This window comes from Synechococcus sp. OH20 (assembly GCF_047502685.1).
GTDB lineage: Bacteria > Cyanobacteriota > Cyanobacteriia > Thermostichales > Thermostichaceae > Thermostichus.
Genome location: NZ_JANSIQ010000043.1, coordinates 1 through 56,478 on the forward strand (window position 1 = coordinate 1; position 56,478 = coordinate 56,478).

Consider the following 56,478-nt stretch of genomic DNA (forward strand, 5'->3'; position numbering starts at 1 on the left):
TAACCCCCATAAACTCATCCCGTCAAGAGATAACTCAAAGTTTTTTCGGCGGAGAAGGGATCCGGATTCGCCGTTAGACTGGTGAGGGGATCTTGAGGTCGGATGGCTCTATGGGTATTGTGATTGGGACCGCAGCTCCTGACTTCAGCCTGCCTGCAGTGGGGAAAGGGATCCCGAAGGGGGCCCAGATTTCGCTGGGGGCCTATCGGGGCAAGAGCAAGGTGTTGCTGGCTTTTTACCCGGCGGACTTCTCGCCGGTGTGTACGAGCGAGATGCGCTGTTTTCGGGAGGATTGGGGAGCTTTTCGGGCAGCAGGGTGCGAGATCTTGGGGATTAGCAGTGATCCTGTCTCCAAGCACGAAGCCTTTGCCGAGCAGCTCAAGCTGGAGTTTCCTTTGCTGAGCGATGTGGACAGGAGGGTGAGCCAGCAATACGGGGTGGATAGTCTGCTGGGGATACGGCGGGCCTATTTTGTGGTGGATAGCCAAGGGATCCTGCGCTACCAGCATGTGGAGTGGCTGCCTCTGTTTAGGCGAGATAACCGCGAGCTGCTGGAGGCGGTGAGGGCAGTTGACTAGGGGCGGGCTCTTTCTGGGCTGGACAGACAGATCTGCTGGGCCTGGCCGCTGTCGGGCAAGAGGAGGGGGGCCTGGCCAAGGGGCTCAAGGATCCAGGTGCGTTTGGGTGGGATCCAGCCACCGTGGCGGGGCTTGATCTCTAGGAGGAGCTGGTTGGCCTGCTGGTGCAGGCGGAAGGTGGTGGTGGCCCACTGGCCGCTTGAGTAGGCGAGGGTTTGGCCGTCGTCTTCGTAGAGGGTGAAGCTGCCGTCACCGGGGTAGAGTTTAAGGCGCAGTTGGTCACGGCGCAGGTCGGTGGTGGACTGGCAGGGAGGAGCTAAGGGCAGGATAGAGCCGCTGCGCACGAAGAGAGGCAGTTGGTCAAGGGGGGCGGGGGCCAGCACATAGCCAGGGCCGCGGTGGGCCTGGCCTGTCCACCAGTCAAACCAGGTGCCCGCCGGGAGATAGACGGCTCGGCAGCGGATCCCCGGACGGACGACGGGGGCAGCTAGGAGGGCGGATCCCAGCATGGCTTGGTCTGAGATCTCGTAGGTCTGGGGATCGTCAGGGAATTCGTAGAACAGGGGGCGCAGGATGGGGGAGCCGGTTTGGCTGGACTCCCAGAAGAGGCTGTAGAGGTAGGGCAACAGTTGATAACGCAGCTGGATGGCCTGTCGAGCAATGGCTTCCACTTCAGGGCCAAAGCTCCAGGGTTCGTGGGGGCGAGTTCCCTGAGCACTGTGGCCGCGCATGAGGGGATAGAGGAGCCCCATTTGCATCCAGCGGGCAAACAGCTCGGGAGTGGCGTTGCCCCCAAAGCCGCCGATGTCGGCGCCGACAAAGCTAACTCCCGACAGGCCCAGGTTGAGGAGCATGGGTAGGGACATCTCCAGATGTTCCCAGGAGGATTGGTTGTCTCCTGTCCAGACGGCAGCCCAGCGCTGGATCCCGGCAAAGCCGGAGCGGGTGAGGACAAAGGGGCGCTGGTTGGGGCAGAGCTGTTCTAGACCCTCGCGGGAGGCGCGGGCCATCAGGAGGCCATAGAGGTTGTGCACCTCGGCGTGGGTGGTGCGCTCTTCGGGGGATCCTTGGGGGGCGTCGGGGGGGATGTCCACAATTTGGCCCCCATCTCCAAAGGGGCGGTCGTTGAGGGCCGGCTCATTCATGTCGTTCCAGATGCCATCTACACCGGCTTGAGTGAGAACCCGCTGCCAGGATCCCCACCACTGCCGCACTGCGGGGCGCGAGAAATCGGGGAAGAGAACTTTGCCCGGCCAAACATAGCCGTGGAAGAGGTGGCCGTCGGCGCGGCGAATGAAGAAGTCTTGGACCAGGCCCTCGTCAAAAACGGCGTAGTCGGCTTCGGGATCGAACTTGACGCCGGGATCCCCAATGGCCACCACTCGAAAGCCGGCTTCATGCAGCCGGGCCGTGAGGCGGGCGGGATCGGGGAAGCGGCGGGGATCCCAGGTGAAAACGCGGTAGCCGCGCATGTAGTCGATATCCAGGTAGATGACGTCGCAGGGGATCTGGCGCTGGCGAAATTGCTCGGCAATGTTCTGTACCTGAGCAGCGCTGGCGTAGCTCCAGCGGCACTGCTGGTAGCCGAGGGCCCAGAGCGGAGGCAGGGGGGTTCGCCCGGTGAGTTGGGTGTAGGTCTGGAGCACCAAGGCGGGGGTAGGGCCGTAGATGAGGTAGTAGTCCAGCTCGGGGGCGCACACTTCGATGGCCCACTGTTCAGGCTCCGCCTGGCCCAGGTCGAACTGGCTCCAGTGGGTGCAGTGCAGGAAGAGGCCGTAGCAGAGGCCAGGGCGGAGGAGCAAGGCAAAGGGAATGGCCAGATAGAGGTTGTCACTGTGGGCGTCGTAGCCCCAGCAGTCGCGGGTCCAGTGGCTGTAGCGCCGACCCCGTTTGTTGAGCAGGCCAGCCCGTTCTCCCAGGCCGTAGATGTGCTCGGCGGGGTGGAGGGATTTAACCAGGCGGATCCCATCGGATCCCCAACTGAGGCCAATATCGGCACAGAACACCTGCCCCTGGAGATCCCGAAAGCTAAAGCGGAGGGGATCCCGGTCGATCTGCAGTTGCACCAGAGAAGTGCTGAGGTGAACTTGGGTGGGGCTTTCCTGCAGCTCAAAAGGAGCCGGCGGCCACTCTGCATCCGCCAGAGCCACATCCCAAGAACGACGGGGCAAAAACTCGCCGCTGGGGCTAAAGCGCAGCCGCAGCAGACGAGGGGTGAGCACCTGCACAGACCAGCAGCCCTGAGTACAGAGGAGACGGATCCCCCTGGGATGGGCCTGAAGTTCCTGCAGGGATCCACAGGTTTGCCTCTGGGGCTGGGCGAAGATCTCGGCGGGTTCCAGCATGGTTTGGGGGCAGATCGCTGCCCTCAAGGCTAACCCAAGGCCGCAAGGGAGCAGGCAGCTCCCCACTCTTGTGCGCAGCCAACTCTGCTCCCATCAGTACATCTTTTTAGAAGAGCAGCAGCAATGATTGGCTAGCTCAAACCTCAAAATCCATCGCGAAAACGAGGTGGCAATGGCTCTGAGGATCCCGGCGATAAAACTTCTCTCCTCGCTGTTGCTTTTGGGGGGGTTGTCCGCCCCTGTTGGGGCCTACCCGGTCAGACCGGAAACGGTCATGTCTCTGCAACAGGGGGATCACGCCCAAGCTCTGCCCAGAGCCAGGACAGAGCAGCGCTTCCAGGTCGTGACGTTGGCAAGCGGGTTGGAGCATCCTTGGGGGATGGCCTTTCTGCCAGACGGAACCATCCTGGTGACCGAACGTCCGGGCCGGCTGCGCCGAGTTACCGAGCAGGGGTTGGATCCCCAGCCCATCGCTGGAGTACCGGAGGTGTTTGCCCGCGGCCAGGGAGGGCTGCTGGATATTGCCTTGCACCCCAACTACGCAGAGAACGGCTGGATCTACTTGTCCCATGCAGCTCCTGGGCCAGGCGGCGGGGGGACGCGAGTGGCGCGGGCCCGCCTGGGAGAAAGAGGACTCCAGGATCTGGAAGTGATTTTTGACATGGAGCGCAAGACGCCTGCCCAACAGCACTTCGGCTCCCGCCTGGCCTTTGACGAAGAAGGGTTTCTCTACATCAGCACCGGCGACCGCGGCGAGCGGGATCGGGCCCAGGATCCGGGGGATGCCGCCGGCAAGGTGTTGCGCGTTACGGATACAGGCGGGATCCCGGCGGACAATCCTTTTGTGAATCAAGCGGGGGCTTTGCCGGAAATTTTTACCTATGGCCACCGCAACATTCAGGGAATGGCCCGCCACCCCGAGACAGGAGCCATTTGGATGCACGAACATGGGGCGCAAGGGGGGGACGAGATCAACATCTTGGCCCCCGGCGTCAACTACGGCTGGCCCCTGATTACCCATGGTCGGGAGTACAGCGGCGAACCGGTCGGCCAAGGACTGGCGGCAGCTCCTGGATTGGCTTCGCCGCTGCTGCACTGGACGCCCTCCATTGCCCCTTCCGGCATGGCCTTTTATACAGGAGATGCCTTCCCTGAATGGCGGGGCAACTTATTCGTGGGGGCTTTGGCGGGACAGCATTTGGCGCGTTTGGTACTAGATGGGGATCGCGTTGTGGCAGAAGAGCGCCTGCTGCAAGGGGCGGTGGGTCGCATCCGGGATGTGCGCCAGGGGCCGGATGGCTTGCTCTACTTGTTGACCGATGCCCCCAACGGATCCCTGTTGCGCTTGGAGCCAAGCTCTTGATTGGGGTTAAGCTACATGGCCCTAGTCCTGTGGGATTAGCCCCAGCAGAGTTTCCTAACTCCCACTGCCGCTACTACAAGAACTTGACATCTTGCTCAATGGGGAGTGGCTCTCCTGTTTGGGCATCTGTATTTTGGCAGGCAAAGCACTCCTCTGGAGTTAGCCTAATAACCTGCCCTGGAGCCGGCAGAAGGAACATCCTTAGCTCTTTGGTTGGGATCAGGACAGTTTTGCCATTTGGGGCCTTGCGCTTGTGTTTTTCGTCGGCGAAGGTTCTGACAACGCAAGATATGGGATAGTATTCGCTGCTTTGGAGCTTAGCTTCCAAAAGCGCTCTCCAGTAAGGGCTGTATCCGAAAATCCACTGACCCTTAGAAAACTTGAGATCGAATGCTTGACTCCAAATTCTGCTGTAAAAAGTGATAATCGATGTCCTGACTTTGTAGGCTCCTGTTATCTCCTCCAAGTGAGATAAAAACTCGCCGGCAGTCAATGCTTGAGGAGGATTGACAAAGGGACTCATGAAGCATCTCCTGGCTTTCGGTTACAGGCAGGGGATACCTGGGTCTTCCCAGTCTACCCAAATCGAAACACCTGCCCAGCGGCCAGGAGTCTGTTAGAAGCTGTCCGTCCTCGTTGTCGATAGCCAGGGGCTCCCCATCAAAGGCAGGGGAGCCTGTAGATAGAAGCAGCACTCAGGAGGAGAAGCTGGGGATCCGTCTGCTGAAAACTGGTGCCGGCTGGGACACAAAAACCTCTCGATACCGGCATTTTTTCAGAAACAGCGCCAACGGTAGCCAAAGGTGCTCAGAAGCTGAGGCTCTCCCAAGAGACGTTGATGTCTTCCAAGAGCAGCGACTTGTTGTAGATCTGCAGAATGATCAACAAAAAGACGGCGAACAGAGCCATGAAGACCGCCATCAGGGGCGTGGTGCCCCAGCCAGGGGCCACTTTGCCGTATTCCGAGTTGAGGGGACGCAGCAGATCGCCCAGTTTGGTACGAATGGCCATAGGTTCTCGCGATAGGTCAAAGACAGGACAGGATGGATTTATCAAGTTGGGAGTGATCAGGGCGGCGGAGCGCTGCTGCTCAGCACCGTCAAGACAGCCGCCCCCTAAAATCAGGCTATCAGAATCTGGCCGAACCCTTTTGTCTCAGGCAATGAATTGTAAACTTGTGTAATACTATAGTCGAATACCCTCAGGATCGAAGATATGGAGCCCACCTTTTCCCTGATTGTGGCGATCGCGGCAGTTACCATCTGCATCACCGCGTTTGCCATCTACACGGCCTTTGGCCCCCCTTCTAAGGACTTGCAGGATCCCTACGAGATGCACGAGGATTGAAGCCGGTTGTTTTGCGGTTCCGCTGCATGCCTGTTCGTTTGCCCTCCCGTCTCTCTTTCCACAAATACCAGGGGCTGGGGAACGACTTTATCTTGGTGGACAACCGCCACCAGCCGCAGCCCTGCCTGACGCCTGAGGAAGCCGTTGCCCTCTGCAACCGCCGCTTTGGCGTGGGGGCAGATGGGGTTATCTTTCTGCTGCCGGGGCAGGAGGGGGCCGACTTCAGCATGCGCCTGTTCAACAGCGACGGCTCGGAGCCGGAGATGTGCGGCAACGGGATCCGCTGCTTGGCCCGCTTTTTGCAGGATCTGGGGATCCCTGGCCGAGACGGTGCCTACCCGATCCACACCTTGGCGGGGCGGATCGTGCCGCGGGTGCAGCCAAATGGCCTGGTGACGGTGGACATGGGGATCCCTCGCCTCTTGGCCGGGCAAGTCCCCACCACTTTGGCCAAACCGGATGCCAAGGTGATTCGGCAACCGCTCCCGGTGGCCGGGCGGGAGTGGCCGGTGACGGCGGTGAGCATGGGCAACCCCCATTGTGTGGTCTTCTTGGAAGAAGAGGGATCCCTGGAGGAGCTGGACTTGGAAAGGGTAGGCCCCCTGTTTGAGCATCACCCAGCCTTTCCCGAGCGCACCAACACCGAATTTGTGCAGGTGCTCGGCCCCAACCGCCTGCGGCTGCGGGTTTGGGAGCGGGGGGCAGGGGCGACGCTGGCCTGTGGGACAGGCGCCTGTGCCGCCCTGGTGGCCGCCGTTTTGGAAGAGCGGGCCGAGCCCCAAGCCACGGTAGAGCTGCCGGGAGGCAATCTGGAGATTCGCTGGGATCCCGATACCCAACACGTATGGATGACCGGGCCAGCCCTGCCTGTTTTCAGCGGCACCACGGCCGAGTGAGAGATCTCAGGCTCCCAAGCCCAGCAAGAGAAGGGCCAGCAGGGCGAGGATCCCGCGGGCAAGGCTCCAGCCCTGCCGCCAGATCAGCGCCACCGCCAGGCCCAGCAAGACCAACCCCAGCCCCAGACCAAAGCGGAGAAACAGGGGGTGCACCCATTGGTTGAGGGAGCGTTTGAGCCAGGGGAAGAACACCCCTAAGGCGAAGGCCAGCCCCACCGGGATCCAGTTGATCCAACCCGTCCGCTCCCAGCCCCCCACCAGGTAGAAGCCGGCCAGGCAAAGGCCTAGGCAGAAAAACAGCACGCGCCTGCCGGGATAGTCTTGTCGGTAGCTGGAAGCAAGACTGCGGGGCTCCTTGGGGTGGGCCAAGACCAATGGCTCTACGGCGAAGCTTTCGCTCCACTCCGGTGCCTCATCCATTTGCCCGCGGCACCAGAGGTAAACGTTGACTTTTCGCAACCCCTGCAGCAGCGAGGCTTCCACGGCGTTGCGCACCACCTCCATCACCTGCAGGGTATCCACCACATCGCCGGGCAGCCGTTCCAGCAACACATTCAGCACCTGACCCTTCAGCTCCGCGCGGCCAAACAGCCGCAAATCGGCCAGCTTGTAGTCGAGGATTTGGTTTAAGGTCTTGAGCTGGCGACGCATGGGATCCCGGCACCAAGCCGTCTGACAGGTTTGCTCTCAAGTTTGCACATGACTTCGCTAGAACCAGTTTAGCGGTTGGGGAGGAAGCAACGGAAAAGCGGGATCCAGGGCAATCAAGTGCGCGTGCGAATGCACTGACGAATGCTGAGGTTGGACTGGTCCAGGTTGGCGAACCCGCCCAGGAGGGTGCCTTGGTTGTCCAAAAGCAGCAAGGCGGCCTGGCGGCGAAAATCGATCCCCGGCAGCACCTCGGCAGCCACCTCCTGCAGCCTCTGGATGGTTGCTCCCTCGAAATCGACGGAGACATAGACAAACGGAGAAACCAAGCGCGGATCCGTGGGCGCGCTCTCGCGGATGGCCTGTAAAACCAGGTTTCGCACCAGCAACAGCCCTCTGCCATCGACCAACACGATCTGGCGCAGCCGAGGGTTTTGCCCAAACTCCAGGGCCAAGCTTTTGGAAAGAGCTTCCGCTTGGGAGCGGGTTTGGCTGTTGGTCAAGATCACGGCCTGAATGCCGTCGTACTGACTTAAGTCGAGCCGATCCCCGGAAACGCTTTCCAGCTTGAGGTCAAGAGAGGCTTGGGGGTTGCCGCTGCTGGGGCAGTTGCCGGCTTGAGCTGGAGCCAACGGGCCCGCGGAGAGGAGAGCAAAGGTAGCAACCCCCAAAGCGACCAGTCTTTTTGGAAAGCCAAGCGGGCAGCAATTAGGTGGGGCCCCGCAACTAAGCAAAACTCGTTTCATAGCAGCAAGTTCTGGGGTGAGCTGGCCAAATCTTAACCAATCTTCATCTTTAGCTTTGGCGCTCTAGAGTACCTTTTGGGCTTCCCAAGCCTGTTGGGTTGCCAGCCAGCCTGCGCCCATAATGGAAAGCAGTTTCTCGTTGGCGGCAGATATGACTTCTGGCTCCTTGTTGGATGGCCTCAATCCTTCTCAACGCCAAGCGGTGCAACACTTTTGCGGCCCTTTGCTGGTGGTGGCGGGGGCAGGTTCCGGCAAGACGCGCACCCTCGCCTATCGCATCGCCCACCTCATCCGCCACTATCGGGTGGATCCGGGGGAGATTTTGGCCGTGACCTTCACCAACAAGGCCGCCCGCGAAATGAAAGAGCGCATCGAGCAGCTCTTTGCCCAGCAGGAGGCCCAGGAGCAGTTTGGGATCCCCTTGGAGCAACTGGAGCCGGCCCAGGCGACGCGGCTGAAATCGGCGGTTTACCGCCGCTGGATTAAACCCCTTTGGATTGGTACGTTCCACAGCCTATTTGCCCAGATCCTGCGCCTGGAGATTGAAAAATACCAGGATCCCAAGGGACGCAAGTGGACTCGTAACTTCTCGATTTTCGATGAATCGGACGCCCAATCCCTGGTTAAAGAGATTGTAACTAAGCAACTCAACTTAGATGAGCGCAAGTTCGATCCAAGATCGGTGCGCTACGCCATTAGCAATGCCAAAAACCAGGGTTGGACTCCTCGCGATTTAGAGCGCCACCAGCCCAACTTCCGAGGCCGCATCCTCGCTCAGGTTTACGAGCTCTACGAAGATCAACTGGCGGCCAACAATGCCCTCGATTTCGACAACTTAATTTGGATCCCGGTGCAGCTTTTTCGTCAAAATGAGCAGGTCTTGGCCTACTGGCACCAGCACTTTCGGCACATCTTGGTGGACGAATACCAAGATACCAACCGCACCCAGTACGAGCTGATCCGGCTGCTGGCAACCAACGGCGAGACCCGCCGCTCCGAGTGGGACTGGACCAATCGCTCCCTCTTTGTGGTGGGCGATGCGGATCAAAGCATCTATCGCTTTCGGGGGGCTGATTTCACCATTTTGCTGGAGTTTCAAGAGACCTTTGGCGATGGCCTGCCGGACGACGATACCCGCACCCTGATCAAATTGGAAGAAAACTATCGCTCCACCGCCACGATTTTGCAGGCGGCCAATACCCTCATCGAGAAAAACACCGAGCGCATTGACAAGGTTCTCCGGCCAACGCGCCATCAGGGCAGTTTTATCATCTGCCATCAGGCCGAAGATGAGATGGCCGAGGCTGAGTTTGTGGTCAACGCCATCCGACGATTACACGGCCAAAATCCCAACTCTTCCTGGGGAAATTTTGCCATTCTCTACCGCACCAACGCCCAATCTCGCCCCTTTGAAGAGGTTTTGCTGCGGTGGGGGATCCCTTACACGGTGGTGGGCGGGCTGCGATTTTACGATCGCAAAGAGATTAAGGATGTGCTGGCCTATTTGCGGGTTGTGCTCAACCCTGCCGATTCTTTTAGCCTGTTACGCATTATCAATGTGCCGCGGCGGGGTATCGGCAAATCGACTCTGGACAAGCTAACCGAAGCGGCGGCTGCCTTAAATGTACCCCTGTGGACTATCCTCAGCGACGAGGCTTCTGTCACCAACCTGGTGGGGCGTTCGGCCAAGCCGGTTCTTCAGTTTGCCGAGCTTATCCAGCATTGGCACAGACAGATGGCCCAGGTTTCGGCTGCCGCCCTCCTAGAGGGGCTGCTGCGGGATTGCGGCTATCTGGAAGATCTCAAGGCCCAGGGCACAGAAGAGGCCGAGGAAAGGATCGCCAACGTGATGGAACTCTACAACGCGGCCCGCCAATTTGAAGAAGAACAGGAGGATCCCAGCCTTGAGGCTTTCTTGAGCAATGTGTCTTTGGCTTCCGATTTGGACAACCTTCAGGAGGGAGCTGAGAAAGTTTCGTTAATGACGTTGCACGCTTCCAAAGGGCTGGAGTTCCCGGTGGTGTTTTTGGTGGGGTTGGAACAGGGCCTATTTCCCAATTTTCGCGCCCTGGAGGATCCCGCTGCTTTGGAAGAGGAACGGCGCCTCTGCTACGTGGGCATCACCCGCGCCCGCGAGCAATTGTTTCTCTGCCACGCCAGCGAGCGGCGGCTCTACGGCAACCGGGAACCAGCTATTCCCTCTCTATTTTTAAGCGAGCTGCCCCAAGAGCTAATCCAATGGGAGAGAGGCAGGGGGCTTTCGTTCTCCGCCGACAACGCGGCTGCGGCCACGCCCAAAGCAAAGGCTGCTCGCCGCCAAAGCCGTTCCTCCCAGTGGGCAGTTGGGGATCGCCTGCAACATCCCCAATTCGGACAGGGGCAAATTACCCACGTGTTCGGCAGCGGCGAACGGATCACCCTGGCGGTGAGGTTTCCCGCCATCGGCCAGCAGAAAATCTTGGATCCCCGCATCGCGCCCATTCAAAAGCTCAGCTAGCTAGCTGGGCCCGAAACCGCTTTGGAGATGGATGGCGTAGCGGTATGGGTCTCATCCTTTTTGTAGGTGCCTTCATCTCGCCCAGAACTTGCTTGGAATAGGGCGGGTTGGCAGGGATCCCTTTTGTCGTGTAGAAATGTGAAGGCTTGCTAGGGCAAGGCCCCTGAAAAGATCACAAGGCCGACCATCCGGGTTTGAACCCTTTCCCCAGGTGGGCAGTCTAGCCGGATGGGCCGTCGTTTTTGGGTTGTGAGGCGGGCTTGTTCTCTTCGAGGGCAGTTACAGCGGGCAAGCGAGTGGTAGGTGGCTGATGCGCTGCAGCAAAAGGGGAGCTGGGCTACTCATCCTGCCGGCAGGACAGAGCTCCGGCTCGGCAAGGCAACTCCCTCTAGCTTTTGCCTTCGCTCTGGCGTTGCTTGTGGGCGTTCCCGGCTCTGTCGCCTATACCCAGATGGTTTGGGCCCAGCGTCCGGTGGAAGGTGGCGGCCAAGGTAGGGCGCCGCGCCCTGTCTCGGTGGATGTGGCCACAGCCCAGGTGGGATCCCTGGGGGCCGACTTGCGCTACACCGGCACCACCCAGCCCCTGCGGCAGGCGACGCTGCGCACCCGGATCGAGGGGCTGTTGCTACAGCTAGCGGTGGATGTCGGGGATCCGGTGCAGGCGGGGCAACTGCTGGGTCAGTTGGATCCCACCCTGCTGCAGGCGGCTCTGCTGCAGGCCCAATCGCAACTGGCGGCGCAGGAATCTCAGGTGGCCCAGGCGCAGGCGCAACTGAGCAATGCCCGCACCCAAGTGGAGCAGGCCCGCCTGAACCTTTTGCAACTGGAGGCCGATGCCGAACGCCTAGGACAACTGGCGCAAAAGGGAGCTGTTTCCGCCCAACAGGCGGAACAAGCCCGCACCGCCGCCCGCACGGCTGCTCAGGCCTTGCGCTCGGCAGAGGAACAGGTACGTGTCCAAGAGCAAGCGGTGATCGCTGCCCAGCGCCAGGTGGACGCCCAGGGATCCCTGGTGGCCCAGGCCCAGGAGCGCCTTTCCTACACCCAACTGCGCTCGCCCCTGACGGGGGTGGTGCTCTCCCGGCAGGCGGATCCGGGCGCTTTTTTGAACGCGGGGGCAGACGTGCTGACGGTGGCCGATTTCAGCCAGGTGAGGGTGGAGTTTCCCCTTTCTGAATTGGAGCTGGCGCGGGTGCAGGTGGGCCAAGCCGTTCAGGTGGAATTGGACGCCTTTCCTGGCCAACGCTTCGCTGGACAAATTGCCCGCATCTCCCCGGCTGCCGATCCCCAGGCCCGCCTGATCCCGGTTGAAGTGGTGATCCCCAACCCCGGCGGCCGCATCGGCAGTGGCTTGTTGGCCCGAGTGGAGCTGACCAGGCCGCAGGCGCAGCGGGTGATCGTGCCAGCCACAGCAATTCAACAGAACGAGCCGGGTGCAGCCCTGGTCTTTGTGGTGGAGCGGCAGGGGGAAACGGCGCGGGTGTTGGCCCGCCCGGTGCAACTGGGAGCACAGCGGGATGGCCAGGTGGAGATCGTGTCGGGATTGGAAGCTGGCGAGCCGTTTGTGGTGCGCAGCGCTGCCCCTTTGCAAGATGGGCAGGAAGTGCAGCTAAGTGTCCTCTCGGAACGATTCTAAACGTTTAAGGAGCTACGCCCATGACCCCAGCCCCGAGCGGACTCAGCCTCAGCGGCCTGGCCATCCGCCGCCACATTGGCACCCTGATGCTGGCTTTGGCGGCGATCGTCATGGGCTTCTATTTCCTCACCCGCCTGCCGGTGGATCTGTTGCCCTCGATTGTCTATCCCCGCATTGGCGTGCGGGTGGAGCTGGCGGGAGTAACCCCAGAGGTGGCCGTCGAGGAGATTACCCGCCCTCTGGAAGACTCGCTTTCCACTGTGGAAGGGGTGGAACAGATCTATTCCACCACCCGCGAAGGGCAAGTCCGGGTGGATCTCTTCTTTGCGCCGGGGGGCAACATCGATCAAGCCCTCAACGACACCACGGCGGCGGTGAACCGAGCCAGAGGACGGCTGCCGGATGGGGTTTCGGCTCCCACGGTGTTTAAGTTTGACCCTTCCCAGTTGCCCGTTTATGAGTTTGCCCTGAACGCGCCCGGGCTGACGGATGTGGAGCTGCGCCGCTTTGCCGAGGAAGAGTTGGCCCGCGAGTTGGGCGTGGTGCCGGGGGTGGCCACGGTGGATGTGGCCGGGGGCACTCTCGAAGAGGTGCAGGTGGATCTGGATGTGGAGCGGCTGCAGGCATTGGGGCTGGGCCTGACGGATGTGCTCGGCCAACTGCAGGCCCGCAACCAGGATCTTGCCGGGGGACGGATCCGCGGCGAGCTAGTGGAGCCTTTGACGCGCACAATAGGCCGGTTCCGCAGCCCGGAAGATATTCAAGCGCTGCGCTTCAACACCCCCAGTGGAGGGACGGTGCGCCTAACAGACTTTGCCACGGTGGCCGTGCGCCCTGCTGCCGAGGGGGTGCGGGTGACCTTGAATGGAGAGCCGGCTGTGCGCCTGAGCATTCAAAAGCAGCCGGATGCCAACACCATCCGCGTGGTGGACGGGATCCGTTGCCGCCTGGAACAACTGCGGGCCGCCGGCCTCATTCCGCCGCAAGTAACCCTGATCCCCACCAGCGACGAGTCCCGCTTCATCCGCAGCTCGATTCAAAGTGTGGCTCTTGCCGGCTTGAGCGGGGCGGTGCTGGCCGGGCTGGCGGTGTTGCTGTTTTTGGGATCCCTGCGCCAAACCCTGATCGTGGTGACTGCCATTCCCCTGGCCACCCTGGCGGCAGTGCTGCTGATGGGCCTGTTCGGCCTTTCCATCAATATCATCAGCCTGGGAGGGCTGGCCCTGGGGGTGGGGATCGTGGTGGACAACGCCATCGTGATGTTGGAAAACATCGCCAAAGGAACAGAAGGGATCCCACGGCAGGACGCCCGTTGGTTTGGGCAGCGGGTGCTGGAGCAAGCGGAGCGCAGCAGCCGCCAGTTGGAATCGGCCCTGGTGGCCTCCACGGCCACCAACCTGGTGTCGGTGTTGCCCTTCTTGCTGGTGGGAGGTTTTGTTTCGCTGATTTTCAACGAGCTGATTTTGACCATCAGCTTTGCCGTGGCCGGATCCCTGGTGGTGGGCCTGACGGTGGTGCCGATGCTCACCTCTCGCCTGTTGACGATCCGCCGCAGCAGTGGGCTGCGCCACTGGGGCCCGATCCGCAGCTTTGGGCGGGGGATCCTGGGTGGCACCTATGCCTATCGACGGCTGCTGAGCCGCTTGTTACGGCGACCGGCGCTGCCTATCCTGCTGGCTTTTCTCCTCCTGGGCGGGGGCAGCTATTGGATGGCCGGGCAACTGAACCAAGAGCTTCTGCCCCGCATCGCCACCGGGCAGGTGAACCTGTCTGCCAACTTTGCCCCCGGCACCACTCTGGAGACCAACCACCGCATCATGCAGGCGGTGGATCGCCTTTTGCTAGAGCAACCTGAGGTGGAGTATGCGTTCACCACGGCAGGTGGATCCGCCTTTGGGGGCAGCACTGTTGAGAACCCCCTGCGGGGCACCAGCACCATCACCCTCAAGCCCGGCACCGACGTGGGACGTTTCGTGGATCGGGTGAACGGGTTGATAGGCCAACTGAACTTGGTGGGATCCCGCATCCGCGTGTTTCCGGGCAGCGTCCGCGGCCTTTTCGCCCGCAATTCTGCCGTCAATGCCGAAGTGGACGTGGTGCTCCAAGGGGAGGCCACTCAGGCGCTTCAAGAGGCTAGCCGCAGGGTGTTGCGGGCCTTGGACGAGCAGGCTACCCTCTCCACCTTCCGCCCTGATGCCGACGATAGCCAGCCGGAGCTCCAGATTTGGCCGGATTGGGAGCGGGCCGCTCCCCTGCGCCTCAGCCTTCAGGACATAGGCCGGGTGGTGCAGACGGCGGTGCAGGGATCCGTGCCCATCCAATTGCAGCAGGGCAGCCGCCTTCTGGATGTGCGGGTTCGCCTGGCCACGCCCATCACCCAGCCTTCCCAACTGGAACGCCTGCCCTTGGCTGTGCAGAATGGCCAGCCGCTGCGCTTGGGGGATGTGGCCAGGTTGCAGATGGGGGAGGCCCCCGGGGAAATTCGCCGCCTCAACCAACGGCAGGTGGTCATTTTGAACGGCAGCCTCAGGGCCGGAGCCAACCAGAGCGCTGCTGTCGCCGAGGTGGATGAGATCCTGTCGGGCCTGGAACTGCCTGCCGGCGTGACCCGCCTGCCCAGCGTGGCCTTGGAAAACAACCGGGAGCTGCGCAACAACCTGCTGCTGCTGGGATCCCTGGCAGCTTTTTTGGTGTTTGTGGTGATGGCGGTGCAGTATAACTCCCTCCTCGACCCGCTGGTGATCATGCTGACGGTGCCTTTGGCCCTCTCCGGCGGCATCCTGGGCCTGTTCCTCACCCGCACGGCAGTGGGGGCTACGGTGCTGGTGGGGGTGGTGCTGCTGGTGGGCATTGTGGTCAACAACGCCATCTTGATGGTGGAGCTGGCCAACCAAATTCGAGAGGAACAAGGCTTGGATTATCGCAGCGCCATGCTAGAGGCTGCCCCGCAGCGGCTGCGCCCGATCCTGATGACCACAGTGACGACGGTGCTGGGCCTGTTCCCCTTGGCGTTGGGCTGGGGAGAGGGATCCGAGCTGCTGCAACCGCTGGGGGTTGTGGTTTTTTCCGGCCTTTCTTTGGCGACGCTGCTGACCTTGGTGGTGATCCCTTGCTTCTACGTGCTGCTGCATAGAGGGGGAAGCAAAACCTCAACTCCCCCTTTTCCCAAGCTGGCGGTTGTCCCACCCGCGGCTTTGTCCGAGACTGCTGGTCAGTAGCTGGGATTGGCACTGTTAATCGCCGCTTGGAGATGTTTCGCAGCGAGGGATCCCTGGGGGCACCCACTGCTTTGCCGGTGGCCAAGGGGATTACGCCCTGCGCCTCGCCTTCAGCTACCAACCGGAAGAGCGCATCCTCAGCAGCATCCAGGTCATCGGAGAACACCTGCACAAACTCATGGATCAACGCTGACAGATCCCAGGCCAGAGGGAGATCCCAAGACTTCTAGGGATTCCAGGCGTGGTGGAAAACCCCCGGCCTGTCGATGCGCTCAAAGGTGTGGGCCCCGAAGAAGTCCCGCTGGGCCTGGGTGAGGTTCTGGGGCAGGTCGGCGGTGCGGTAGCTGTCGTAGTAGGCCAAGGAGGCGCTGATGGCTGGGATCGGGATCCCCAGGGCTGCCGCCGTGGCCACCACCCGCCGCCAGGAGCCCTGTCGCTCCTGGATCGCCTGCTTGAACTCCTCATCCAAAAGTAGGTTCACCAGCTCTGGATCCCGTTTGTAGGCTGATTGGATCTCGCCCAGAAAGCGGGCGCGGATGATACAGCCCCCTTTCCAAATCCGCGGGATCTCGCTGAAGGTATAGACATAGCCGTGGGCAACGGTGGCTTGCCTGAGCAGCGCCATCCCCTGGGCATAGGAACAGATCTTAGAACAATAGAGGGCGGCACGCAGATCTTCAAGGAAGCAGTCGGGATCCCCTTCAAAAGTTGCATCGGGCCCTTTCAACTGAGCAGAGGCAGCCACCCGCTCCTCTTTCAGCGACGAGAGGATGCGAGCTTGCACCGCCGCTTCGATGGTGGGCACCGGCACCCCCAAATCCAGGGCATCCTTGACCGTCCACAAGCCCGTCCCCTTCTGCCCCGCCTTGTCCAAAATCAGATCCACCAGCGGCTTGCCCGTCTCCGGATCCAGCGTTCCCAAAATCTTGGCGGTAATCTCAATCAAAAACGACTCCAGCTCCGTCTCGTTCCAGGCCTGAAAAATCTCCTGCATCTGCGAGGCCGTCAGCTTCAAGCCCCGGCGCATCAAGTCATAGACCTCGGCGATCAGTTGCATATCGCCATATTCGATGCCGTTGTGCACCATCTTCACGTAGTGCCCGCCCCCTTTGGGCCCCAGGTAGGTAACGCAGGGGCCATCCGCCACTTGAGCGGCAATTTTGCTCAGGATGGGCTCCAGTTGGCGATAGGCTTCCGGGCTGCAGCCGGGCATGAGGCTGGGGCCGTTGAGGGCGCCCTCTTCGCCGCCGCTCACCCCCATGCCGACAAAGTGGATCCCGGTGGACTCCAGAGCCTCGGCGCGGCGATCCGTATCGGTGTAGAGGGAGTTGCCGCCATCGATGAGGATGTCTCCCGGCTCCAGCAGCGGCTTCAGCTCGTCGATCACCGCGTCTACCGGCGGGCCCGCCTTGACCATGATCAGGATTTTGCGGGGCCGCTCCATCATCTGCACCAATTCCGGCAGGCTGTAGGCAGGGGTGACCTGTTTGCCTTGGGCTCGCTCCCGCATGAACTGGTCGGTTTTGGAGCCGGTGCGGTTGTAGACGGCAACCGGAAAGCCGTTGCGCTCGACGTTGAGGGCCAGGTTTTCCCCCATCACCGCCAGGCCGATCACCGCAAAGCTAGGCTTGCTCATGGTTGGGGCACTATCGACACCTCACCCAATCTAGAGGTCGATCCGACCAACCGGGCTCAGGGATCCTGTTTTCTTCACTTTTGCCGGAGTGTAGGCTCAAGGACTCTCCGGATTTCCCATCCTTGCAGAGGAAGCACGTTCGAGATAGCTGCTGCCTCTGTGGCAACTGGATCAGCTAGAAACCACAGGAGCCCCGCCCTGTACCCGTAGGGTCAGGGTCGGGAGAAATGCGGATGACGGATAACTGTGACATGACCCAAGTCCTGACTATCTCCTGCAAGCTCAAGGTATCTGCTTCGCAAGCCGTGAAGCTAGAGGCAACCTTGTCTGCTTTTGCACAAGCACTCCTCGCGCCAGCGGGCCGTAGGCCTTACTGGGTCAACCAAAACACACCAGAGAAGGTGGTCAACCCAGTCAAGCTTCAATCGCTCTGCTACCGCGCAATTCGTACCCGCTTTGGGCTATCCAGCAATAAGGACTCCGTCCCGCTAGCGCGAGTGGCACAACAGGTGTGCAGAAAGTTGGCCGCTGCCCGCAAGGTTGCCCAGCAAAAGAACCGTCCGGTCAAAGCGTTCAAGTCTGGCTTTGTTACCTACGATGCCCGCATCTTCTCTTTCCGCGAGAAGGACTGGACGGTGTCGCTGACCACCGTTGAGGGGCGGGAACGCTTTGAGTTGGATGTTGGCTCCTACCAGCGCGGCATGCTGGCGGGTTCTCATCCCAAAGCGGCCACGTTGGTCAAACGCCAAGACGGTTCCTACTCCATTCAAATTTGCGTGGAGTCTGAGGCGCCGGAGCCACGAGACACCACCGGGGCGATTGGTGTGGACTTGGGTAGGAGAGATATTGCCCATACTTCTGAGGGAGACCACTGGAATGGACAGCAGCTGAACCGGGTCAGAGACCACTACTCCCGGTTGAGAGCAGTTCTCCAACGCAAGGCCAGTAGGGGCACACGCAGCACTCGGCGTCGGTGTCGGGAGCTGCTGCAACGGTTGCCTGGCAAGGAAAGACGCTTTCAAACTTGGGTGAACCACTGCATCTCCAAGTCCATTGTTGCTAGGGCACTGGCCACCCACCGTTTTATTGCCTTGGAAGACCTGACCGGGATCCGGGAGCGTACCAACCAACAGCCACGCAGCAAGACGGAGCGGCGGCGGGCGAACAGTGAGGCCTACGGCCCGCTAGCGCGAGGGGCGTTCTACCAGTTGCGGCAGTTTGTGCACTACAAGGCCGCCAGAGCAGGGGTGAAGGTTGTGGTGGTGCCGCCTGCCTACAGCTCGCAGACCTGCCACCGGTGTTTGTGGCTTGGGCAACGGGAAGGGAAGCATTTTCGTTGTGTGAACCCGGCCTGTGGTTGGGAAGGGGATGCAGATTTGAACGGTGCCAACGTCATTGCCCTTTTGGGGGTCGCTGTAAACCGGCCTAGAGGTCCGTGGTTGGCTTGCCAACTGCAGGGCTACCAGAAGCCCGCTCCGTACCGCTTAGCGGTCGGAGTCGGGTAGTTTACGGTGCCTATTTCAGGTAGTATTGCCAGGTGTGGGTTTTCTGAGTTTAGAAATAGACCGCGACCTCAACGCAGTGCAAAGCCTGGCGTGGAGTTTCCTGTTGCGGGGTTGGGAGCCGGCCAGTTAGGAAACGCGGAAGCAGGAAGTAAAGCGGCAACGCTGCAGAGGCTGAGGACTCTATTCTGCGGGGCGGGGTGGGGATGCTTTGTTACCGTTTCGTGAACCTTTCGGAGCGGACATGAGGACTTTTCCTTCTCCAGAGGTACTCCGTCGGCTGCCGGCTGGGGCTGCTGATGGGGCTATTATTCTGGGCACGTTGGTTCTCCTGGCCTTGGTGGCGCAGGTGGGGACGGGGGCTTTTGAGCAGTTTCAGCCGCCGGCGCTGGTGCCCCGAGTCGACCTGGATCCGCGCAACCTGCCCTACTACGCCGCCCGCTCCACCTTGCGCATGTTCATCGCCCTCTTCTTTTCCACCCTTTTTACCCTGATCTACGGGTATATCGCTGCCAAAAGTCGCTGGGCGGAGCGAATTTTGATCCCCCTGTTGGATATCTTGCAATCGGTGCCGGTGTTGGGGTTTCTCTCCATTACCGTTACCGGCTTCATCGCGCTTTTTCCCGGCAGCCTGCTGGGTCTGGAGGCGGCTTCTATCTTCGCCATCTTCACCAGCCAGGTTTGGAACATGACTTTTTCCTTTTACCAATCCTTGCGCACCCTGCCGCAGGAGCTGGTGGAAGCGGCTACCCTCTACCGCTTGTCGGGCTGGCAGCGCTTCGTCCAGTTGGAAGTGCCGGCGGCGATGGTGGGCCTCATCTGGAACGCCATGATGAGTTTTGGCGGGGGATGGTTCTTTGTGGCCGCCAGCGAGGCCATCAGCGTGCTTAACCAGGAGTACACCCTGCCCGGCCTGGGATCCTATGTGGAAGCCGCCGTTCAAGCAGAGGATCTGCCCAAGTTGGGCTGGGCGCTTTTGACCATGGCGGTGGTGATCCTGCTGGTGGATCAGCTCTTCTGGCGGCCTCTGGTGGCCTGGTCGGATAAGTTTCGCCTGGAGCAGAGCGCCAGTACGGCTGCCCCGGAGTCGTGGCTGTATGATCTGCTAACCACAGCGCGGATCCCGCGGTTGCTGGGCAATTGGCTGGCTCCCTTCCGAGAATTGGCGGATCGGCTGTTGTCCTATTTAACTCGCCCGCGCTGGGGGGATCCACCCAATCCCGAGGCGGAGCGACGCCGCGAGCGGCTGTTGACTCAGCTCTCTTGGCTGGCCATTGGCGGGATCGGGATTTGGATTGTTCATTTTGTGTCCACCACCGTGGGTTTCGGGGAGGTGCTGCTGACCTTTGGGCTGGGGATCCTCACCCTGCTGCGGGTCAGCGTGCTGTTGGTTTTCGCCACCGTGATCTGGACGCCGATCGGAGTGGCCATCGGCTTTAATCCACGCCTGGCAAAGTTGCTGCAGCCGGTGGTGCAATTTCTGGCAGCTTTTCCGGCCAATTTCCTCTTTCCATTTGCCACGCTGTTTTTCATCCGCACCCAAATTAGCATTGAGTGGGGCAGCATTTTGCTGATGTCGTTGGGAGCACAGTGGTACATTCTCTTTAACTCCATTGCCGGTGCCCAGAGCATTCCCACAGATTTGCGCGAGATGGCCGTGGATGTGGGCTTGCGGGGATGGCAGCTCTGGCAAAAGCTGATTATTCCGGGGATCTTTTCTGCCTGGGTTACCGGGGGGATCACGGCCAGCGGCGGCGCTTGGAACGCTAGCATTGTCTCGGAGATCGTGGCCTGGGGATCCACCACTCTCAAGGCTACGGGATTGGGCACCTATATCGCTGAGGCAACGGCGGTGGGAGATTGGCCCCGCATTACTTTGGGCATTGGCATGATGAGCTTGTTTGTGGTGGGCATCAATCGCCTTTTCTGGCGGCGGTTGTATCAATTGGCAGAAGAAAAATATCACCTTTAATCTTTGAGGCTATCTGATATGAGTTCTGCAGCTTCTCCGGTTCTGATAGAAGTTGAGAGGGTCTACAAGCGCTTTCCTTTGCCGGAGGGCAAGGGCGAGTTTACGGTTTTAAGCCAGATAGATTTGCAAGTGCGGGCAGGGGAAGTTTTGGCTTTGTTGGGCCGCAGCGGCAGCGGCAAAAGCACCCTGCTGCGCATCATGGCGGGCCTGATCCCGCCTAGCGAAGGGCGAGTGTTGAGCAATGGACGTCCTCTGCGGGGCCCCAACCCGGATGTGGCCATGGTGTTTCAGAGTTTTGCCCTCTTGCCCTGGCTGACGGTGCAGGAAAATGTGGAGCTGGGGCTGCAGGCTCAAGGGATCCCGCGCGAGATCCGGCGGCAAAAAGCTCTCAAAGCCATCGACCTGGTGGGCTTGGACGGATTCGAGAATGCCTACCCCAAGGAACTGTCGGGGGGCATGAAGCAGCGGGTGGGCTTTGCCCGCGCCTTTGTTCTAGAGCCCAAGGTGCTGTTTATGGACGAGCCCTTCAGTGCCCTGGACGTGCTGACGGCGGAGAACCTGCGGGGGGAGATCGACGAGCTCTGGAACACCCAGGCCTTCCCTTCCCAGAGCATTCTCATCGTTACCCACAACATCGAAGAGGCCGTGTTTTTGGCGGATCGGGTGGTGATCCTGGGATCCAAGCCGGGGCGGATCCGGGGAGAGGTGAAGATCGACCTGCCGCGGCCCCACGAGCGTACGGATCCCCGCTTCAAGTCCCTGGTCGACTACATCTACGAGATCATGACCAATCCGGAGATCCCGGTAACCGGCGAGGTGGCTGCCCCCACTTCGGTAAGCAGTAGGGCAACTTCTCCCTACGCGCTGCCCCTGCCCCACGCGCGGGTGGGCGGCATCAGTGGTTTGCTGGAGCTGATTGTGGAATGGCCGCAGGCACGGGTAGAGATTGCCGAGCTGGCCGAGCGGCTGCAACTGGCGGTGGATGACTTGCTGCCGATTTTGGATGCGGCGGTGCTGTTGGGCTTTGCCGAGGTAAGCGGCAGGGTGGTACAACTGACCGAGATCGGCCAAGACTTTGCCAACACCACCATCTTGCGCAGCAAGGATCTCTTCCGACAGCAGCTTTTGGCACGGGTGCCGGTCTTCAAGAGCATCCTGCAGACGCTGGAAGAAAAAAACAGCCGCTCCATGCGGGCGGACTTCTTCTTGGATCTCTGGGACGAACATTTTCCCCACGAGGAAGCTGAGCGGCAGTTTGCTACAGCCGTTGACTGGGGGCGCTATGCGGAGCTCTTTGAGTACGATGCCTCGGAAGAGCGGCTGTATCTCCCGGATCCCAGCGAAAGCTCCGCCGCTTCTGAGCCTGTCGGCCTTGATTCCCGTTCTGGCTAGGGCCAGCTTGGCTTTGCCTTTTATCTCTAGCCTCTGTTCAAAGGGAGAAGAGAACTAGGGATCGACGCGACGAGCCATTTTGCTGCCGCCGGCTATGCCTACTCGTAAATCCAGCTTTGGGTGGCGGGCGTCCAGCTTACCAGCTCGGATTCCTGGAACCAAAGGGCGATCTCCCGTTGGGCGGTCTCGGGGCCATCGGAGCCATGGACGAGGTTGCGGCCAATATCAATGCCAAAATCACCGCGGATGGTGCCCGGCTCGGCGTCCAAAGGGTTGGTCTTGCCAATGAGCTTGCGAGCGGCAGCAATCACCCCTTTGCCCTGCCAGACCATGGCCACCACCGGCCCTGAGGTGATGAACTTCACCAAACCGGGGAAGAAGGGGCGCTCCTTGTGTTCAGCGTAGTGGGCTTCCGCCAGCTCTTGGCTTACCTGCACCAGCTTTAGGCCCACCAATTGGTAGCCCCGGCTTTCCAGGCGCTGGATGATGGTGCCCACCAGACCCCGCTGCACGCCGTCTGGCTTAATGGCGATAAAGGTGCGCTCCATGGGATCTCCCCTTGTTGTTACTCATCTTCACCGTTATCCTTGTACCGGATTGGGGATCCCCAGTGCAAGGGTGTCTAGGAGCTCACCACCGCCAACGTTAGGAATATAGCCCCCACTATTGCAATCATCCAGCCGGCACTGCGGATTAAGCCAGGGATCCTCTCTGCCCAGGTTTCAGCCGCGCAGAGGGCAAGGAGCGCTACCCCATATTGAACGGTGCTCAACCCCAGCAGATAGCCCAGCCAGGGCATGGGTTCGGCACCGATGATCGCTTCGGCATAGGCATAGCCATGGAATAGCCCCGCCAGGGACCCCCACAGCAGCAAGAGCCAACTGGGGAGCTGCCGCGATTGAACCAGCAGCAGGCCAAAGAGAACGACAGAACAGGCAATGGCCAACTCGGTTAGCCCAAGGGGATCCCAGCCGGCCAGGTGGATCCCGGTGCCCACCAGACCGGCCAGCACAAAGCCCAGCGGGATCCCATAGCGCCAGGGCTGCCCTGCCGCAATGAGACCAATGGCCACCACAAAGGCCAGGTGATCTGGGCCGATCACCGGATGGGCCAGGCCCGACAAAAACCCCTCCCACCCTGTGGCCGGCAATCTCCCGCCCAGAGCGTGGTGGGCAAGAGCGGGCCCAGAGGTCAGCCAGGCGATCCCCGCCCCCAGGCCGATGGCCCAGCCACGGCCCACTGGAGCAGGCAAGGCCAAAGGTCGCTGCCACTGCCAAGACATGCTTTTTGCTCCCTCACGATTGAACCTATGCGAAGGGGTCTAAGCTTGCTGTACCCATTTCTTTTCTAGTCTTCAAAGGCGCTCGCTGTACCCTTGTAGATTCTCCGGCTCAAATTGGCGCAAAATCCGCGTTGCCTCGCGCAGGCGGGTTTCGTTCTCCTCTTCCAAAATGAGCACGTACTTGCCCGCATTGAGACAGTTGCGGTAGGCCAAAGCATCGCCGGAGCCGCTGGTCAGGCCTACTCCTCCCCCCACAAAAAAGCTGCCCATGGCCCCACCCAGGGCACCCAACAGGCCGCCGATTAGGTGGTTGCCCAGGGATCCCGCCCAGGCAAAGGTATCCAGGCCGCTGAGGACGCTGAACCCCACTCCCGCCAAAAAGCCAAAGGGCACCAGCCAAATGGCCAGGCGCTGCATCTGGCGGTGGGCTGCTTGGGCCGGATCGATGAGCCCAAATTCATCCGCCGTTTTGTAGCCTCGCCCCAGCAGGTGCAATCGCTCCAGAGGGAAGCCGGCTTGTTCCAGAGCGCTATAGGCCGCCTCGGCAGCCATGCGATCCGGCAGTACCGCAATGAGATAACTCATAGGAAGAGCTGCGCTTGTTATCAGCCAACTCCATTGTCTCCTGAGTTTGGGTAGGGATCCCTATGACACCGGCTTGCCCCACCGAGGCCCAATCCATCAGCCTCTACCAGCGCTTCTATGAAGTTGTGCGGCGGATCCCGCCGGGGCGAGTGGCCACCTATGGGCAGGTGGCGCGGCTTGCCGGCTATCCGGGGTATGCTCGCCAGGTGGGCTATGCCCTGTTTCGCCTGCAAGGCCAAAAAACCGACATCCCCTGGCAGCGGGTGATCAACGCCCAAGGGCGCATCTCCTACTCCCCTTTTCGCCTCGGCTACGACGACCTGCAAAAAGTCTTACTCCAAGCCGAAGGGATCCCCTTCGACGCCGAGGGCCGGGTGGACTTGCACCAGTTTGGCTGGGATCCGCGGCAAGCTTAACCTGAGCTTGACCCAATCTTAAACAAGCCATAGCGAAACCTCCCGCCCAGCCCTGGTAGCTTGAACGCGGATGCGTCTTGTCTCGTGGATGGAGTGAAGGAACTGTCATGAAATCAGCTTGTCGCGCTCGAGGGTTAGCCCCTGCCGAGGGAGGGTTTCCGGCTTGGCTGAACCCTCTGGCCAAGTCCCTGTGGGTTGGGCTGTGCTGTTTGGTGCTGGGCCTGGCCAGCGCCTGCGGTACCAGCAGTAGCTCAGTTCCTCCAGCCGGCGGAGGAGCGGGGTTTATCGCCTCGGATCCCAATGTCACCCTCTCCAGTCAACCGCCCGCCTTTACGCTGCAGATTTTGCACGCCAGCGACTTGGAAGCTTCCATTGCCGCCGTTCAGGATGCCCCCCGCTTCTCGGCGGTGGTGAATGCACTGCGGCCCCAATTTCCCAACACCGTGATCCTCTCCAGTGGCGACAACTACATTCCCAGCCCCTTCTACAACGCCAGCACGGATCCTTCCCTGCGAGGTCGGTATGACCGCACGCCTGGCAAAGCCGACATTGAAATCATCAACGCCATCGGTTTTGAGGCGTCTGCCTTTGGCAACCATGAATTTGACCAAGGCACGCGCCAAATTCGCGACCTGATCCGACCCGACAGCAGCCGCGGCTACGCGGGCGCCCGCTTTCCCTACTTGAGCGCCAACCTCAGCTTCAGCGGCACCGGCGAACTGGCCAGCTCTGACTTTGCTGCCGATGGCCAAGAGGCCAGCTCCATCCGCGGCAAGATCGTCAAGACGGCGGTGATCACGGTGGGAGGACAGCGGATTGGCTTGGTGGGTGCCACCACCACCCGCTTGGCCGCCATTTCCAGTCCCGGCCCTGAGGTGAGGGTGGAAGGCAGGGTGGACGACACCGACCAGGTGAACGCTGCCCTCATCCAGAATTTCGTCAACCAGCTCACTGGCCAGGGCATTAACAAGATCATCCTCCTGGCCCACCTGCAGCAGCTCCAAAACGAGGTAACCCTGGCCAGCCAACTGCGGGATGTCGATGTCATCATCGCCGGCGGCTCCCACCGTGTTATTGCCAAGCCCACCGACCGCCTCCGCCCTGAAGATGTGCGCACGGGCGATTACCCCATCCTGCGCACCTCAGCCAGTGGCCAGCCGGTGGCAGTGGTCAACACCGGCGCCAACTACCGCTACGTGGGCCGCTTGGTGGCCGGCTTCGACGCCAACGGGGTGATTGCCCGCATCGATCCGGTAAGCGGCGCCTATGCCACCGACGACCAAGGGGTGGCAGCCGTGCGCGGCACTCCCAACCCCGACGTGGTGCGGGTGGCCAACGAGATCGGCAACATCATCCGCACCAAGGATGGCCGCACCTTTGGCTCTACTACGCAATTCCTCAACGGCCTGCGGGCCGAGGTGCGCACCGAGGAAACCAACCTGGGCAACCTCACGGCTGATGCCAACTTGGCCTACGCCAAAACTGTCGATGCCACCACGGTTATCTCCCTGAAAAACGGGGGTGGCATTCGCGCTCCCATTGGGGCTACCACCGGCGGCGGCGGCGGCGAGCCGGTGCGGCGGATCCCTCCGGTGGCCAACCCCGATGCCGGCAAGCAGTCAGGCCAAGTTTCGCAACTGGATATCGAAACCTCCCTTGCCTTTAACAACGGCCTGTCGCTGGTGACCGTCACCGCCGAGGAGCTGAAGCAATTGATAGAACACGGGGTGGCGCAAAGCCAGCCAGGGGCCACGCCGGGCCGCTTCCCGCAGATTGGCGGCTTTGCCTTCAGCTTTGATCCGTCGCGACCACCGGGATCCCGCGTGATCTCTTTGCGGGTGGACACACCCACGGGCCGGGATGTGGTGGTGCGCAACGGCCAGTTGCAAGGGGATCCCCGCCGTACCTTCCGCCTGGTGACGCTGGACTTCTTGGCCAACGGTGGGGATGACTATCCCTTCCCGCGCCTGTCTAACCCCAACCGGGTGAACTTGGCCCCCAGCTCCGGCATCACTTTTGACACCCCCGGCAGCGAGCAGGATGCGCTGGCTCGCTACTTGCGGCAGATCGGCGTGTTCACCCAGGAGGATACCCCGGCTGCGCAAGATACCCGCATCCAGAACCTCTCGGTGCGCCAGGATACGGTGCTGCAAGGCCTCTAGTCTGGGCTGTTGCCGAGCCCGCCGCCCCTCTCCTTGCTGGGGGAGGGGTTGGCGTTTGTCGGGAGCAAGACCTTGGACTTTTGGGAAAGGATGTTGCCAAGTGGATCAGAAAGGATCGCTGGTAATTTAGGGATCCCTTTTGGGTTGTCCGGAAAACTTGATCCCTGAGACCGTTGTTTTTTGGGCAGTGTTGACGGATTTTGGTCAAGGATTGGAACTACGCTACTATCGAGCGAAATTGACTTTCCCTCCCTTCGCCATTATGACCCTGGAAACGTTTTTCACCCAGCTCAACGCCAACGGCTTGACGATTGCCATCCTGCTCTTTGCGGCTCCTTGGTTGGTTTGGGTTCTCTGCGACTGGATCCCAGGGCAGTGGGAAGAGCCTATGCTGCTCAGCTTGAACATTGGCCTAGCAACAGTCAGCGTCATCCTCTGGGCTGGCTATTTGGCCTATGCCACCAACACGGCTGGCTGGCAGGCGGTGGTGAAGCAGGCGGATATGTTTCTGCTGCTGGTGCCTCCCTACTATTTCCTTAGCTCCATCTGGGTGGCACGGCAGCGCATGCCGCTCTCGCGGGTGCCGGCTTTCCGCACCTTGCAAGGGATCGGCCTCTTGGCGGCAGTCTATCTCATTTTTTCTTGGCTCAGCCGCCGGGTCTATGTTGTCTTTTTTTCCTACATGCCCTTCTCAGCCTTCTTGTGGATCCTGGCGGGGTTGCTAGGGGTGGCCTATCTTGGCTATCGCATCGTCTTTGGGAACCCGCCCAAGTATCCTCCTGAACCCTGAGTGGGCCGCCAACAGGGACTAGAATTCGAAAGAAACCTTTTGCAACGGCAATGGTGACAGTCCCTCTGATTTCAGCCCTGGACATTGACTATCGGCCTCTCCAGGAGTTGCTGGCGGCGGGAGCCTGGCTGGAAGCGGATCGGCTGAGCCTGCAATTGCTGTGCCGGGCAGCGGGAGAGGGGGCGGCGCGGCGGGGCTGGCTGTACTTTTCCGAAGTGAGCCGGATCCCGGCAGAGGATCTGCGCACCATCGATCGCCTGTGGCGGGCGGCCTCCGGGGATCGCTTCGGCTACTCGGTGCAGCGGCAGCTCTGGCTGGGGGTGAATCGCAACTGGGAGCGCCTCTGGCCGCTGATTGGCTGGAAACAAGGCTACCACTGGACCCGCTACCCCAACGAGTTCACTTGGGATCTGTCTGCCCCCAAAGGTCACCTGCCCCTTTCCAACCAACTGCGGGGGGTGCGGGTTCTGGAAGAACTGCTCACCCACAGGGCTTGGGAAGACTTGTCCGGCTGAGCGTCTGTTGCAATCTTGTTATCTGATGGATCTGATGGGATGAGACTGTGGCTGAACAACTGCAACTGACTCAGTTTCCCCACCTGCCCGGCGATCTGGCCCAAGCCTGCGAGCAGGCCATCCAGGCCACACGCCTGGCTATCCAGGCGGGGTATCGCCGCCTGCTCATCGAGATCCTCGCCCCCGACATCAAGCCGGAAGTCTTAGCCCGTCCGTTCTTGGAGCTGCTGCAGCCACCGGCTTTGGTGTTGTTCAGCGATGCCGGCGGAGCAGCCCTGGCCCAGCGGGAGTGGGGATCCCTTCCTGACGGGATGCAACTGCAAAGCCTGACCGCCCGCACGCAGCCTACACCAGACCAGAGCGTCCTGTTTGTAATGCCAGCAGTCTACAGCCTGGATCAGGTGGAGCGGGTCTGCCAGGTGGTGAGCGGCGGCGATCCTTCTGGGCTGGCTGCCAAAGGCCGGGATCCCAAGCCCGTCGTTCTCCTCAACCCACAACTTCAGGATGCCGCCGCAGTGGGGGTGGGGCTGGCCGGGCGCCGGCTGCGGCAACGCTTCCTGAGCACCTTTGAGACCAGTTACTACCTGCGCTCGCTGCTGGAAGGAGCCCTGTTTCGCGCCTACCCGGATCCCTGGAGCCTGTGGCAGCAGGAAGAGCCCGGCCTCTACAGCGTCCTCCAGACCTTTAGGGCTCGACCCAGCGGCGAAGAAGTGGCCGAGCTGTTTAGGGCCACCAGGAGAGGGGATCCCTGGTGGAGCTGGCGGCGCTGGCTGGGCGGGATCCCCTGATCGACCCGCAGCTTCAAGAAAAGGAGAATATCAAGACAACGTTTTATTGTTGGCCGCCTTCCCCGCTGCCGAACTGCTATCGGAGCGGATGAAATACACAGAACCATCTCCGATCCAGAAACTCTGCGGAGATGTTTTGTCTAGCCTTTTTATCGAGTAGGCGTTGACCGATGCTATCGCCTATGAGTTAGGAATCCAATTTGAAGGCGAAGACTCTTTTGTTGTCAATCAAGAGAGACTTAGAGATAGAGTTGCCCACCAAATCTACGTTCACGACAACTGATTTTCCTACATTAAATTCGTAGAGGACGATCTCCTAAGCAAGATTGTCGGTTGTGTGGATCCCACAGTTGGACGAACAAAGCATCTTTTCGGATCCTTTTTTCAGAAAGTCTTGGGTCAAGGCACGGTGGCTATTGAAGAGGGGGAAGCTCGTTTGAGAGAGAGACAAGCAACTTCTTGACGAGTTCCTCTCTCTCTAGGAGAGGGGTTGGGGCTAAGGGTGGCGGCAAGAAGCGACCGGAAACCGCCTTAAACTATTCTGAAACGACCCCAAAGCTCCTGCCTTGCTTCAGCTAGAAACCGCAGGAGCCCCGCCCTGTACCCGTAGGGTCAGGGGCGGGAGCAATGCGGACGACGGATAATCGTGACATGGCCCAAGTCCTGACTATCTCCTGCAAGCTCAAGGTGTCTGCTTCGCAAGCCGTGAAGCTAGAGGCAACCTTGTCGGCTTTTGCACAAGCACTCCTCGCGCCAGCGGGCCGTAGGCCTTACTGGGTCAACCAAAACACACCAGAGAAGGTGGTCAACCCAGTCAAGCTTCAATCGCTCTGCTACCGCGCAATTCGTACCCGCTTTGGGCTCTCCAGCAATAAGGACTCCGTCCCGCTAGCGCGAGTGGCACAACAGGTGTGCAGAAGGCTGGCCGCTGCCCGCAAGGTTGCCCGGCAAAAGAATCGTCCGGTCAAAGCCTTCAAGGGGGGTTTTGTTACCTACGATGCCCGCATCTTTTCTTTTCGGGAAAAAGACTGGACGGTGTCGCTGACCACCGTTGAGGGACGCGAACGCTTTGAGCTGGATATAAGTAACTACCAGTGCGGCATGCTGGCGGGTTCTCATCCCAAAGCGGCCACGTTGGTCAAACGCCAAGACGGTTCTTACTACATCCAGATTTGCGTGGAGCACGACCCACCGGAGCCACAAGACACCACCGAGGCGATTGGTGTGGACTTGGGTAGGAGAGATATTGCCCATACTTCTGAGGGGGACAACTGGAATGGACAGCAGCTGAATAAGGTGAGGGATCACTACTCCCGGTTGAGGGCGGCTCTGCAACGCAAGGCCAGTAAGGGCACACGCAGCACTCGGCGTCGATGCCGGGAGCTGTTGCAACGGCTGTCTGGTCGGGAGAGACGCTTTCAAGCTTGGGTGAACCATCGCATCTCCAAGTCCATTGTTGCTAGGGCACTGGCCACCCACCGTTTTATTGCCTTGGAAGACCTGACCGGGATCCGGGAGCGTACCAACCAACAGCCACGCAGCAAGACGGAGCGGCGGCGGGCGAACAGTGAGGCCTACGGCCCGCTAGCGCGAGGGGCGTTCTACCAGTTGCGGCAGTTTGTGCACTACAAGGCCGCCAGAGCAGGGGTGAAGGTTGTGGTGGTGCCGCCTGCCTACAGCTCGCAGACCTGCCACCGGTGTTTGTGGCTTGGGCAACGGGAAGGGAAGCATTTTCGTTGTGTGAACCCGGCCTGTGGTTGGGAAGGGGATGCAGATTTGAACGGTGCCAACATTGCCCTTTTGGGGGTCGCTGTAAACCGGCCCAGAGGCCCGTGGTTGGCTTGCCAACTGCAGGGCTACGGAAAGCCCGCTCCGTACCGCTTAGCGGTCGGAGTCAGGTAGTTTACTTTCGGTGATAGAATCACAGCACGCTAGGAGTGTCTGGGGGTTTTGCCCCAGGCTGAGATTACATCCTCAGAACCTGATCTGGGTCATACCAGCGTAGGAAAGCGAGCACTGGAGTTGACACCATGCGCAGCGAATGGGTTGCCCGCCGGCGTGGGCAAGCAAATGTAACGCAAATGCACTTTGCCCGGCAGGGCGTGATTACAGAAGAGATGGACTACGTGGCTCGGCGGGAAAATCTGCCACCGGAGCTGATCCGCTCAGAGGTGGCGCGGGGCCGCATGATCATCCCTGCCAATATTCATCACACCAACCTAGAGCCGATGTGCATCGGGATCGCCTCCCGCTGCAAAGTCAATGCCAACATCGGCGCTTCCCCCACTTCCTCTGGGTTGGCCGAGGAGCTGGAAAAGCTGAAATTGGCCATCAAATACGGCGCCGATACCGTTATGGATCTGTCCACCGGCGGTGGCGACTTGGACGAAATTCGCACGGCCATTATCCAAGCTTCTCCGGTGCCCATTGGCACGGTGCCGATCTACCAGGCCCTGGAAAGTGTGCATGGCCATGTCGAAAAACTCTCGGCAGAGGATATCTTGCACATCATCGAAAAGCAGGCCCAGCAGGGGGTGGACTACATGACCATCCATGCCGGGATCCTGATCCAACACTTGCCGTTGGTGCGCAACCGTCTAACCGGAATTGTCTCTCGCGGAGGCGGGATCCTGGCCCGTTGGATGTTGGCCCACCACAAGCAAAACCCGCTCTACACCCACTTCCGCGACATCATCGAGATTTTCAAGAAATACGATGTCTCTTTTAGTCTGGGAGATTCCTTGCGGCCCGGATGTCTGCACGATGCTTCTGACGAGGCCCAGATGGCGGAGTTGAAAACCCTGGGCCAGTTGACCCGCCTGGCCTGGGAACACGATGTGCAGGTGATGGTGGAAGGGCCTGGGCACGTGCCGATGGATCAAATTGAGTTTAACGTGCGCAAGCAAATGGAGGAGTGCGACGAGGCTCCTTTCTACGTTTTGGGGCCGCTGGTAACCGATATTGCCGCCGGCTATGACCACATCAGCTCTGCCATTGGGGCGGCCTTGGCCGGCTGGTACGGGGCAGCGATGCTCTGCTACGTAACCCCCAAAGAACACCTGGGCTTGCCCAATGCCGAGGATGTGCGCAACGGCCTCATTGCCTACAAAATTGCCGCCCACGCTGCCGATATTGCCCGCCACCGTCCTGGGGCCAGGGATCGCGATGACGAAATGTCCAGAGCCCGCTACAACTTCGACTGGAACCGACAATTTGAGTTGTCTTTAGATCCAGAGCGGGCGCGCGAATATCACGACGAAACCTTGCCGGCAGATATCTACAAAACGGCGGAGTTTTGCTCGATGTGCGGGCCGAAGTTCTGCCCCATGCAAACCAAAATGGATGCAGAAGCTTTGAGCGAGCTAGAACGATTCCTGGCCACCCAGCCAACAGCCTAAGCGTTGGACTGGCCTTGGCTTGACATGAGGTTGAAATTGATTGGATCCCATCTCTGCTCGCTGGGGAGTGGAGAGGGAATCCTCCCCCAAGCTATGCTGGATTACAGGAGAACCCTTGCAGTTGGCTCCATTGAGCAGAGAGAGAACCATGGCACTTAGGCAACTCGGGCATGTCGCCATCCGGGTAGAAGACATCCCCAAGGCAGTGGAGTTCTACCAAAAGCTGGGCATGGTCAACGTCTGGCAGGATCCCGACTGGGCCTACATGAAAGCCGGAGACGATGGGCTGGCGCTGTTGGGGCCGGGCTACCGGGCAGCAGGGCCGCACTTTGGCTTTGTCTTCAGCACCATGGAGGAGCTCCAGCAAGAGCACCAGCGCCTGAAATCCCAAGGCATTCGGGTAGGAGAAATCCACAGCCATCGGGATGGCACTGCCTCTTTCTACGGTAAGGATCCCTACGGCAACCTGTTTGAATTTTTGTATGAGCCTGCAGGAACATTTGACCAAGCTAGGGCGGCTCAGGCAACAGGTTGACCGGGCCGGTTGAGGCCGTTAACCTGCGTACCTTTGGTTCGTCCGGCTTGCAAGAGCAAAGGGATCCTCCCTGTCGAGAGGATCCCCTTTTTGTCTGGCCTTGGGCACGCCATTTGCCCGATTTGAGCCAGTAGGGTCAACCGCCAGATCTGCTAGAGGTTTGCACGTACAAAATCACCAGGAAGATGGCGGGCACCAAAACGACCAAGAGAGTGGCCAAGATGCCCAGGTAATTCGTCTCCATAGCTCCAACCGCCACAAGCCTAACTGGCAGTCAGCATACCACTCTTTAGGTACGGCTTGCCCAAAGAGAAAATGGGCGTTAGGGCTTCGTTTTGACGGCAATATCCCCCAGCACTTTGGTCTGGCAGGCGAGGCGGTAGCTATCCGGTTTGCGCTTGAGCTTGCGGTTTTCTGCCTCGGTGCGAGGGGAGAGGTTCTCGGATCCCTCGACGATCTCCACCACGCAGGTGCCACATTGACCGTTGCCGCCGCAGTTGAGCAGCTTGGCCATCATCTTGTAGAGGTCGATCTGATTCTCTAGCGCCTTCAAGCGCAGGTTAGCGCCTTCCGCGACGACGACCTCTCGATTCTCGTTGACAAAGCGAATCGTTGCCATATCTTTGCCAGAAACCACGACACTTTCAGACTGAGCCAGGGAAGTACCGGCGTTTGCTAAGTATTGTTACATTTTAAGTCATATTTTTAATCTCCGGCGAGAGATCTGGGAAGATGATGCCAAATAAGACGGCATTCTGGCTGAAGCCGCTCAGGTCGGTAGCGTTTCGTTATACTGTTTGATGCCCGTGATAAAAATTCTGAGAGCGATATCCCCCTTGGGTGCGCTCGTTGGCTCAAGCGGGTGCGGCACTCCTCGACCCTGAAGAAACTGCTCAGGTCAGGATCCCAGGTGAAGATGTCGGCTTAATGGTTTGACTGGATATTGCGTAAGTGTTGGAGAACGTGGAGGACCGAGCTTTATGGGACTACCGTGGTATCGGGTCCATACGGTTGTACTGAATGACCCAGGTCGCCTGATTGCGGTGCATCTGATGCATACCGCTCTGGTAGCAGGTTGGGCCGGATCGATGGCGCTTTACGAGACGGCCATTTTTGATCCATCGGATCCTGTCCTGAATCCGATGTGGCGTCAGGGCATGTTTGTCATGCCATTCATGGTTCGCCTGGGGGTGGTCAACTCCTGGGGCGGCTGGAATATCTACGGCGAGAGCGTGGCCAATACGGGCTTTTGGACGTTTGAAGGGGTAGCCACTGCCCATATTGTTTTGTCCGGATTGCTCTTCTTGGCTGCCTGCTGGCATTGGGTTTACTGGGATCTGGAGCTGTTCCGGGATCCCCGTACCGGCGAGCCGGCCTTGGACTTGCCGAAAATGTTTGGGATCCACCTGCTCTTGGCGGGGATCCTCTGCTTTGGGTTTGGCGCGTTTCACCTGACGGGGGTGTTTGGCCCAGGGATGTGGGTGAGCGATCCCTATGCGACGACAGGGCACGTCCAGCCAGTAGCACCCGAATGGGGGCCAGCCGGGTTTAACCCCTACAACGCTGGGGGTGTGGTGGCCCACCACATTGCTGCTGGCATTGTCGGCATTATTGCCGGCTTGTTTCACCTGACGGTACGCCCACCCCAGCGCCTCTATCGCGCTCTGCGGATGGGGAACATCGAGACGGTGCTGTCCAGCTCAATTGCCGCGGTGTTTTTTGCTGGTTTTGTGGTGGCCGGGACGATGTGGTATGGCAGTGCCACGACTCCTGTGGAGCTATTTGGCCCTACTCGCTACCAATGGGATTCTGGCTATTTCAACCAGGAGATTAACCGGCGGGTGAATGCGGCTATGGAAGCCGGGATGACCCGCAGTGAGGCCTACGATTCTCTGCCCAAGTCGCTGCTCTTCTACGATTACGTGGGTAACAGCCCGGCCAAGGGGGGCCTGTTCCGGGCCGGTCCCATGAACAAGGGAGACGGCATTGCCATCGAGTGGCTGGGCTACCCGGTGTTCCGGGATCGCGAAGGGCGAGAGCTGACGGTGCAGCGCATGCCCAACTTCTTCGAGACCTTCCCGGTCATCTTGCGGGATGCCGATGGCGTGGTGCGGGCGGACATTCCCTTCCGCCGGGCCGAGTCGCGCTACAGCTTTGAGCAGGTGGGCGTGACCGTGGAGTTCTACGGCGGCAAACTGGACGGCCAGGTGTTTACCGACCCGGCAACCGTTAAGAAGTATGCCCGCCAAGCCCAATTGGGTCAGCTCTTCGAGTTCGACCGAGAAACCCCCAAAGCCGACGGCACCTTCCACACCAGTCCCCGCGGTTGGTTTACCTTTGCCCATGCGGTCTTTGCGCTGCTGTTCTTCTTCGGCCACATCTGGCACGGCGCCCGCACCCTCTTCCGGGATGTGTTTGCCGGTATTGACCCGAACATGAGCGAGGAAATGGTGGAATTCGGTGTCTTCCAAAAAGTGGGGGATCCCACCACGCGCAAGGTGCAAGAAGCGTAAGGCTTTCTCGCGGGATGACCGTCGGCACTCTGTTTCTCTGGAGAGATGGGGTGCTGGCGGCTCCAAGCTAATCTGGAATTAAGCCCCCTTAGAATTTTGATTTGGAGGTCGGTATGGAAGCCATCACCTACACCTTTATTCTGTTTTTGACCTTGGGCCTTCTGTTTTTTGCCGTCGCCTTTCGCGAAACTCCTAGGATTCAGAAGAAGTAATCTGCGCTAGGGGCTGCTGTTGTCGGCTTGCCGAGAGCGTTAGCCGATTGAGGCGGCCCAAAGAGACGGCAGTTGTACCCCGTACAAGGCCGGAAAAATCCCCGGCCTTGTTCTGTTTTCAGATGGCGCTCGGTTCCAGGCTGGTAGAGTATCCCACAGGCAAACCAGCAAAGCTGTTTTCAAAACGGTAGCTGTCCTCTCCTGCTGGCAGAGGGGGTAGCTGCTGGTGCTGCTTTATTGAGATTGCTATCAGTATCTTAGAGGGGGAGCCCTTGGCCCACTGCTCAAATAGGATCGCTAGAATTGCTTCGGGATGGTTTCCAGAACTATGGGGATTGCCGGGGCTTGAGTTCGCAACTAAGTCAACTTTAGGTTAGCGATGGCAACAGTGCTGCTGGTGGAAGACGATCCAATTAACGCCCGCGTTTTCGACAAAGTGTTGCGGCGGCGAGGCGGGTTTGAGGTCTTTCACAGCCAGGATGTGGAGGAAATCCTACGGCTGGCGCAGGCGCGCGAGGTGGACGTGATTTTGCTGGATGTCTCCCTCTCTCAAAGCACCTTTCGCGGCGAGGCAGTAGACGGGATCCGCATTGCCCAACTGCTGAAGGGGGATCCCAAAAGCCGCTCCATTCCCATCATTTTGGTGACGGCCCACGCCATGCGCGGCGACCGCGAGGCCTTTTTGGCCCAGAGCGGGGCCGATGGCTACATCGCCAAGCCGGTGGTGGATCATGAGGAGATGGTGAACCAAGTGCGCCAGGTGTTGTTGCAGGCCCAGCAGTTCTAGTCAACTGGCAAGACTGGTTACGATGGACTGCCAAAAAGGGATCCCATCCTGCCCTGGCAAATCGGGATCTGCCGCCCGCTCCGGGTGGGGCATCAGGCCGAGGATGCGACCGCTGGGATCGCAAATGCCGGCAATGTTATCCACCGAGCCGTTGGGCGCGACCGGAGCATAGCGAAAGACGATCTGCCCCCTGTCTTGCAACTGCTTGAGGGTGTCGGCATCGCAGGTGTAGCGGCCTTCTCCATGGGCAATGGGCAGGGTCAGGGTGGCTCCGCCGGGGTAAGCCCTTGTCCACAGGAGATCCTGCCGTTCCACGCGGATCCCCACCCGGTCGCAGATAAAGTGCAGGTTGGCGTTGCGCACCAGCGCCCCCGGCAGCAGGCCGGCTTCTGTCAAGATCTGGAAGCCGTTGCAAATGCCCAAGACATAGCCCCCCCGCGCCACATGCTCGGCCAGGGATCCCATCACCGGCGCAAAGCGGGCGATGGCCCCGCAACGCAAATAATCCCCGTAGCTGAAGCCCCCCGGCAGCACCACCACATCCAGCCCTGACAAATCCGTCTCCCGGTGCCAGATCAACCGCGTTGGGCAGCCGCAAAGGCTGCGGGCCACCCAGGCTACGTCTCGGTCGCAATTAGACCCGGGAAAAACAACAATGCCAAACCTCACGCCGGCCATCGAGATCCCTTGAGAAAGCGTTATGTGAGAGAGAAGAAGAGGGTGGTGGATGTAGCCATTGTAAGATCCAGACCTAGGGGGATGATGGGGAAACCGACGTGGGCCATCAGGTTTTGGGGCTGGGTATTGCGGGGCTGGCGGCAGCGCGACTGTTGCGGGCCCAAGGGTATGAAGTGCTGGTTTGGGATGAGCAAGAGTCCCCTCTCCTGCGGCAGCGGCAGGCCGAGTTGAGCCAGGAAGGGATCCCCGTTCGGCTGGGGGAGCCTTTTCAACTGGCAACAGGAGTGGAGCAGGTGGTGGTCAGTCCGGGCATTGCCTGGGATCACCCGCTGCTGCAGGCGGCGCGTCAACAGGGGATCGAGGTGGTGGGGGAAGCGGAGCTGGCCTGGCGCTACCTTGAGCACCTGCCTTGGGTGGGGATCACCGGCACCAACGGCAAAAGCACCACCACGGCGCTGGTGGCGGAGATGTTCAAAGCCGCGGGGCTAGAAGGGATCCCCTGCGGCAATATCGGCCTTCCCCTCTCTCAGGTGGCTTTGGAAACGCTCCAGGGAAAGCTAGAGCCGGATTGGATCGTGGCGGAGCTGAGCAGCTATCAGTTGGAAGCCAGCAGCCGCCTCATGAGCAGTACGCCTGGGGGGCCGCCGCGCATTGGGGTGTGGACCACCTTCACTCCCGATCACTTGGAACGGCACGGGACGCTGGAGCGCTATGCCGGCTTCAAGGCTCGCCTCTTGGATCGGGCCCAGTGGCGGGTCGTGAATGGCGAGGATCCCTACCTGTGCCGCCGCCGACAGGACTGGGAAAACACCTATTGGATTTCCCTTGTTACTGGACAACGGGATCCCACTGCATTCGTTGACCTGCGGGAAAGCTGCCTCTATATCCAGGGGGAAGCGGTGGCGGAGTTGGGAGACTTTGCAGAACGCTGCCCCGGCCAACACAATCTGCAAAACCTGCTCTTGGCGGCAGCAGCAGCGCGTCTGGCCGGGATCCCCAACGCCGCCATTCAAAAAGCCATCCGATCCTTTGCCGGCATGCCCCATCGGCTGGAGCGGGTGGCGCAAATCCAGATGGGATCCACCCTCATCCGCTTTGTCAACGACAGCAAGGCCACCAACTACGAGGCCGGCTGGGTGGCGCTCAACGCCCTCCCCCCACCCATTGTTTTGATTGCCGGGGGAAGGGCCAAGCAGGGGGATCCCGCCGCCTGGCTGCAGTTGATTCGGGCCAAGGTGGCGCGGGTGCTGCTGATGGGAGAGGCTGGCCCCACTCTGGCCGAAGCCCTCAAGGGGATCCACTATACTGACGTTGAGCTCGTGCCAACCCTAGATATAGCGGTGGAAAGGGCCTTGGCAGCGGCCTGTTCCCTCTCGCGTCAGCGGGACGGAGCCCCTGCTCAACCCATCACCGTTTTGCTGTCCCCCGCCTGTGCCAGTTTCGACCAGTACCCCAGCTTTGAACACCGTGGCAACCATTTCCGAGCCTGCTGCCAAGCCCTCCAGGGATCCCTGGAATGCTGAAGCTCGCTGGCTGCGCTGGCTCACCCTGGTCTGGCTGGCTCTGGGGCTGATGATGCTGTTTTCTGCTTCCTACCCCGTGGCTCAGCGGATCAGTGGCGATGGCCTCTACTTTTTCAGGCGCCAATTGGTCTGGGCCGGGCTGGGGCTGAGTTGCTTTTCGGCTCTGGTGCGGATCCCCTTGCGGCGCTGGTTCCCCTGGGCCGGGCTCCTCTGCTTGGTGGGAGTTGGCTTGGTGTGGGCCACCCAAGTGCCGGGGCTGGGGGTTTCCCGCCTGGAGGCCAGCCGCTGGCTGGACTTAAAGGTGATCCCGATTATCCAGCCTTCCGAATTGCTCAAGCCCCTGTTGGTGTTGCAGGGAGCCTGGGTCTTTGGCCGCTGGTTTCACCACCCGCTCTGGTTCCGCGTCTTGTGGGTGGGCATCTTCGCCTTTGCCCTCTTGGGGATCCTCGCCCAGCCCAACCTGGGCACCACGGCCATTTGTGGCCTTACCCTCTGGGTCATGGCTTGGGCTGCCGGGATCCCAGCTTTCTCCCTTCTGGCCACAGCGGGGCTGGGGATTCTGGCAACCGTGGCCAGCATTCTCAGCAAAGACTACCAACGGCGGCGCATCCTGGCTTTTTTGGATCCCTGGGGCAATGCCCAAGGGGATGGCTACCAGTTGGTGCAAAGCCTGTTGGCCATTGGCTCTGGCGGCCTGTGGGGCAAGGGGTATGGCCTTTCCCAGCAAAAGCTGTTTTATCTGCCCATCCAATACACCGACTTCATCTTCTCGGTGTACGCAGAGGAGTTCGGCTTGGCCGGATCCCTGTTCTTTCTGGGGCTACTGACCTTCTATACCCTGCTGGGCTGGCGGGTGATGGGTCGCTGCCGAGAGTTGCCCATTCGCCTGGTAGCCTGCGGCTGCCTGATGTTTTTGGTGGGGCAGTCGCTAATGAATATCGGCGTGGTCACCGGGATCCTGCCCACCACAGGTGTGCCCCTGCCTTTGTTCAGCCATGGCGGCAGCTCTATTTTGGCAGGGCTGATCACAGCAGGATTGTTGGTGCGGGCAGCCCGCGAAGCAGGATGAAGGGATCCCTTCACCTAAGCCGCAAGCCCAGATGGGCAGGGAGCTCTATTTGAGATTTCCTAGTGGTTGATCTCTGCTTTAGTCCGGTTTCTCAATGCAGCACAACCCAAAGCCGATTGATACTGAGCCTAAATCCAGCCCATCTCATCCAAAACAAGGGTAAATACGGTCGCGCAACAGGCCACCCACAGCGACACATGAGCCGGCTGACCGTGGGCAATGCAAACACCGGCTGCCACTACAGCGCCCGCAGCAGCAGAAAAGGTGCGGCCTGCCCAATTGCCTTTAGAGGGCTTATCAGAAGAATTGAATTTGTTAAACATTTTTACAGCGGAAAGAGGATACAAAAGGAACACATCCCACAGCAAACTGCCTCAGATTATCACCCTCTAGCTCGACTCAAGAAGGATCCAAGGCCATTCTCAACATTTCTTCGCCTATACTTCAATCTTTCGTAAAATCGCGCTGAGATGCTCGTAATCGTCCCGCAACAGCGAGCTTAACTGCCGACCTGCCTGTAAAAGCCAGTTGCGATCCCAGTTCAGGATTCGGTAAGTCTGGCGAATCACGGCAGCCACCAGCTCATCGGTCGGGATCCCGTTGACCCGTAGCAGAGTACGCAAAAACTCGAAAGAGCGGCAAAACTCCCTGACCTCTGTATCGGAGCAGAGATAAACTGGCTGGTGAATCTGGGGAGGGCGTGGCGGCAGGTACTGGTAGACCCGCCCCCCACTGACAAAGCCGACAATGGCCGCGCGGAAATCGGTGCGCAACATGGCGAAAATTTGAGGCTGCTGCTCCCGCAACTCCTCAGGGGAGAGACCCAAAGCTCGGGTGCGGTGAACCGTGTCGATGGGCGCAATGGCGGCATAGCAAACCACTCCATAGATCGGGTTGCCGGTCTCCTCGTCTTGGGAGCGCGTCCAACTGCCGAGAGCAGGCATAGGCGGGAAGGTCAAGCGTTCCGGCTCGAAGCACTGGGCCACAAAGGTTGTGGTGTTGGCCTCCACCACTTCTGCAAAAGCAGCGGCGGGCTGGGGGGAGGTGGCCTTGGCTCTCATCGTTGTTTTGGACTTCTCAAGGGTTGCTGCTATAAAGGTTGGCAAACAGAGGTAGAACCCAGACCTTCAGGCCAGTAGAGAGATGGGATCTTTCCGGTTTTAAGACTTGTGAAGATAGAGGGGATCCACTCAGCCAATATTTTGCCCTTTTTACAAGGTTTTTCTCGTTCCCGGACGGCGAATCGGCAACCCAGCAGCTGATGAGATCCCTATTGCTAAGAAAGTTAGCCGACTTTGGAGATGCCTGTGTAATATATTTTTTCACACACTCCCGTGCAAATTGGCCATTCTGGGTATTAGCCATCCTAAGTATTGAGCAGTTGGCGAGCGGAGGGAGAAACCATGAATGCTCAGCAACGTGGCCAAATCATCGCTTCGGAGTGGATGATCGACAGCCAAAACCCAGTACACTCCATTTCTCGGCTCAAGCGTCGGGCGACCTATTCGGATGTAACCCTCTGGTGGTTGGTGGTGCAGCTAAACCTGATGGAACAGAACTCCATTCGTACCGATCACCGCTAGGATTGGCAGCCCAAGAACAATCAACCATCGGAAAATCCCAGCCCAGGAGCATCCCCAATCCTAAATCCAACCTTAAAACTTAAAAGAAGCTTAAAAAACAAAAAGAAGAGCTGAAGGTTGAGTCGAGTTGCTCCTCGAACACCAGCTCTTCTGGGCTAATTGAGGGATAGAGAACAACCGAGGTCTTGACCCCGTTTCAATCTTCCAGGGTCAGAGCCGCCACCTGGGCCGGTTGCACCGGCAAGAAAGGCCGCTGCACAATTTCAGTTGCCAACACACTGCGCAACTGAGCAGCTACCGCCACCGTCGTAACATCGTAGGTTTGGGTAGCCAGCCGCGGGTAGAGGCCAATGCCGAGAATCGGCAACAGCAGACAGAGAGCCACCGCCATTTCTCGCGGGCGCAGATCCCCCAGGTAGTCTTCCAACACCAAGCCGGGATCCTGAGCCCCGTAAAACACCTGCCGCAGCATAGAGAGCAAGTAAATGGGCGTCAGAATAATGCCCACTGCCGCCAGCAGAGCAATTCCTGCCTTGAAGGTCGGCGCATAGGCATCGCTGGTGATCAAGCCCAAGAACACCGTCAGCTCACCCACAAATCCGCTCATCCCGGGTAGCGCCAACGAGGCCAGGGATCCTGCTGTAAATAGGGCAAAAGCCTTTGGCATTTGCTTGGCCAACCCGCCCAACTTGTCGAGGGCAAGGGTATGGGTGCGCTCGTAGGTGATCCCTGTCAGGAAGAACAAAACTGCAGCGATCAGACCGTGGGAGATCATTTGCAAGAGGGCGCCGTTGATGCCCAACTCCGTGAAGGCAGAGATCCCGATCAACACAAAGCCCATATGGGCAATGGACGAATAGGCCAAGCGCCGCTTGAGGTGGTTTTGCCCAAAGGCGGCCAGCGCCCCGTAGATGATGTTCACCGTGCCCAACACCGCCAGCACCGGGGCAAAGTACACATGGGCCTCCGACAAGATGCCCACGTTCAGGCGGATGAGGCCGTAGCCCCCCATCTTGAGCAGCACCCCGGCCAGGATCATGGAAATGGGCGCCGAGGCTTCGCTATGAGCATCCGGCAGCCAGGTGTGAACTGGAAAAATCGGCAGCTTCACCCCAAAGGCAATCAGGAAAGCCGCATACACCAAGATCTGCAGTGCCAGCGGGTAGGATTTTGCGCTCAGCTCCGCCATCTCCAAGCTAAAGCCCTCGCCGTAGAAGGCCATCGCCAGGGATCCCACCAGAATAAAAATAGAGGCGGCAGCGGTGTAGAGGATGAACTTGGTGGCGGCGTACTGGCGCTGCGGCCCACCCCAAATGGCAATCAGCAGATAGACCGGCACCAGCTCGATCTCCCACATCAAGAAGAACAGGAGCAGATCCTGCGCCAGGAACACGCCCACCTGGGCGCCGTACATCAGCAGCAGCAGGAAGAAAAACAAACGCGGCTTGTGGGTGAGATTCCAAGCCGCCCCGATCGACAGGGTCGTAATCAAGCCCGAGAGCAACACCAGCGGAAAGGACAGGCCATCCACCGCCAGCGACCAGTGAAACCCGATCTGGGGCACCCAGGCGTAGCGCTCCGCCAGTTGCAGCGAAAAATCCTGCAGGTCGTAGTGCCGCGCAAAGACATAGACCATCAGACCCAAATCAAAAGCCCCCACAGCGAGGGCATACCAACGCGCCCAACGGCTCTGAGGGATCAAAGGGATCCCAAAGGCTGCCAGCAGCGGCAAGAGCACCAGGGCCGACAGCCAAGGAAACTCAAGAGGATTGCTCATGACCAGGAATAAATACTCATGCTCAATACCTCAATGATATGAAGCTATGTAAACAAATGGGAAGTGATATTTACAAAAAAGGCTGCTCTATTGCGCAGATCTCTGGAAGGGTTTCCCGATGTTAAGCATTGAGGATCCTCGAGGGTTGCTGGGCTCAGGTGGGTCGCTGATGCCTTCACACCCTTTTCGGGGTCGGCAGGATCCCTCAGCTCAAAAGAGCCAGCCCTGCCTGTAATCCGTCGGAACAGGCTGGAAACAGATCGGCGGCCTTTTGTAGCTGGGGTTTGCCCTGGATCTATTCGTCTTCGGCAAACACAAAGCGATGTAGCTCGTCCAGGGTGGGCTCTGGGCTTTCGAGGGCAAAGGTTACCGCATCTTCAATCGCAGCGCCAACCTCGGCGTGGATGGCCTGAAAGTCTGCCTCGGTCATCAAGTTGTGTTCCAATGCGTAGCGTTCCAGTCGTTGGATGGGATCCCGCTGCCGCCAGAACTCTTTTTCTTCCGGGCTGCGCAGCTCGTCAGGATCGGCGAGGGAATGGCCCCGGAAACGATAGGTGATGCACTCCAGCAGGGTGGGGCCTTCGCCGGCGCGGGCCCGGGCAATAGCTTGTTGGGCAGCCTCTCGCACCGCCAGCACGTCCATGCCGTCCACTTGGTAGCCGGGCATGCCAAAAGCAGGGCCCTTGAGGTAGATGTCGGTTACTGAAGTGGCCCGTTTGTGGGCCATGCCGATAGCCCAGAAGTTGTTTTCCACCACATAGAGGATGGGCAACTTCCAGAGGGCGGCCATGTTGAGACACTCGTAGAACTGGCCGTTGTTGCAGGCTCCATCCCCAAAGAAGCAGGCTGTCACCTGGTCGGTGCCGCGGTACTTGGCCGAAAAGGCCGCCCCTGTGGCCACCGGGATCCCCTCGGCCACAAAGGCATAGCCGCCCAAAAAGTTGTGCTCCGCCGAGAACAGGTGCATCGAGCCGCCGCGGCCCTTGCTGCAGCCGGTGGCCTTGCCGAACAGCTCCGCCATCACCGCCCGCGGGGGGATCCCGGCGCTGAGGGCATGCACGTGATCCCGGTAGGTGCTGCACACGTAGTCGGTGGGCTTGAGCGCCTTGATCACCCCCGTGGAAACAGCCTCTTGGCCGTTGTACAGGTGCACAAAGCCGAACATCTTGCCCTTGTAGTACATCTCGGCGCACTTGTCCTCAAACAGGCGGCCCAGCACCATGTCTTCATAGAGAAGGCGAGCCTCTTGGGCAGAAATGCGAGCAGTCGTAGAGCGAGAAGTAAGTTCTTGAACCATGCTGCAGTGCAACGAGTCAGGAATGTCCTAGGCGGTCAGCAGTGAGCTTTGCAGTTTACCTATTATCTCATGCTCAAGGATCGCTTGTTGGGATTTGCCTGCCACCTTGCCCGTAAGTTCCACCCTGTAGGGCCAAGGGCAGTTGTTTGAGATCCAGGAGAGTTAAACTGAAGGGCTAGGGCAAGAGGCGTTTCCATTTTGCAGCAGCCGCATCAAGACTTCGTCGCGCAGACGCGAATCCCGAACACCAAGAGCGCAAGGATGAGGGCTTCTTCTGCCTTCGGATCGGACTTCGACCTGGAGCCGCGGGCAAGAGATATTTGGCCAACCAACGTGACGGGGTGCGCCTATGGGAGCCCGTTGGGTTAGCGGTTTTGCGGCGGTGCTGTTTGCCCTGACGGTCACCCTGCTAGGGGGCTGGTACTTCACGGCGGCCATGGGGCTAATCGTCTTTCTGGCCCAACTGGAGTTCTTTCGCTTGGTGCAGGCCAAGGGCAATGCACCGGCCATGCGCACCACCATGTTTTCCAGCCAGGTGCTGGTGATTTTGCAGCAGGTTAAGCCGGAGTGGACCAGCCCTGCTTTTATCGTGGCCGGTTCTGTGATCTGCTTTTATCTGCTTTTTAAGCCCAAGCTGGCCACCATCGCCGACATTGCCACCTCGATTTTGGGATTGTTTTACTGCGCGCTGTTGCCCAGCTTCTGGATCCGCGTCAGGGCTTTGTCTTTTTCCCAAGGACTTGGCGAAGGGCTGTGGATTACGCTGTTGGCTATTGGCTGTGTCATTGCTGCCGATGTAGCGGCCTACCTCTGTGGGCGGGCCTTTGGGCGCACCAAGCTCTCCCTCCTCAGCCCCAAAAAAACGGTGGAAGGGGCGGTGGCCGGGATCGCAGCCAGCGTGGCCCTGGCCATGGCCGGAGCCTACTATCTGAACTGGCCCTGGCGCTGGTGGAGCGGCAGCGTGCTGGGGTTTTTGATTGGGCTAACGAGCCTGTTGGGCGACCTAACGGAATCGCTGATGAAGCGGGATGCCGGCGTCAAAGACTCCGGGGATCTCATCCCCGGCCACGGCGGCATTTTGGATCGGGGCGATAGCTACGTCTTTACCGGACCTCTAGTGTTTTACTTTATGGAATGCCTGGAATGGCTCAACGCCTATTTCAGCCGATAATTGCGATAATTCCCACCCCAGCCGAGAAGATTCTAGACACAAGTTTGCCTTTAGAAGGTTGGACAATCTGTGCGCAATCCTCGTAGGAATGGTACGACCAAAGCTACCCTTGGAACGGAGAAATCTCTGGTCTTTTGGCTCTTCAGCTATCTCGTTCCCCAACTTTCTCTTGCTGCACTTCTAAGATGACCTGCCTGACATTTTCCAGACAGCAAAACCCCTGGGGGTTGTTGACCTGGCAGCCACAGCGCCTGGCTTTGATGTGGGCGGCAATCTCGGCAAGAATGGCCTGGGGCGTTTTGGATCCCTGCAGCTCTTGCCGGATGCGCCGGCGGGTCCATGCAAAACAGTAGCAGACGGGCACGTCCTCGCCACTTTCTTTTTGAAAGACTGGAACCTTGAGGTCGTCAACCCCAAAGCTTTGACCTTGCTCGGAAAAATAAACAACAGGACAAACGGGATCCCGGCAAAACGCGTAGCTGCTGTCCGCATCCAGTTGTGCCAAAGCTCGAGGGAACAGCAGGCTCTTCAGGGTAATCAGTTGAACCGGGATCCCTTGCTCCCCGCTCTTTGGACACAAGGGCTGCCAAGCATTAGCAGAAAATGGTGCAAGGGGTTCTCTTGTCATGGGTTATCGAGTTGTTGTTGGAAGATAGTGCAAGAGGAACTTTTCTCTTGTTCAGAAAATTTCTGTTGACACTGTTCAATAAGTGTCGATAGCTCCCCTTTGAGTTCCTGCAGATGGGCAATTGACTTATCGATTTGTCTAAGTTTTTCCGTTAGCTTTACGTACACCTGCCAGCAGGGCAGAGCTTGCCCGTTCTCCTGAAGCAAGAGCAGTTCTTTGATCTCGGCCAGGGTAAGTCCCAAAGCCTTGGCGCGGGCAATAAAAGCCAGCCGCTCCAGCTCAGGCTCCCCGTAGAGGCGATAGCCCCCCTCCGTCCTGCGCGGTTTGGGAATGAGCCCCAGGCGCTCGTAGAAGTAGAGGGTTTGGGGACTGATGCCCAACTTCTCGGCTACCTGACCCACCCGCAGCAGTTCAGACACGCCCGGTTCTATACCCTCTCTCCAGCAGCTCTCCTAGCCTAAACCCTATAGCTAACTACAAGGTCAAGAGGGATCCCCCGCAAGGTCCACTCCGGCAAAGAGAGCCGCAAGAGCCCACTGGCTTGAAGTAAGCCTGCTAACCTATTAGGGTAGTCCTTCGAGAAGCCCTGGCCTAGATTCGGCATGACTGCTGCACCTGCCCTCGCCCACCTGCCCAGCCAGTACAACCCCTTTGCGACCGAGCCGAAGTGGCAGCGCTTTTGGGAGGAAAAGGGGTTTTATGTGGCGGATCCCAAGGCGCCGGGAGAAGCCTTCAGCATGGTGCTGCCCCCGCCCAACGTCACGGGCAGCCTGCACATGGGCCATGCCTTTGCCTTTACCCTGCCGGATGTGGTGGTGCGCTACAAGCGCATGCGCGGCTACAACGTCCTCTGGCTGCCCGGTACGGATCATGCCAGCATTGCCGTGCACACCATCCTGGAAAACCAACTGCGCCAGGAGGGCAAGAGCCGCTTTGACCTGGGCCGCGAGGCTTTTCTGGAGCGGGCCTGGGCCTGGAAGGAGCAATCCCAGGGCACCATCAAAAGCCAACTGCGGCGCCTGGGCCTGTCGCTGGACTGGACGCGGGATCGCTTTACTCTCGATGAGGGGCTGAGCCGGGCAGTTACGGAAGCCTTTGTCCGCCTCTACGAAGCAGGGCTAATTTACCGGGGCGAGTATTTGGTCAACTGGTGTCCGGCCACCCAGTCGGCAGTCTCCGACATCGAGGTGGACAACAAAGAGGTCAAGGGTCACCTCTGGCATTTCCGCTATCCCTTGGCCGCGGATCCCAACCAGTACCTGGTGGTGGCCACCACCCGCCCCGAGACGATGCTGGGGGATACAGCCGTGGCGGTCCACCCGCAAGACGAGCGCTACCGCCATCTCATTGGCCAGTTTGTGCGGCTGCCCATCAAGGATCGCCTTATCCCCATCATCGCCGACGAGTACGTGGATCCCTCCTTTGGCTCCGGCTGTGTCAAAGTTACCCCAGCCCACGATCCCAACGACTTTGAGATGGGCCGTCGCCACCAGTTGCCCTTGATCAACATTCTCAACAAGGACGGCACCCTCAACGAGAACGGGGATCCCTTCACCGGTCTGGATCGCTTTGTCGCCCGCGAGAAGGTGGTGCAGTGGTTTGCCGAGCACGGTCTGCTGGAGAAGGTGGAAGAGTACACCCACAGCGTGCCCTACAGCGACCGCGGGGGTGTGCCCATTGAGCCGCTGCTCTCCATTCAATGGTTTTGCGATGTCTCGGGGATGGGGGCCCGCTGCTTGCAGGAGGAGCGGGAACACCACAACCCCCGCTTTATTCCGGAGCGCTGGACCAAGGTTTACACCGGCTGGCTGGAGAAGCTGCGCCCCTGGTGCATCTCGCGGCAACTGTGGTGGGGGCACCAGATCCCGGCCTGGTATCCGGTCATCGACGGCCAGATCCCTGAGGATCCCCAGGCTTTTGTGGTGGCCCGCAATGCCGAAGAGGCCTGGGCTAAGGCACGGGAGAAGTTTGGCCCCGCCATCGAGCGGCTGGAGCGGGATCCCGATGTGTTGGACACCTGGTTTAGCTCCGCTCTGTGGCCTTTTTCCACGCTGGGCTGGCCGGAAGAGACAGAGGACTTCAAGCGCTACTACCCCAATTCCCTCATGTCCACGGGCTTCGACATCATCTTTTTCTGGGTGGCCCGCATGGCCATGATGGGAGTGCAGTTTACCGGCCAGATCCCCTTCAAGGATGTCTACATCAACGGCCTGGTGCGGGACGAGCAGGGGGCGAAAATGTCCAAGTCCAAGGGCAACGGCATCGATCCCATCGAGCTTTTGGACAAATACGGCACCGACGCCCTGCGCTACGCTCTGGTTAAAGAAGTGGTGGGGGCAGGGCAGGATATCCGCCTGGCCTACGACCGCAAGACCGGCGAGAGCGCCAGCGTGGAAGCAGCCCGCAACTTCGCCAACAAGATCTGGAACGCCTCCCGCTTTGTGCTCCTGAACCTGGAGGGGCAGACCCCCGCCCAACTGGGATCCCCGGCTCCGGAGGCGCTGGAGCTGGCCGATCGCTGGATCCTGTCGCGACTGCACTCCGCGGCCACCCAGGTTATCGAAGAGCTGGAAGCCTACGGCCTGGGCGAGGGGGCGCGGCTCTTGTATTCCCTGATTTGGGATGACTTCTGCGACTGGTACATCGAGCTGGCCAAGCCGCGGCTGCGGGGAGAAGACCCAACCTCCAAGCGCACGGCACAGCAGGTGTTGGCCACTGTGCTGGAGACCATCCTCCGGCTGCTGCACCCCTGGATGCCCCACGTCACCGAAGAAGTCTGGCAGCTCCTCACCCAGGCCAACCAAGCCACCTCCATCTCCGTCCAGCCCTATCCCGCCCCTGACCCTAACTGGGTTGACCCTCAACTGGAGCGGGAGTTCGGCCTGGTGATCCAGACCATCAGCAGCTTGCGCAACCTGCGGGCAGAGGCTGGCCTTAAGCCCCATCAAACCATCACGGCTCTGCTGGTTACCGAGGATCCCGACGAGCAGCGGATCCTCACCGCCGCTCAAGCCTACATCCGCGATCTGGCCAAGGCCGAGTCCCTAGAAATTACGGGATCCCTGGCCACGGAGCCCAAGCAGGTGGCGGCTGCCGTAGTGGGCACGGTGCAGGTGCTGGTGCCCTTGGCGGGGCTGGTGGATGTGGAGGCGCTGCGGGCTAAAGTGCAAAAAGATCTGGCCAAGCTGGAAAAAGAGGCTCAAGGGATCCGCGCCCGCCTGGAGAACCCCAGTTTCCTCAGTCGGGCCAACCCGGAAGTGGTGCAGGCTAGCCGCGAGCAACTGGCGGAGCTGGAGGCCCAGATGCAGCTCTTGCAAGCCCGCCTGGAAAAGCTGGGCTAGGGCAACGGGGAGCGCTCTCCTTTGGGGCTCTTGACCTGGGCAGCCGACTTGCGTAGCCTCGAGCTCAATAGCACCGGCTATTTTTGTGCAAGGGGAGTGACCATCCCCCATCTCTGTGTTATGATGAAAATTAATTCGAGATAAATGTCGGTTGTAGCGTTCGGTTCTTCTGGTCTTGACGGGTTTTCACGTTTTGTATTGGCAGACGGCTCTCCGAATATCTCGCCCTTTGTTCCTCTCTCTTTCGGAGATCGTCGATGTCAATTTATGTAGGTAACCTTTCCTTTAAGGTGACGGAAGCGGATTTGACCGCTGTTTTTGCCGAGTACGGTTCCGTGAAGCGGGTGCAGATCCCTACCGACCGTGAGACAGGCCGCATCCGCGGTTTTGGGTTCGTGGAAATGAGCTCTGAAGCCGAAGAGCAGGCTGCCATTGCCGCTCTGGACGGCGCAGAATGGATGGGCCGTGACCTCAAGGTCAACAAGGCTCGTCCGCGAGAAGAACGCCCCACCTCAGGCTTCCGCTCTGGTAACGCCAACGGCGGTGAGCGGCGGCGCAACTTCCAATCTCGCTATTAAAACGCCTGCTGAGGCTTCTCGGTTTGAGTTTGCCCCTCACCCCCGGCCCCTCTCCCAGAGCGTCCCTCACCCCCGGCCCCTCTCCCAGAGGGAGAGGGGGGCTAGGGATTGAGGCGGCGAGCTTTCCCTTGCAATTCGGTAGCGACTTTTAGGCCGGCGGTTTGTCCGGCCAGGGATCCGTCAGGTCGGCGGCCAGGGGATCCCAGTCCCAGCCCCAGTCGCGGGCGATGGCCTGCGTAAGGCCCAACTGGCCAGAGCCCGGGTAGCGGGCCAGGGCTAGCAGGAGATCCACCAGTTGCTCGCCAGTGGGGGTGCAGCCAAAGATGTGCAGTCCATCTCGGATCTGGGATTCCTTGAGCTCGCAGAGGTAGCCATCGAGGCGGCCCCAGTCTTCTTCCTTATCCAGGTTGAACTGCAGGTCGAGGTGCTCTCGGCAGGCAAGCTCCTGGATCTGGGCGCGGATCAGCGGGCAGCGCCCAGGATCCATCTGCTGGGCCTCGTAGTACTCGTCCATCAGCCGCTCCAGTTCCGCCAAGGGCCCGTAGAGCTCGGCACGGGTTAAGGGCGGGGTGAGGTGGTCGAGGATGACAGCCTGAGCCCGCCGCTTGGCCTGGGATCCCTCGCCAGGATCGTTGACGATGAAGGGGTAGAAGTGGGGCAGAGGCCCCAAGGCTATTTCTGGGTAGCAGGTGGCCGAAAGGGCGGATCCCTTGCCAGGCAGCCACTCCAGGTTGCCGTGCTTGCCCACATGCACCACTGCCTGCACGCCAAACACTTGCCGCAGCCACAGGTAAAAGGCCAGGTACTCATGGGGCGGTACCAAATCTGGGGCGTGGTAGTTCAAAGAGGGATCCCGGTCGTAGCCTCGCGGCGGCTGGAGGCCGACAAAAACCTGCTCCAGCTGCAGGCCGACAATGGGGATGTCGTGGGCGGGCGGATCCCCCCACTGCCGCACCAGATCCTCTTGGACAGCGGCAGGCAACTGGGCAAACCACTCCCGGTAGAGGGCAGCCGGCAGCACCTGCCGCGCCGGGCGTAGGGATCCCAGCGGATCATAGGTTTGGCCCTGGGTTAGCCAGCGGATGAGCTCATCTCCGCTCTGGGGCAGTGGACAGGCGCGGTAGCCAGCTTCCGCCAGGGCCTTGAGGATCTCGACGCAGCTTGCCGGTGTATCCAACCCTACCCCATTGGCCAGCCGTCCATCCCGGCTGGGGTAGTTGGCCAAAATCAAGGCTAGACGGCGCTGGTTGGCAGGAGTGCGCCGCAGCTTTACCCAGTTGGCCGCCAGCTCGGCTACAAACGCCACCCGATCCGGCACAGCCTCATAGGCCATGATCTCCGTCTGCAGGCGGGGATCCCACTGTTGAACCGTCTTGAACGAGATGGCGCGGCTGAGGATGCGGCCGTCCACCTCCGGCAACACCACGTTCATGGCCAGATCCCGCGCCCCCAAGCCCCGGGTGGAGTTCTCCCAGCGCTCCCGCGACCCACTGCTCAAGACCACCTGCACAACCGGCACATCCAGCTCCTGCCAGAGACGGACATCGGGCTGCTCGCTCTCCAGGCGGGCCAGGGAAAAGCTGGTGGTGTTCAACAAAAGTTCAATTTGGCCGCCGAAGTGCTCCCGGATGGCCTGCGGCAAGTCCGGCTCCTGCAGGCCATAGGTGTACAGACACAGCGGCTGCAACCCCCGCTCCTGCAGGGCGTTGGCCAGGGCATCTATTGGCTGCGTATTCCCCGCCAAAACATGGGCCCGGTAGAGCAGGATCCCTACCTTGGGGGCGTGGGGATCCCTGAGGGGGAATAGGGGGGGATGGTAGATCCCCAGCCGGGGCAGCACCTGCGGCTCTGGCACGGCGTACTCCTGTCCCAGAAACTCCCTGGCCAAGAATTTCAAGCAAGCCGCCACATTGGCTGCCCCTCCTTCCAGCCAGTACTGCCACACCCGGTCTGCTACTGTCAGGGGCACGGTGGAGTGGCTAACCAAATCCCAATCGGGGCGGTCATCCCCAGGGATCACAATCAGGGTGGCTCCCGCTGCTGCCGCTACCTCTTTGGCCACCTCCAGACCATAGCTCCAGTAGGCCCTTCCCCCCAACAGGCGCAGGAGCACCACCTGAGCTTGCCGCAACACCTTCTCGGCGTAGTCGTCGATGCTGAGAGGCTGTTGCAACTGCAAGAGGTTAGCCGCCCGCACCGCCGGGAAATCAGCCGGCAGCAGGCGCATGGCTGCGCTCAAGGCCGTCAGATCCGTGTCGGCTGCCGACAGGACAACGATGGGCGCAGGATCCTGCTCCAGGAAAATGACCCCACCTTGGGAAGGATCCCATCCCCCCGGCAAAGCAGCTATCCGATGCATAGAGCCAGCGCCAGGCGCCCCGCCATCTCCTTGAGACTACCCAGAAGGATAGCTTGGTAGCCCCGCACTTGCGTGGGGAGCGGAAAAGCTCGTAATTGCCAAGGGTATACTTGCCGAAAAGGCGTACCGTTCCCAGGCCAGCAGCTAATCACGGTGAAAAACCCGACTGGTGCAGGCGTCCGAGACGCGAGAGGACGCCGTCCTGCTGACGCGAGCAGGGCTTTTCCTGAGGGGACTGTCTAGAGGCGTCTTGACAGCGCCTGTTTGAACTACGTGAGAACCCTACGCCTTGAGGCGGTGGGGGTGTCAATCTAACGGCCGTACTTGAGCACAAAGACATCTTTCAGACCAGCATGGGGCTCTCCGGCGAGGGATCCCCAGGTTACACCTACCACCCCGAGGGTGCCCTCTTGGTCTAGCGCCATGGCCTGAATCCAGTCGAAGTCGGCGCTGCCGAACTGGTGGCGCCAGAGCTCGCCGCCGTTGGTATCGTAGAGGCGGACAAAGGCATCGCTGCGACTTGCAGGGATCCCCTGGGTGGATCCTGCCACCCAGACCCTTCCGAGCCTATCCACGGCAATGGCCAGAGGGCGCTCCCCTTTCGCGCTGTCCCATTGGCGGCTCCAGAGCTCGTTGCCGTAGGGATCATACTGCCGCACAAAGACACTGTACCCTTGGAGCAAGGCCTGTCCAGCAGGAGCCTCTTGGGTATAGCCCGCCACCCAAACTTTTCCCTCCTCTCCCACAGCGATGGCAAGAGTGCCGTCGCCCCCTTTGTTGGAAAACTGGCGCAGCCAAACCTGGTTGCCGCTGGGATCATACTGGCCGACAAAGCCGCCAGCCCTTGTGCGGTCGCGGACGAATCCGGTTATCCAGAGATTTCCTGCCCCATCGGCGGCCAGGGCAGTGACCTGGGCCCCTAGCTCGCGGACCCAGAGCGGTTTGCCGTCAGCGTTGTATTGGCGCACAAAGCTCTTGCCTCCGCTATTTCCGGCTACCCAGACATTGCCCTTGCCATCCACGGCAATGGCAGTGACCTGGTCAGGCTCAGCACCGCCCAACTGCTGCGTCCAGAGCTCCCGACCCTGGGGATCGTGCTTACGCAGGAAGATGTCTTTTGCGCCGGCATTGCTGTAGCCAGGGAAAGCGCCGTAGGTCACTCCTGCCACCCAGGTGTTCCCTCTCCTGTCCACTGCCACCGCCACAACTTCGTCTAAAGCAGGGGTGCCCAACTGCCGTGTCCAGAGCTCTCGGCCCCAGGCATTGTACTTGCGCAAGAAACCATCGCCACCCCCTGCCGAGCTTTGGCCCAAAAAGCTTCCCTCCGTTACCCCCGCCACCCAAATATTTCCCTTTCCATCAATTGCGATGGCGCGAGCCTCGTCAGAGGAAGGGGTGCCAAACTGACGCAGCCAAGGGCTGGGACTACAGCCAAAACCTAAACCGAAAAAAGCTAAGACACCCAGAACTGCTCTAGCCAGTGCCTGTCTCCTGCTCATAGGCCCTCTTTTGGGGGCACTGGGCAAAGCATAGCAAGGGCTCTCCCCGGCTATCGCGAGGGATAAGCCCCCGCCTCTTCTCCAGCAGCAGCACAGGATCCCTAGGCAACCTGAGGCATTGCTTCAGAGCTGGCCAGGCGCGGCGAAAACTGCAGCGCTGCCTGCACAAAGGCCTGAAACAGGCGAAAATGCTCAGCCTCTTCAAAGGTGAACTCGGGGTGCCACTGCACGGCAATAGCCCAGGGATGGGTTTCGTGCTCGATGGCCTCGATGAGCTCGTCGGGAGAACAGGCAGCCAAACGCCAGCCCGCCGGCACCCCCCAAACAGCCTGGTGGTGCCAAGAGACTACGGAGATTGCGTCGACGCCGACAATTTGCTGCAGGCGGGTGGAGCGGATGAGGCTGACGCTGTGGCGAACGGGCTTGCGATCGGCGGGGTTGAAATGATCCAGCTCGTCGTACACGTCGGGCACATGGGGGATCAGCTTGCCGCCGCTGACCACGTTCAGCAACTGCATCCCTCGACAAATGCCCAAGACCGGGATCCCTTGCGCCAGCGCGGCTGCCGCCAAGGCCATCTCAAAGCGATCCCGCTCGGCGCTGACGTGACGCACCTGGGGATGTTGGGGATCCTCTCCGTAGGTGCTGGGGCAAAGGTCGCCGCCTCCTGTCAACACCAGCCCATCTACCGCAGCCAGCAGCGCTTGTGGCTCACTTTCGCCTGGGGGAAAAAGAACGGGGATCCCGCCAGCAGCGCGAAGGGCATCCACATAGCGGCCCGGCGCCACAAAATCTCCCTGGCCGTTGCGGCTGGGGGTAGTAACGCCGATGAGGGGCCGATTTACAAAAGAGGGTGTCCGGTTCATTCCTCTACACTACATTGACAACAAAGCTGAGAAAGTACCGCTCGCCACCATAAACCTTGACAACTCTGGCTGACTGGGGGCAACCAGTATACCCCCTGTCCTAACTTCCACCACGATAACCGTAAAAGTAGCCGGAAGCACACTAGGCAAATCCAGAGCCGCCCACAGTAAAACAGGGTAGGGTTCGAGGGATCCCGACGTGCGTTTTGATACTTATGACCCAGGTGAAGGTTTTTACGATGAGCTGTTTGTGGGGCGCGGTCGGCCTCGCCCTGAGGCGATCCCGCTGATTGAGCGCCTGCATTCGCTGGGAGAAGGAGAGCTGCAGCAGCGGCAAGCGGCGGCCCAGGCAGCCCTCTTTCAGATGGGGGTAACCTTCAACGTCTATGGCGACAGCCAGGGCACGGAGCGGATTTTCCCCTTCGACATCATTCCCCGCATCGTCTCAGCCTCTGAGTGGCAGCGGCTGGAGCAGGGCCTGAAGCAGCGCATCCATGCCCTGAACCTGTTTATCGACGACGTCTATCACGACCAGAAGATCCTCAAGGATGGGGTGATCCCTGCTGAGCTGGTCGAGACGGCCAAAGGATTCCTGCGGCCTTGTATTGGGCTCAACCCGCCGGGGAGAATTTGGTGCCACGTCACCGGCACCGACCTGGTGCGGGATCGGGACGGGACTTGGTACGTGCTGGAAGACAACCTGCGCTGCCCCTCGGGCATTTCCTATGTGCTGGAAAACCGGCGGGTGATGAAAAGCACCTTTCCCTCGCTGTTTAACACGATGGGGATCCGCCCGGTGGACGACTACCCCAGCCACTTGTTGGATACCCTCCTCAATCTGACGCCGCCGCACCTGGCCAACCCGACAGTGGTGGTGCTCACCCCCGGCATCTACAACTCCGCCTACTTCGAGCATTCTTTTCTGGCCCAGCAGATGGGGGTGGAGCTGGTGGAAGGACGGGATTTGGTGGTGGCCGATGGCTATTTGCAGATGCGCACCACCAAGGGCCTGCAACGGGTGGATGTAATCTACCGCCGCATCGACGATGACTTCATCGATCCGCTGGTCTTTCGCCCCGATTCCCTCTTGGGGGTACCCGGCCTGTTTGAGGTCTATCGCTCGGGTCGGCTGGCAATTGCCAATGCCTTGGGGACAGGAGTGGCAGACGATAAGGTCATCTACGCCTATGTGCCCCAGATGATCCGCTACTACCTGGGAGAAGAAGCGATTTTGCCCAATGTGCCCACCTACTTGTGTTGGGATCCCAAGGATCAAGCTTATGTGCTGGAGAACCTGGACAAGTTGGTGGTGAAGGCGGCCAATGAGTCGGGCGGCTACGGCATGCTGATGGGACCGCGGGCCACACCGGAGGAGCGGGCCGCTTTTGCCGAGAAAATCCGCGCCCAGCCCCGCAACTACATCGCCCAGCCCGTCGTGTGTCTTTCCCGCGTGCCCACCCTCGTGGATTGGGGAGAGGGGCTGAGGCTGGAGCCCTGCCATGTGGATCTGCGGCCCTACATTCTCTACGGCAAAGAGATCTACGTTCATCCCGGCGGCCTAACCCGCGTGGCCCTCAAAAAGGGATCCCTAGTGGTCAACTCCTCCCAAGGGGGCGGCAGCAAAGATACCTGGGTGCTCTGCGGGGATCCCCGCTGCTGAAGGGTAGGCTTAGGCCGGAGCAGCAGGGCCCGGCCATCTGGCGAAACGACGGGCGTGTTGCAGCGCCAAATCCACATAGTGCTCGGCGTGGCGGCGCAACTGCTCCACCTCTTGGTCTGTCAGGGTGCGGATGACCTTGGCCGGGATCCCGACTGCCAAAGAGCGGGGCGGCAGCGAGCGGGTGACCACCGCTCCAGCCCCGACCATGCTGCCCGCCCCGATGGTGACTCCGTTGAGGATGACGGCCCCAATCCCCACCAGGGATCCCGCCTCGATGTGGGCGCTGTGGATGACGGCCCGATGGCCGACGGTGACCTCCTCGCCGATGCAGGTCGGCTGCTCCGGATCCCCGTGCAGGATCGCCCCGTCTTGAATGTTGCTGCGGCGGCCAATCACAATCGGCGACAGATCCCCTCGCAAAATGGCCCCGTACCAGATGCTCACCCCTTCCGAGAGCTGCACATCACCAATCAGCGTGGCATTGGCGGCCACAAAGGCTGCCTGGTCGATCCCTCGCGGCTGCTGCTCCAACCCCACTCTCCAACCAGCAACAACTTCCATCAATCCTACCGCCAGTAACGGTGCGGCAATTCCCGGCTTCCCCAGTGCTCTGCACCGCCTTTGCCCCGGCAGCTGACCAGATGCAAGCATACAACAGCCGTGAAAGAGATTAACCCCCCTCTCCCTTTG

Annotated in this window: 50 protein-coding genes and 1 riboswitch; of the genes, 28 read left to right on the forward strand and 22 right to left on the reverse strand. The window is 60.0% G+C overall.

From position 1 onward, the window contains the following. The first annotated feature begins 110 nt into the window (after positions 1-110). A complete protein-coding gene (locus NW826_RS09610; protein ID WP_414510009.1) occupies positions 111-578 on the forward strand; it encodes a peroxiredoxin family protein in 468 nt (155 codons plus the stop codon). Here the strand turns inward: NW826_RS09610 and NW826_RS09615 are convergent. Next, entirely contained in the window at positions 575-2,923 is a 2,349-nt protein-coding gene (locus NW826_RS09615) for a glycoside hydrolase family 31 protein (RefSeq protein ID WP_414510010.1), read from the reverse strand. The genes NW826_RS09610 and NW826_RS09615 overlap by 4 nt on opposite strands. 274 nt (positions 2,924-3,197) lie before the next feature. On the opposite strand from NW826_RS09615, the gene NW826_RS09620 reads away from it, so the two are divergent. Beyond that, positions 3,198-4,286 carry a PQQ-dependent sugar dehydrogenase gene (locus NW826_RS09620; RefSeq protein WP_414510011.1) on the forward strand — a complete coding sequence of 363 codons (1,089 nt, stop codon included), beginning with the start codon at positions 3,198-3,200 and terminating at the stop codon, positions 4,284-4,286. Positions 4,287-4,359: 73 nt separating this feature from the next. On the opposite strand, the gene NW826_RS09625 is transcribed toward NW826_RS09620, so the two are convergent. After that, positions 4,360-4,809: a hypothetical protein gene (locus NW826_RS09625; RefSeq protein ID WP_414510012.1), complete on the reverse strand. Its 450-nt coding sequence runs from the start codon at positions 4,807-4,809 to the stop codon at positions 4,360-4,362. A 284-nt stretch (positions 4,810-5,093) separates the two neighbouring features. After that, positions 5,094-5,297, reverse strand: coding sequence for a photosystem II reaction center phosphoprotein PsbH (psbH, locus tag NW826_RS09630; protein ID WP_414331336.1), 204 nt, complete (start codon positions 5,295-5,297; stop codon positions 5,094-5,096). A gap of 204 nt (positions 5,298-5,501) precedes the next feature. On the opposite strand from psbH, the gene psbN reads away from it, so the two are divergent. Together psbN and dapF are read left to right on the forward strand one after the other, a co-directional pair. Beyond that, on the forward strand, positions 5,502-5,633 hold the full coding sequence (psbN, locus tag NW826_RS09635) for a photosystem II reaction center protein PsbN (RefSeq protein WP_011432995.1): 132 nt from the start codon (positions 5,502-5,504) through the stop codon (positions 5,631-5,633). Positions 5,634-5,659: 26 nt separating this feature from the next. Further along, complete coding sequence (gene dapF, locus NW826_RS09640) at positions 5,660-6,529, forward strand: diaminopimelate epimerase (protein WP_414334917.1); 870 nt, start codon at positions 5,660-5,662, stop codon at positions 6,527-6,529. A 6-nt stretch (positions 6,530-6,535) separates the two neighbouring features. On the opposite strand, the gene NW826_RS09645 is transcribed toward dapF, so the two are convergent. Both NW826_RS09645 and NW826_RS09650 read right to left on the reverse strand, forming a co-directional pair. After that, a complete protein-coding gene (locus NW826_RS09645; protein WP_414510013.1) occupies positions 6,536-7,180 on the reverse strand; it encodes a hypothetical protein in 645 nt (214 codons plus the stop codon). Between the two features lie 113 nt (positions 7,181-7,293). Then, a complete protein-coding gene (locus tag NW826_RS09650) occupies positions 7,294-7,809 on the reverse strand; it encodes a hypothetical protein (RefSeq protein WP_414334915.1) in 516 nt (171 codons plus the stop codon). Positions 7,810-8,074: 265 nt separating this feature from the next. Between NW826_RS09650 and pcrA the strand changes: the two genes are divergently transcribed. From pcrA to NW826_RS09665, 3 genes are all read left to right on the forward strand, one after another. Next, the gene (pcrA, locus tag NW826_RS09655) at positions 8,075-10,420 is read left to right on the forward strand and encodes a DNA helicase PcrA (RefSeq protein WP_414510014.1); all 2,346 of its coding nucleotides are present in this window, start codon (positions 8,075-8,077) and stop codon (positions 10,418-10,420) included. 418 nt (positions 10,421-10,838) lie between these two features. Continuing rightward, positions 10,839-12,056: an efflux RND transporter periplasmic adaptor subunit gene (locus NW826_RS09660; RefSeq protein ID WP_414341905.1), complete on the forward strand. Its 1,218-nt coding sequence runs from the start codon at positions 10,839-10,841 to the stop codon at positions 12,054-12,056. A gap of 20 nt (positions 12,057-12,076) precedes the next feature. Continuing rightward, positions 12,077-15,274 (forward strand): efflux RND transporter permease subunit, encoded by a 3,198-nt coding sequence (locus NW826_RS09665; protein ID WP_414510015.1) that lies wholly within the window; start codon positions 12,077-12,079, stop codon positions 15,272-15,274. Between the two features lie 226 nt (positions 15,275-15,500). Here the strand turns inward: NW826_RS09665 and gndA are convergent, their stop codons facing one another. Then, entirely contained in the window at positions 15,501-16,910 is a 1,410-nt protein-coding gene (gndA, locus tag NW826_RS09670; protein WP_414334911.1) for an NADP-dependent phosphogluconate dehydrogenase, read from the reverse strand. A gap of 251 nt (positions 16,911-17,161) precedes the next feature. Here gndA and NW826_RS09675 point away from each other — a divergent pair, with 251 nt between their 5' ends. The 3 genes from NW826_RS09675 to NW826_RS09685 all read left to right on the forward strand — a co-directional run bounded on the left by NW826_RS09675 (position 17,162) and on the right by NW826_RS09685 (position 21,776). Further along, the gene (locus NW826_RS09675) at positions 17,162-18,415 is read left to right on the forward strand and encodes an RNA-guided endonuclease InsQ/TnpB family protein (RefSeq protein ID WP_414510077.1); all 1,254 of its coding nucleotides are present in this window, start codon (positions 17,162-17,164) and stop codon (positions 18,413-18,415) included. A 241-nt stretch (positions 18,416-18,656) separates the two neighbouring features. After that, positions 18,657-20,384, forward strand: coding sequence for an ABC transporter permease (locus NW826_RS09680; RefSeq protein WP_414510016.1), 1,728 nt, complete (start codon positions 18,657-18,659; stop codon positions 20,382-20,384). An 18-nt stretch (positions 20,385-20,402) separates the two neighbouring features. Further along, complete coding sequence (locus tag NW826_RS09685; protein WP_414510017.1) at positions 20,403-21,776, forward strand: nitrate/sulfonate/bicarbonate ABC transporter ATP-binding protein; 1,374 nt, start codon at positions 20,403-20,405, stop codon at positions 21,774-21,776. A 98-nt stretch (positions 21,777-21,874) separates the two neighbouring features. On the opposite strand, the gene ndk is transcribed toward NW826_RS09685, so the two are convergent. The 3 genes from ndk to NW826_RS09700 all read right to left on the reverse strand — a co-directional run bounded on the left by ndk (position 21,875) and on the right by NW826_RS09700 (position 23,643). Continuing rightward, positions 21,875-22,324: a nucleoside-diphosphate kinase gene (gene ndk / locus NW826_RS09690; protein WP_414335826.1), complete on the reverse strand. Its 450-nt coding sequence runs from the start codon at positions 22,322-22,324 to the stop codon at positions 21,875-21,877. A gap of 74 nt (positions 22,325-22,398) precedes the next feature. Continuing rightward, positions 22,399-23,058: a HupE/UreJ family protein gene (locus NW826_RS09695; protein ID WP_414510018.1), complete on the reverse strand. Its 660-nt coding sequence runs from the start codon at positions 23,056-23,058 to the stop codon at positions 22,399-22,401. 72 nt (positions 23,059-23,130) lie between these two features. Continuing rightward, positions 23,131-23,643: a hypothetical protein gene (locus NW826_RS09700; protein WP_414510019.1), complete on the reverse strand. Its 513-nt coding sequence runs from the start codon at positions 23,641-23,643 to the stop codon at positions 23,131-23,133. A gap of 62 nt (positions 23,644-23,705) precedes the next feature. Here NW826_RS09700 and NW826_RS09705 point away from each other — a divergent pair, with 62 nt between their 5' ends. From NW826_RS09705 to NW826_RS09740, 8 genes are all read left to right on the forward strand, one after another. Next, positions 23,706-24,059: an MGMT family protein gene (locus NW826_RS09705; protein WP_414335821.1), complete on the forward strand. Its 354-nt coding sequence runs from the start codon at positions 23,706-23,708 to the stop codon at positions 24,057-24,059. A 107-nt stretch (positions 24,060-24,166) separates the two neighbouring features. Then, positions 24,167-26,221, forward strand: coding sequence for a bifunctional metallophosphatase/5'-nucleotidase (locus tag NW826_RS09710; protein WP_414510020.1), 2,055 nt, complete (start codon positions 24,167-24,169; stop codon positions 26,219-26,221). Between the two features lie 238 nt (positions 26,222-26,459). Next, entirely contained in the window at positions 26,460-27,011 is a 552-nt protein-coding gene (locus NW826_RS09715) for a hypothetical protein (protein ID WP_414510021.1), read from the forward strand. A gap of 50 nt (positions 27,012-27,061) precedes the next feature. Continuing rightward, entirely contained in the window at positions 27,062-27,526 is a 465-nt protein-coding gene (locus NW826_RS09720) for a GUN4 domain-containing protein (protein WP_414510022.1), read from the forward strand. A 47-nt stretch (positions 27,527-27,573) separates the two neighbouring features. Then, positions 27,574-28,314 carry a DUF1995 family protein gene (locus NW826_RS09725; protein ID WP_414510023.1) on the forward strand — a complete coding sequence of 247 codons (741 nt, stop codon included), beginning with the start codon at positions 27,574-27,576 and terminating at the stop codon, positions 28,312-28,314. 651 nt (positions 28,315-28,965) lie between these two features. After that, positions 28,966-30,216: an RNA-guided endonuclease InsQ/TnpB family protein gene (locus tag NW826_RS09730; protein ID WP_414510078.1), complete on the forward strand. Its 1,251-nt coding sequence runs from the start codon at positions 28,966-28,968 to the stop codon at positions 30,214-30,216. 21 nt (positions 30,217-30,237) lie between these two features. After that, a riboswitch (TPP riboswitch) is annotated at positions 30,238-30,339 on the forward strand. A gap of 5 nt (positions 30,340-30,344) precedes the next feature. Further along, positions 30,345-31,712, forward strand: a complete 1,368-nt coding sequence (gene thiC, locus NW826_RS09735; protein WP_414337009.1) for a phosphomethylpyrimidine synthase ThiC — start codon at positions 30,345-30,347, stop codon at positions 31,710-31,712. Positions 31,713-31,860: 148 nt separating this feature from the next. Continuing rightward, positions 31,861-32,247 carry a VOC family protein gene (locus NW826_RS09740; protein WP_414510024.1) on the forward strand — a complete coding sequence of 129 codons (387 nt, stop codon included), beginning with the start codon at positions 31,861-31,863 and terminating at the stop codon, positions 32,245-32,247. 136 nt (positions 32,248-32,383) lie between these two features. Here the strand turns inward: NW826_RS09740 and psbM are convergent, their stop codons facing one another. Continuing rightward, positions 32,384-32,491 carry a photosystem II reaction center protein PsbM gene (gene psbM / locus NW826_RS09745; RefSeq protein ID WP_414335083.1) on the reverse strand — a complete coding sequence of 36 codons (108 nt, stop codon included), beginning with the start codon at positions 32,489-32,491 and terminating at the stop codon, positions 32,384-32,386. A 78-nt stretch (positions 32,492-32,569) separates the two neighbouring features. Beyond that, positions 32,570-32,866, reverse strand: a complete 297-nt coding sequence (locus NW826_RS09750) for a 2Fe-2S iron-sulfur cluster-binding protein (RefSeq protein WP_414335084.1) — start codon at positions 32,864-32,866, stop codon at positions 32,570-32,572. Positions 32,867-33,227: 361 nt separating this feature from the next. Between NW826_RS09750 and psbB the strand changes: the two genes are divergently transcribed. From psbB to NW826_RS09765, 3 genes are all read left to right on the forward strand, one after another. Next, on the forward strand, positions 33,228-34,760 hold the full coding sequence (psbB, locus tag NW826_RS09755) for a photosystem II chlorophyll-binding protein CP47 (RefSeq protein ID WP_414335085.1): 1,533 nt from the start codon (positions 33,228-33,230) through the stop codon (positions 34,758-34,760). 113 nt (positions 34,761-34,873) lie between these two features. After that, positions 34,874-34,972: a photosystem II reaction center protein T gene (locus NW826_RS09760; RefSeq protein WP_011429542.1), complete on the forward strand. Its 99-nt coding sequence runs from the start codon at positions 34,874-34,876 to the stop codon at positions 34,970-34,972. 379 nt (positions 34,973-35,351) lie between these two features. Further along, positions 35,352-35,759: a response regulator gene (locus NW826_RS09765; protein WP_414349025.1), complete on the forward strand. Its 408-nt coding sequence runs from the start codon at positions 35,352-35,354 to the stop codon at positions 35,757-35,759. On the opposite strand, the gene purQ is transcribed toward NW826_RS09765, so the two are convergent. Continuing rightward, a complete protein-coding gene (gene purQ / locus NW826_RS09770; protein ID WP_414349026.1) occupies positions 35,760-36,437 on the reverse strand; it encodes a phosphoribosylformylglycinamidine synthase subunit PurQ in 678 nt (225 codons plus the stop codon). A gap of 98 nt (positions 36,438-36,535) precedes the next feature. On the opposite strand from purQ, the gene murD reads away from it, so the two are divergent. Together murD and NW826_RS09780 are read left to right on the forward strand one after the other, a co-directional pair. Beyond that, complete coding sequence (gene murD / locus NW826_RS09775) at positions 36,536-37,960, forward strand: UDP-N-acetylmuramoyl-L-alanine--D-glutamate ligase (protein WP_414510025.1); 1,425 nt, start codon at positions 36,536-36,538, stop codon at positions 37,958-37,960. Continuing rightward, positions 37,905-39,029, forward strand: a complete 1,125-nt coding sequence (locus tag NW826_RS09780; RefSeq protein WP_414510026.1) for an FtsW/RodA/SpoVE family cell cycle protein — start codon at positions 37,905-37,907, stop codon at positions 39,027-39,029. Before murD ends, NW826_RS09780 begins: the two co-directional genes overlap by 56 nt. Before the next feature lie 128 nt (positions 39,030-39,157). Here NW826_RS09780 and NW826_RS09785 read toward each other — a convergent pair whose 3' ends face one another. Together NW826_RS09785 and NW826_RS09790 are read right to left on the reverse strand one after the other, a co-directional pair. After that, entirely contained in the window at positions 39,158-39,397 is a 240-nt protein-coding gene (locus NW826_RS09785; RefSeq protein ID WP_414335090.1) for a hypothetical protein, read from the reverse strand. A 69-nt stretch (positions 39,398-39,466) separates the two neighbouring features. Further along, a complete protein-coding gene (locus tag NW826_RS09790) occupies positions 39,467-40,090 on the reverse strand; it encodes a hypothetical protein (protein ID WP_414510027.1) in 624 nt (207 codons plus the stop codon). A gap of 342 nt (positions 40,091-40,432) precedes the next feature. Between NW826_RS09790 and NW826_RS09795 the strand changes: the two genes are divergently transcribed. Continuing rightward, positions 40,433-40,612 carry a hypothetical protein gene (locus tag NW826_RS09795; RefSeq protein WP_414335092.1) on the forward strand — a complete coding sequence of 60 codons (180 nt, stop codon included), beginning with the start codon at positions 40,433-40,435 and terminating at the stop codon, positions 40,610-40,612. Between the two features lie 196 nt (positions 40,613-40,808). Here NW826_RS09795 and NW826_RS09800 read toward each other — a convergent pair whose 3' ends face one another. Both NW826_RS09800 and pdhA read right to left on the reverse strand, forming a co-directional pair. Continuing rightward, on the reverse strand, positions 40,809-42,389 hold the full coding sequence (locus NW826_RS09800; protein WP_414335093.1) for an NAD(P)H-quinone oxidoreductase subunit 4: 1,581 nt from the start codon (positions 42,387-42,389) through the stop codon (positions 40,809-40,811). Positions 42,390-42,684: 295 nt separating this feature from the next. Next, positions 42,685-43,686 (reverse strand): pyruvate dehydrogenase (acetyl-transferring) E1 component subunit alpha, encoded by a 1,002-nt coding sequence (pdhA, locus tag NW826_RS09805; RefSeq protein ID WP_414335094.1) that lies wholly within the window; start codon positions 43,684-43,686, stop codon positions 42,685-42,687. Between the two features lie 349 nt (positions 43,687-44,035). On the opposite strand from pdhA, the gene NW826_RS09810 reads away from it, so the two are divergent. Then, positions 44,036-44,857, forward strand: coding sequence for a phosphatidate cytidylyltransferase (locus tag NW826_RS09810; RefSeq protein WP_414335095.1), 822 nt, complete (start codon positions 44,036-44,038; stop codon positions 44,855-44,857). A gap of 142 nt (positions 44,858-44,999) precedes the next feature. On the opposite strand, the gene NW826_RS09815 is transcribed toward NW826_RS09810, so the two are convergent. Then, positions 45,000-45,437: a putative iron-sulfur cluster-binding metallochaperone gene (locus tag NW826_RS09815; RefSeq protein WP_414510028.1), complete on the reverse strand. Its 438-nt coding sequence runs from the start codon at positions 45,435-45,437 to the stop codon at positions 45,000-45,002. 44 nt (positions 45,438-45,481) lie between these two features. Further along, positions 45,482-45,904, reverse strand: a complete 423-nt coding sequence (locus NW826_RS09820) for a heavy metal-responsive transcriptional regulator (RefSeq protein ID WP_414349108.1) — start codon at positions 45,902-45,904, stop codon at positions 45,482-45,484. A 183-nt stretch (positions 45,905-46,087) separates the two neighbouring features. Between NW826_RS09820 and NW826_RS09825 the strand changes: the two genes are divergently transcribed. Both NW826_RS09825 and NW826_RS09830 read left to right on the forward strand, forming a co-directional pair. Next, the gene (locus tag NW826_RS09825) at positions 46,088-48,826 is read left to right on the forward strand and encodes a valine--tRNA ligase (protein ID WP_414510029.1); all 2,739 of its coding nucleotides are present in this window, start codon (positions 46,088-46,090) and stop codon (positions 48,824-48,826) included. Positions 48,827-49,083: 257 nt separating this feature from the next. Beyond that, positions 49,084-49,404, forward strand: a complete 321-nt coding sequence (locus tag NW826_RS09830) for an RNA recognition motif domain-containing protein (protein ID WP_414335402.1) — start codon at positions 49,084-49,086, stop codon at positions 49,402-49,404. A 148-nt stretch (positions 49,405-49,552) separates the two neighbouring features. On the opposite strand, the gene cobN is transcribed toward NW826_RS09830, so the two are convergent. The 3 genes from cobN to NW826_RS09845 all read right to left on the reverse strand — a co-directional run bounded on the left by cobN (position 49,553) and on the right by NW826_RS09845 (position 54,128). After that, positions 49,553-51,763, reverse strand: coding sequence for a cobaltochelatase subunit CobN (gene cobN, locus NW826_RS09835; RefSeq protein WP_414510030.1), 2,211 nt, complete (start codon positions 51,761-51,763; stop codon positions 49,553-49,555). Positions 51,764-52,074: 311 nt separating this feature from the next. Then, on the reverse strand, positions 52,075-53,262 hold the full coding sequence (locus NW826_RS09840; RefSeq protein WP_414510031.1) for an SBBP repeat-containing protein: 1,188 nt from the start codon (positions 53,260-53,262) through the stop codon (positions 52,075-52,077). A gap of 101 nt (positions 53,263-53,363) precedes the next feature. Further along, positions 53,364-54,128, reverse strand: a complete 765-nt coding sequence (locus NW826_RS09845) for a gamma-glutamyl-gamma-aminobutyrate hydrolase family protein (protein WP_414510032.1) — start codon at positions 54,126-54,128, stop codon at positions 53,364-53,366. Between the two features lie 199 nt (positions 54,129-54,327). Between NW826_RS09845 and NW826_RS09850 the strand changes: the two genes are divergently transcribed. After that, positions 54,328-55,788, forward strand: coding sequence for a circularly permuted type 2 ATP-grasp protein (locus NW826_RS09850; RefSeq protein ID WP_414335409.1), 1,461 nt, complete (start codon positions 54,328-54,330; stop codon positions 55,786-55,788). A 9-nt stretch (positions 55,789-55,797) separates the two neighbouring features. Here the strand turns inward: NW826_RS09850 and NW826_RS09855 are convergent, their stop codons facing one another. Next, positions 55,798-56,349: a gamma carbonic anhydrase family protein gene (locus tag NW826_RS09855; RefSeq protein ID WP_414335411.1), complete on the reverse strand. Its 552-nt coding sequence runs from the start codon at positions 56,347-56,349 to the stop codon at positions 55,798-55,800. Positions 56,350-56,478 lie beyond the last annotated feature (129 nt).

Bases quoted from the DNA above. Each gene is read 5' to 3' on its own strand.
- NW826_RS09800 (WP_414335093.1), bottom strand. From the start codon at position 42,389: ATGAGCAATCCTCTTGAGTTTCCTTGGCTGTCGGCCCTGGTGCTCTTG.
- NW826_RS09705 (WP_414335821.1), top strand. From the start codon at position 23,706: ATGACACCGGCTTGCCCCACCGAGGCCCAATCCATCAGCCTCTACCAG.
- psbM (WP_414335083.1), bottom strand. From the start codon at position 32,491: ATGGAGACGAATTACCTGGGCATCTTGGCCACTCTCTTGGTCGTTTTG.
- thiC (WP_414337009.1), top strand. From the start codon at position 30,345: ATGCGCAGCGAATGGGTTGCCCGCCGGCGTGGGCAAGCAAATGTAACG.
- NW826_RS09695 (WP_414510018.1), bottom strand. From the start codon at position 23,058: ATGTCTTGGCAGTGGCAGCGACCTTTGGCCTTGCCTGCTCCAGTGGGC.
- NW826_RS09720 (WP_414510022.1), top strand. From the start codon at position 27,062: ATGGTGACAGTCCCTCTGATTTCAGCCCTGGACATTGACTATCGGCCT.
- NW826_RS09620 (WP_414510011.1), top strand. From the start codon at position 3,198: ATGTCTCTGCAACAGGGGGATCACGCCCAAGCTCTGCCCAGAGCCAGG.
- NW826_RS09710 (WP_414510020.1), top strand. From the start codon at position 24,167: ATGAAATCAGCTTGTCGCGCTCGAGGGTTAGCCCCTGCCGAGGGAGGG.
- NW826_RS09795 (WP_414335092.1), top strand. From the start codon at position 40,433: ATGAATGCTCAGCAACGTGGCCAAATCATCGCTTCGGAGTGGATGATC.
- NW826_RS09845 (WP_414510032.1), bottom strand. From the start codon at position 54,128: ATGAACCGGACACCCTCTTTTGTAAATCGGCCCCTCATCGGCGTTACT.
- gndA (WP_414334911.1), bottom strand. From the start codon at position 16,910: ATGAGCAAGCCTAGCTTTGCGGTGATCGGCCTGGCGGTGATGGGGGAA.
- psbH (WP_414331336.1), bottom strand. From the start codon at position 5,297: ATGGCCATTCGTACCAAACTGGGCGATCTGCTGCGTCCCCTCAACTCG.
- NW826_RS09825 (WP_414510029.1), top strand. From the start codon at position 46,088: ATGACTGCTGCACCTGCCCTCGCCCACCTGCCCAGCCAGTACAACCCC.
- psbB (WP_414335085.1), top strand. From the start codon at position 33,228: ATGGGACTACCGTGGTATCGGGTCCATACGGTTGTACTGAATGACCCA.
- pdhA (WP_414335094.1), bottom strand. From the start codon at position 43,686: ATGGTTCAAGAACTTACTTCTCGCTCTACGACTGCTCGCATTTCTGCC.
- NW826_RS09615 (WP_414510010.1), bottom strand. From the start codon at position 2,923: ATGCTGGAACCCGCCGAGATCTTCGCCCAGCCCCAGAGGCAAACCTGT.
- NW826_RS09680 (WP_414510016.1), top strand. From the start codon at position 18,657: ATGAGGACTTTTCCTTCTCCAGAGGTACTCCGTCGGCTGCCGGCTGGG.
- NW826_RS09810 (WP_414335095.1), top strand. From the start codon at position 44,036: ATGGGAGCCCGTTGGGTTAGCGGTTTTGCGGCGGTGCTGTTTGCCCTG.
- purQ (WP_414349026.1), bottom strand. From the start codon at position 36,437: ATGGCCGGCGTGAGGTTTGGCATTGTTGTTTTTCCCGGGTCTAATTGC.
- ndk (WP_414335826.1), bottom strand. From the start codon at position 22,324: ATGGAGCGCACCTTTATCGCCATTAAGCCAGACGGCGTGCAGCGGGGT.
- NW826_RS09675 (WP_414510077.1), top strand. From the start codon at position 17,162: ATGACCCAAGTCCTGACTATCTCCTGCAAGCTCAAGGTATCTGCTTCG.
- NW826_RS09625 (WP_414510012.1), bottom strand. From the start codon at position 4,809: ATGAGTCCCTTTGTCAATCCTCCTCAAGCATTGACTGCCGGCGAGTTT.
- NW826_RS09685 (WP_414510017.1), top strand. From the start codon at position 20,403: ATGAGTTCTGCAGCTTCTCCGGTTCTGATAGAAGTTGAGAGGGTCTAC.
- NW826_RS09765 (WP_414349025.1), top strand. From the start codon at position 35,352: ATGGCAACAGTGCTGCTGGTGGAAGACGATCCAATTAACGCCCGCGTT.
- cobN (WP_414510030.1), bottom strand. From the start codon at position 51,763: ATGCATCGGATAGCTGCTTTGCCGGGGGGATGGGATCCTTCCCAAGGT.
- NW826_RS09840 (WP_414510031.1), bottom strand. From the start codon at position 53,262: ATGAGCAGGAGACAGGCACTGGCTAGAGCAGTTCTGGGTGTCTTAGCT.
- NW826_RS09730 (WP_414510078.1), top strand. From the start codon at position 28,966: ATGGCCCAAGTCCTGACTATCTCCTGCAAGCTCAAGGTGTCTGCTTCG.
- NW826_RS09855 (WP_414335411.1), bottom strand. From the start codon at position 56,349: ATGGAAGTTGTTGCTGGTTGGAGAGTGGGGTTGGAGCAGCAGCCGCGA.
- NW826_RS09740 (WP_414510024.1), top strand. From the start codon at position 31,861: ATGGCACTTAGGCAACTCGGGCATGTCGCCATCCGGGTAGAAGACATC.
- NW826_RS09645 (WP_414510013.1), bottom strand. From the start codon at position 7,180: ATGCGTCGCCAGCTCAAGACCTTAAACCAAATCCTCGACTACAAGCTG.
- NW826_RS09665 (WP_414510015.1), top strand. From the start codon at position 12,077: ATGACCCCAGCCCCGAGCGGACTCAGCCTCAGCGGCCTGGCCATCCGC.
- pcrA (WP_414510014.1), top strand. From the start codon at position 8,075: ATGACTTCTGGCTCCTTGTTGGATGGCCTCAATCCTTCTCAACGCCAA.
- NW826_RS09700 (WP_414510019.1), bottom strand. From the start codon at position 23,643: ATGAGTTATCTCATTGCGGTACTGCCGGATCGCATGGCTGCCGAGGCG.
- NW826_RS09760 (WP_011429542.1), top strand. From the start codon at position 34,874: ATGGAAGCCATCACCTACACCTTTATTCTGTTTTTGACCTTGGGCCTT.
- NW826_RS09610 (WP_414510009.1), top strand. From the start codon at position 111: ATGGGTATTGTGATTGGGACCGCAGCTCCTGACTTCAGCCTGCCTGCA.
- NW826_RS09790 (WP_414510027.1), bottom strand. From the start codon at position 40,090: ATGAGAGCCAAGGCCACCTCCCCCCAGCCCGCCGCTGCTTTTGCAGAA.
- NW826_RS09750 (WP_414335084.1), bottom strand. From the start codon at position 32,866: ATGGCAACGATTCGCTTTGTCAACGAGAATCGAGAGGTCGTCGTCGCG.
- psbN (WP_011432995.1), top strand. From the start codon at position 5,502: ATGGAGCCCACCTTTTCCCTGATTGTGGCGATCGCGGCAGTTACCATC.
- dapF (WP_414334917.1), top strand. From the start codon at position 5,660: ATGCCTGTTCGTTTGCCCTCCCGTCTCTCTTTCCACAAATACCAGGGG.
- NW826_RS09830 (WP_414335402.1), top strand. From the start codon at position 49,084: ATGTCAATTTATGTAGGTAACCTTTCCTTTAAGGTGACGGAAGCGGAT.